The sequence below is a fragment of the Janthinobacterium lyxosi genome, from assembly GCF_051380665.1.
Classification (GTDB): Bacteria; Pseudomonadota; Gammaproteobacteria; order Burkholderiales; family Burkholderiaceae_D; genus Janthinobacterium.
The window spans coordinates 56,793-114,463 of the sequence record NZ_JBNYXM010000014.1 but is presented as its reverse complement, the minus strand read 5'-3'; the positions used below and the strand labels follow the sequence as shown (position 1 = coordinate 114,463).

The following is a 57,671-nucleotide window of genomic DNA, read 5'->3' as shown; positions in this document are numbered from 1 at the left end:
ATGATCCGCCAGCACCAATTCGACAAGGTGGAAATGGTGCAAGTGGTGCACCCGGATACGTCGTACCAGGTGCTCGATGAAATGGTCGGCCATGCGGAAAGTATCCTGCAGCGCCTGGGCCTGCCATACCGCGTTATGTCGCTGTGTACGGGCGACATGGGTTTCGGGGCCACCAAGACCTTCGACCTGGAAGTGTGGTTGCCAGCGCAAAACACCTACCGCGAGATTTCGTCCCTGTCGAACTGCGAAGCCTTCCAGGCCCGCCGCATGCAGGCGCGTTTCCGCAACGCCGCCGGCAAGCCGGAACTGGCGCACACACTGAATGGCTCCGGCCTGGCAGTGGGCCGCACCCTGGTGGCTGTGCTGGAAAACTACCAGCAAGCGGACGGCAGCGTGGAAATCCCTCCAGTGCTGCGCCCGTACATGGGCGGCCTGACGCATTTGAAGGCGTAAAAGTTTCGGGCAGTCAGTGCCATGGAAGGCTGAAAATAGTCCTTCCATTTTTTCAAGTGGCTGCTATAATCTTGCCTTCTCGCAGCAATGCGGGAAAAGACCGCAGTAAATGGAGAGGTGGCAGAGTGGTCGAATGTACTTGACTCGAAATCAAGCGTACGTTAAATCGTACCGTGGGTTCGAATCCCACCCTCTCCGCCAGAACAAATAAAAGAAGCTCCCGCAAGGGAGCTTTTTTTATTTGTGCCAGCGGAAAGGAGTACGCCCCCTGCGGGGCGTACGCGTGGGATTCGAAGCTCTGCGCATATTTGCGCGGAGCTCTCCGAATCGTCCAATTGGTTTTTGCCTTGGCGTACGCGTGCGCCAAGGCGGCAGGTTCGAAGACGAGCGCGTACTCGCGCGGAGCTCCCCGAATCGTCCAATTGGTTTTTGCTTTTCAAAAGCAAGATTAGCAATAAACCCCCTACCCAACCCAACAACACCCATGCTAAAATAGCGCCTCGTTCAAACCGGCATGCCAGTTTTAACGAATAGACCGCAGTAAACGGAGAGGTGGCAGAGTGGTCGAATGTACTTGACTCGAAATCAAGCGTACGTTAAATCGTACCGTGGGTTCGAATCCCACCCTCTCCGCCAGAATACATAAAGGAAGCTCCCGCAAGGGAGCTTTTTTTATTCCCGCACGCCAGAAAATCACCACCGTCTCAATGCTGGGAGAAAAACCGCCCAAAGCGCGCAGCGCAAGGCGTTTTTTCCTCCATTCAGGCAGTAACTGCCAGCGCCCCCGCCACCTTGATCTACCCCAGCCATGGTAATCTACCCGATCACCATCCTGCCCCCATACTAAAGCAATGAGCCGATTCTGGAGCAACATCGTCAGCGAGCTGACCCCCTACATCCCGGGCGAGCAACCCAAACTGCCCGACCTGGTGAAACTCAATACCAACGAAAACCCCTACGGCCCGTCGCCCCAGGTGCTGACCGCGCTGCGCGAAGCAAGCAACGACACCTTGCGCCTCTACCCTGATCCCTCGGCCAGCGAACTGAAGCAAACCCTGGCCGACTACCACGGCTTGAATAGCGCGCAAGTGTTTGTCGGCAACGGCTCCGACGAAGTGCTGGCGCTGGCCTTCATGGCCTTGCTCAAGCACGATGCGCCGCTGCTGTTCCCGGACATCAGCTACAGTTTCTATCCCGTGTATTGCAAGTTGTACGGCATCGACTACCGCACGGTAGCGCTCGACGAGTCCATGCGTATCCGCCCGGAAGACTACCAGGGGCCGTGCGGGGCCATCATCTTCCCGAATCCCAACGCGCCGACAGGCGTGGACTTGCCGCTGGCCGGCGTGGAAGCGCTGCTGCGCGGCCATCCCGACGCCGTGGTGGTGGTCGATGAAGCGTATGTGGATTTCGGCGGGGAAAGTGCCGTGGCTCTGGTCGACCGTTATCCGAACTTGCTGGTGGTGCAGACGTTCTCGAAATCGCGCTCCTTGGCCGGCTTGCGCGTGGGCTGCGCCTTCGGCCATGCGGATCTGATCGAGGCGCTGGAAAGAGTGAAGAACAGTTTCAACTCGTATCCGTTGGATCGGCTGGCCCTGGCCGGCGCCGTGGCTTCGCTGCACGACGAAGCGTATTTCCAGCAGACGCGCCAGGCCGTCATCGCCAGCCGTGAGCAGCTGACGGCGGATTTGACGGCGTTGGGCTTCGAGGTACTGCCCTCGGTGGCCAACTTCATCTTCGCCCGCCACCCGCAGCATGATGCGGCGCAATTGGCGGCCGGCTTGCGCGCCCGTTCCGTGATCGTGCGCCATTTCAATGCGCCCCGCATCAGCCAATATTTGCGCATCAGCATCGGCAACGTGGCCGAGTGTGCAGCCTTGATGGCAGCATTGCGCGAAGTGCTTTGATCTTGTGCAAGGTAATGCAACAATAATCGGATTCATTCATCGACAGGACGGACAATATGGCAAAAGTGGCATTCATCGGTTTGGGCGTCATGGGTTTCCCCATGGCAGGTCACCTGGCGGCGGGCGGACACGACGTCACCGTGTACAACCGCAACCCGGCCCGCGCGGCCGCCTGGCTGGAACAGCATAAAGGCAGCAGCGCCGCCACGCCGGCCGCTGCTGCTGCGGGCGCCGAGTTCGTCTTCACCTGCATCGGCAACGATAATGATTTGTACCAGGTCATCTTGGAAGAGGGCGGCTTGCTGTCCGCCATGGCGCCGGGCAGCATCCTGATCGACCATACGACGGCTTCCGCCGAAGCGGCGCGCACCATCCACGCGGCGGCGCAAGAGAAGGGCGTGTTCTTCCTCGACGCGCCCGTGTCCGGCGGCCAGGCGGGCGCGGAAAATGGCAAGCTGACGGTGATGGTGGGCGGCGATGCGGAGGCGTATGCACGCGCCGAGCCTGTCATCGTCCTGTTCTCGCGCGCCGTCACCTACATGGGCGCGTCCGGTTCCGGCCAGCTGACGAAGATGGTCAACCAGATCTGCATCGCGGGCCTGGTGCAGGCGCTCAGCGAAGGCATCGCCTTTGCGGAAAACGCGGGCCTGGATGCGGCCCTGGTGGTCGATGTGATTTCCAAGGGCGCGGCGCAGTCGTGGCAGCTGGAAAACCGGGGCAAGACCATGATAGAGCGCAAGTTCGACTTCGGTTTCGCCGTCGACCTGATGCGCAAGGACCTGGGCATCTGCCTCGCCGAAGCCAAGCGCAACGGCAGCGACCTGCCCGTGACGACCTTGACGGACCAGTTCTATGGCGAAGTGCAGCAGGCGGGCGGCAATCGTTATGACACGTCCAGCCTGATTACCCGTCTGAACAAAAAGTAATCTTTCAAGTACTAGCAACGGCGGCGCGTCCCTGCAAAGGGCCGCGCCGCTTGTCGTTTACGCCAGCATTAACCTAAAAACGTCAGTTTCCGGAACATCCGGTTTCGATTTTAGTGGAAAAGCATGGACTTCGCTAACTCATCGTGTATTATTAAAAAACGAGATGAAATGTCCCAATTTTTAAAACATTATGAGTGGACCCGTATGAAAACCAACTCCTCAGCGATAACACGCGTTGTCGACAAGAACATTCCCTACCTGTCTTCCGCCGTCGCCATCTGGCGTCCCCGGGCCGTGCTGCGCAGCTGGCCCGGCGTGGCCGTCGCGCTGGTGATCGCCCTGTCGGCCACCTTTATTTCCAGCAATTATGGCGGCCCGCAGCTGTTGTACGCGCTGTTCTTCGGCCTGGCCTTCCACTTCCTCGCGGCCGACCCCACCTGCAAGCCCGGCATCGAGTTTTGCAGCAAGGTGCTGTTGCGCACGGGCGTGGCCCTGCTGGGCGCGCGCATCACCTTCAACCAGATCGCCTCGGTTGGCGTGACGCCCCTGCTGATCGTCGTCGGCGGCCTGGTGGCGACTTTGGGCTTCGGCTACCTGCTGGCCAGGTGGCTCAAGCGTCCCCTCACGGAAGGCATTTTGTCGGGCGGCTCGGTAGCCATCTGCGGCGCGTCGGCCGCGCTGGCCATCTCGGCCGTGTTGCCGCAAACCAAGGAAAACGAAAAGTTCACCCTGTTGACGGTGGTGGGCGTGACGTCGCTGTCGACCCTGGCCATGATCGTCTATCCGCTGCTGGTCAAGCTACTGGGCTTTGACCCGACGGAAGCGGGCGTGTTCATCGGCGGCACCATCCATGATGTAGCGCAAGTGGTGGGCGCCGGCTATCTGGTGAGCAACCATACGGGCGACGTGGCCACCTTCGTCAAATTGACGCGCGTGGCTTGCCTCGTGCCTGTCGTGCTGGGCCTGTCGATCATGTTCAAGCGCAAGGATGGCAAGAGCGAAGTCGACGCGCCGCCGCTGGTGCCATTCTTCCTGATCGGCTTTGTCTGGCTGGTCATTACCAACAGCCTGGGCCTGATTCCGCAGGAAGTGAATGGCTGGATCAACAATGCTTCGCGCGCCTGCCTCGTCATCGCCATCGCCGCCCTGGGCGTGAAAACCTCGTTCCAGTCGCTGGCCTCGCTGGGCTGGCGTCCCGTGATCATGCTGGTGATGGAAACCGTGTGGATCGCCGCCTTTGTCGCCATCGCCGTGCTGCTGACGCGCTAAACGAGTCGAGCCCGCCATGAAGATCCTTGTCCTCGGCGCCGGCGTGGTCGGCACGGCATCGGCCTGGTATTTGCGCCAGGCGGGCCACGACGTGCGCGTGTTAGAGCGCCAGGCGGGGGCCGCGCAGGAAACCAGTTTTGCTAACGGCGGGCAGATTTCCGTTTCGCACGCCGAACCGTGGGCGAATCCCGCCACCTTGCGCAAGGTGCTCACGTGGCTGGGCAAGGACGATGCGCCGCTGCTGTTCCGCCCCCGCCTGGACCCGCTGCAATGGCAATGGGCGCTGCACTACCTGCGCGAATGCCTGCCGTCGAGAGTGGCGCGCAATATGCGTCAGATCGTCGCCCTGGCCGAGTACAGCCGTCAGAGCCTGCAAGCATTGCGCCGCGAGACGGGCATAGCCTACGACCACCTGGAGCGGGGCATCTTGCATTTCTATACGGACCAGCAGGAATTTGATAAATCGCAAACGGGCGCCGCGCTCTTGCGCGAGCTGGGTTGCCCGCGCAACACCGTCAGCGCCGACGAAGTGGTTCGCATCGAGCCGGCCCTGCGCCACGCGCGCAGCCAGATCGTGGGCGGCGATTTCACGGCCAGCGACGAGTCGGGTGACGTGCATCTGTTTACCAGGGCCTTGGCTGCGCGCGCGGCCGCTGCCGGCGTGGATTTTCAGTACGGCACGACGGTGACGCGCTTGCTGACGGATGGCGAACGCCTCACGGGCGTGGAAAGCATCGACGCGCAAGGGCGCCACCGCGTGGAGCATGCGGACGCCGTGGTGGTGGCCATGGGCAGTTTTTCCGCGCCCCTGCTGCAGCCGCTGGGCATCCGCCTGATGCTGTATCCGGGCAAGGGTTACTCGGCCACCTATCCGATTGTCGATGGCGTCGCCGCGCCAACCGTGTCGCTGACGGACGACGGTCATAAGCTGGTGTTTTCGCGCCTGGGCGAGCGCTTGCGCGTGGCGGGCACGTGCGAGCTGAACGGCTACACGCGCGAACTGAACCCCGTGCGTTGCGCCGCCATCACGCGCCGCGTGCAGGCCCTGTTTCCCCACGCATGCGATTACAGCGACCCCGTCTATTGGGCCGGCTTGCGCCCCCTGACACCCTCGAACGTGCCATATATAGGCACGACGCGCTACCGCCAGCTGTTCCTCAACACGGGCCACGGCACCCTGGGCTGGACCATGGGCTGCGGCGCGGGCAGGGCGCTGGCCGACCTCGTGTCGGGACAGCGGCCCGAAGTCGATTTTACGTTTTGCGGCGAAGCCCCCCGGCAAGAGGCCGCTTTGGTTCAACTTAGGAGAGCAGCACGATGAGAGACGACGCCACCCCCAGCCAAGCACCGACCGGCCTGACTCTGGCCGGCACCACCTACCAGTCGCGCCTGCTGGTGGGCACAGGCAAGTACAGGGATTTCGAGGAAACGCGCCTCGCCATCGAAGAGAGCGGCGCCGAAATCGTCACCGTCACCATCCGGCGCGTGAACATCGGCCAGGAAAAGGGCGAGCCGAATCTGCTCGATTTCATTCCTCCGTCGAAATACACGATTTTGCCCAACACGGGCGGCTGCTACAACGCGCGCGACGCCGTCTACACCTTGCAACTGGCGCGCGAGCTGCTGGGCGGGCACCAGCTGTGCAAGCTGGAAGTGCTCGGTGATGAAAAGACCTTGTTCCCGAACATGCCGGAAACGTTAAAAGCGGCGGAGCAGCTGGTGAAGGATGGCTTCCAGGTGATGGTGTATTGCAGCGACGATCCCATCCAGGCACGCATGCTGGAAGACATCGGTTGCATCGCCGTCATGCCGCTGGCGTCCTTGATCGGCTCGGGCATGGGCATTCTGAATCCGTGGAACTTGTCGCTGATTATCGAGCAAGCCAAGGTGCCCGTGCTGGTCGACGCGGGCGTGGGCACGGCGTCGGACGCGGCCATCGCCATGGAGCTCGGTTGCGACGGCATCCTGATGAATACCGCCATCGCGGCGGCGCGTGAACCGATACGCATGGCGCGCGCCATGAAACTGGCAGTGCAGGGCGGACGCGAGGCCTATCTGGCCGGACGCATGCCCCGGAGAGCGAACGCCATGAGCGCTTCGCCCTCGTCGCCGATGACCGGGCTGATCGCCTGAGCCGCCGCATTTGCAGCAATGTGCAGCACCGTTGTTGATTCTTGTTGATTCTTGCTTGAAGAACGCACCCATAAAAACCACAATACCTGGAGATGACATGAAACACACACTCGTAGCGGCGGCCGTCCTGGCCACACTCTTCGCCGGCAGCGCCAGCGCCCAATCGTCCGTCACTGTGTACGGCTTGCTCGACGCGGGCCTGACGTCCGAACACGGCGGCGCGGACGGTTCCGTCACCAAGCTGGCCACCGGCGTACAGTCGGGCAGCCGCATCGGCTTCAAGGGCACGGAAGACCTGGGCAACAACTTGAAGGCCAATTTCTTGCTGGAAAATGGCCTCGACGTGGACACGGGCGCCAACCGACAGGGCGCCTTGTTCGGGCGCAAGGCCTACGTGGGTTTGTCGGGCGGCTACGGCGCCGTGAACCTGGGCTTGCAACACAATCCGCTGTTCACCGCGCTGGACAATATCGACCCCTTCGAGACGGGCATGACGGGCGCCTCGATCAATCTGATGAGCGTGGCCAGCCTGCGCACGAAAAACTCCATCATGTACGAGACGCCGAAGGTGAACGGCTTGTCGGCTGCCGTCATGGTTGGCCTCGGTGAAAAGCCGGACAGCAACACCCTGGGCCGCACCATCGATTTTTCCATCGATTACGCCAACGGCCCGCTGGTGCTGACCCTGGCGCATGACAACCGCAAGGACACGCCGCTGAACACGGCGAAAGTGACCTTGCTGGGCGGCACCTACGACTTCGGCCCAGCCAAGCTGCACGCCGCCTATGAGACGGACAAGGATGATGCGGGCACGGATTTCCGCGACTACATGCTGGGCGTGTCGGCCCCCGTGGGCGCGGCGGGCAGCGTGATGGCGTCGTATATCCGCAAGGATGACCGCACCAACACGCGCCGCGGCGGGCGCCAGCTGGCCATCGGCTACACCTATGCCTTGTCCAAGCGCACGAATCTGTACACCTCGTACGGGCGCATCAACAACGATGGCGCGGGCACCAATTTCGTCGGCGACGCATCGAGCGGCGGCAGCGTGCCCTTGCCAGGTCATAACTCGAGTGCCTTCACGGCCGGCATGCGCCTGAAGTTCTAGGGCGCAGCGCAGGAGGTATCGATGGCGGGCTGTCTGTTGCGGATAGCCCGCCATTCTTGTTTCAGGAATGGGGCAAAGTCACGGATTCCGGATTCAGGAATGAAACAGTCCGAATTTTCATGAATTTTCATTGACAGCGCATTTCGCAACCGTTAAATTGAAGACGTATTTCAAATATCGGAACAAAATATACCGATTTTTCATAAAACCGTAAGGAGACTGAGCCATGACCGATTTGTCCGACCAAAAAGCCGCCGCCGCAGCGATACCTGTAGACCCGCAAAAGATGACGCCTTCCGAAGCGTTCGTGGAAACCCTGGCCGCCAATGGCGTGACCGACATGTTCGGCATCATGGGCTCGGCCTTCATGGACCCGATGGACATCTTCGCGCCCGCCGGCATCCGTTTGATTCCCGTCGTGCACGAGCAGGGCGCCGGCCACATGGCCGACGGCTATGCCCGCGTCTCGGGCCGCCATGGCGTGGTCATCGGCCAGAACGGCCCCGGCATCAGCAATTGCGTCACGGCCATCGCCGCCGCCTACTGGGCGCATACCCCGGTCGTCATCATTACCCCTGAGACGGGCACCATGAGCATGGGCCTGGGCGGCTTTCAGGAAGCGAACCAGTTGCCGATGTTCGAAGAATTTACGAAATATCAAGGTCACGTCACCCATCCGGCCCGCATGGCCGAATACACGGGCCGCTGCTTCGACCGCGCCATGTCGGAAATGGGGCCGACGCAACTGAACATCCCGCGTGACTATTTCTACGGTGAAATCAAGACCGAGATTCCAAAGCCGAACCGCCTCGACCGTGGCGCCGGCGGCGAACAAAGCCTCAACGATGCGGCGGAATTGCTGGCGACGGCCAAGTTCCCCGTCATCATTTCCGGTGGCGGCGTGGTCATGGGTGACGCGATCGAAGAGTGCAAGGCCCTGGCCGAACGCCTCGGTGCGCCTGTCGTCAACAGCTACCTGCATAACGACTCTTTCCCCGCCAGCCATCCGCTGTGGTGCGGCCCGCTGGGCTACCAGGGGTCGAAAGCTGCCATGAAACTGATCGCCCAGGCCGACGTCGTCGTGGCCCTGGGTTCGCGCCTGGGACCGTTCGGCACCTTGCCGCAGCACGGCATGGATTACTGGCCGAAGAACGCCAAGATCATCCAGATCGATGCGGACAACAAGATGCTGGGTCTGGTGAAAAAGATTTCGGTGGGCATTTGCGGCGACGCCAAGGCCGCCGCGAAAGCCATCCTGGCGCGCCTGGATGGCAAGACCCTCGATTGCGACGCCACGCGCGACGAGCGCTATGCCACCGTGCAAGCGGAGAAGGCCGCGTGGGAAGAGGAATTGACGAACTGGACGCACGAGAAAGATGCGTACAGCCTGGACATGATCGAAGAGCAAAAGAAAGAGCCGGGCAGCTATCTGCACCCGCGTCAGGTCTTGCGCGAGCTGGAAAAAGCCATGCCGGAAGACGTGATGGTCTCGACCGACATCGGCAACATCAACTCGGTGGCCAACAGCTATCTGCGCTTCGAAAAGCCGCGCAGCTTCTTTGCGGCGATGAGCTTTGGCAATTGCGGTTACGCGTTCCCGACCATCATCGGCGCGAAAGTGGCCGCACCGCACCGTCCGGCCGTGTCGTATGCGGGCGACGGCGCCTGGGGCATGAGCTTGATGGAAACCATGACGTGCGTGCGCCACAACATTCCCGTGACGGCCGTGGTGTTCCACAACCGCCAGTGGGGCGCGGAAAAGAAAAACCAGGTGGATTTCTATAACCGCCGTTTCGTCGCCGGTGAGCTCGACAACCAGAGCTTCGCGGAAATCGCGCGGGCCATGGGCGCCGAAGGCATCACGGTCGACAAACTGGAAGACGTGGGTCCCGCGCTGAAAAAGGCCATCGACATGCAGATGAATGAAGGCAAGACGACGATCATCGAAATCATGTGCACGCGCGAACTGGGCGACCCGTTCCGCCGCGATGCGCTGAGCAAGCCGATCCGTCATCTGGACAAGTACAAAGACTACGTATAAGCAGTCTGCTCGATCCTTGTATGACCCCGGCAATCGCGCCGGGTTTTATGTGCCGGAGCCATCTGCTTGCTTCCGTGGTTCCGGCACTTTTTTTACCGAATTGGAGTCGCCATGAAAGCCCTGCACCGCATCATCGAGCAAGCCCGCGCCGTGCCGAAAAACATCGTCTTGTGCGAGGGCGACGATGCGCGCGTGCTGCAGGCGGCAGCGCGGGCGGCAAGCGAAGGCCTGGCGCACATCACCATCGTCGGCAAGCCGGCCGTCATCCTGGCGCTGGCGCGCGAACATGCGCTGGACCTGGACGCCGTGCGCCTGGTCGACCCGGCAATTTCCGAGGAGTCGGAACACTATGCCCAGCAATTGTTTGTGCTGCGCCAGGCCAAGGGCCTGACGGTGGAGCAGGCCAGGCTCGCCGTGCAAGACCCGCTGTGCTACGCCAACCTGATGGTGCGCCTGGGCGACGCCGACGGTTGCGTGGCGGGGGCCGTGCACACGACGGCCGACGTGGTGCGCAGCGCCATCCAGATCATCGGCGTCGACCCTGCCTTCAAGCTGGTATCGAGCTTTTTCCTGATGATGCTGTGCGAACCATTCCACAACCTGAAGGGCGGTTTCATCTTTTCCGATTGCGCCCTGGTGGTCGATCCGAAAGCGGAAGAGCTGGCCGACATCGCCATGGCCGCCGCCGACAGCGCGCAAGCCTTGTTGATGGAAGAGCCGCGGGTCGCCATGCTGTCGTTTTCCACCAGCGGCAGCGCCCACCACGCGGCCGTCGACAAGGTGCATGCGGCCACGGACCGGGTCAAGGCCCAGCGCCCGCTGCTGGCCATCGATGGCGACGTGCAGCTCGATGCAGCCATCGTGGCCGAGATTTCGCAGAGAAAAGTCAAGGATTCCGTGGTAAACGGCCGCGCGAATGTGCTGGTGTTTCCGAACCTCGATGCGGGCAATATCGGCTACAAGCTGGCCGAGCGCATGGGCGGCGCCGTCGCCATCGGCCCCTTGCTGCAAGGCTTGAACAAGCCGGCCAACGATTTGTCGCGCGGTTGCAGCGCCGACGACGTCTACAACGTCATTGCGGTGACGGCCGTGCAGGCCCAGGGTGGACGCTGACTTCCTGTTCAGCCTGCCGGTGCTGGCGCTGCTGGGCGTGGTGGCGGCGGGCACGTATTTCCAGACCGTCACGGGTTTTGGCTTGGGCATGATCGTCATGGGCGTGGCCAGCGGGCTGGACCTGGCGCCCGTGCCTGCGCTGGCGGCCCTCGTCAGTTTATTGTCGCTGGCGAATTGCCTGGTGGCCTTGCCAGGCGCCTTGCACCACCTGGACTGGCGCGCCATCCGCGCCGCCAGCATCGGCTTGCTGCCGGCCATGGCGGCCGGCGTGTTGTTGTTGGGATACTTGGACCAGGCGTATGCGCCTGTCCTGAAACTCTTGCTGGGCGCGGCCATCGTGTATGGCGGCGTCAGCATCCTGCTGCAGGCGCCGCCGGGACCGGGCGCGGCCGACAAACGCAGTTTCTTCATCAGCGGCGTATGCGGCGGCCTGTTTTCGGGCCTGTTTTCACTGGCCGGGCCGCCGCTCGTGTACCAGTTTTACCGCCAGGAAATGAGTTTAAAAACCATCCGCTACAGCCTGATCTTCCTGTTCGCCATCAGCGCGGGCGGGCGCTCGCTGATGGCGGGCAGCCAGGGCCAGCTCGATGCAAAAGTGCTGCTGCTGTGCGCGCTGGCCTTGCCTGTCGGCGTGCTGGCCACCATGGCCGGCAAGCGCTATCCGCCGCCCATCGCCCAACGGGGCATGCGCCGCATCGCGTTTGCCGTGCTGACCCTGATCGGCCTTTCCTTGATGGCGGCGGCCGTGCCGCAATTGTTCACCTAGCGAGCGCGGGTTCAGAGCCGTACTGCCGCGTTGGCGAAGAAGCGGTAGCCGGCGTTGCGCGCTGTATTGATCGGCAGGGAAAGCCCTGTGGCGAGCTCGGTCTTGCGACGCAGGCGGCGGATCTGCGTGTCGAGGCGGCGCTGATCGTAGTCGAGGAAATCCTCGCCCAGCGACTGGACGATTTGCTGGCGGCTGACGATGTGCTCGGGCTCGGCCATCAGCACCTGCAGCACGGTCACATCCTGCTGCGACAGCGCGATGGCGCCGCAACCGGGCGGCAACAGCCGGCGCGGCCCCAGTTCGAGTATCCACGTTGGCGCGGTCACCGGTTCTCCCAGGCGGCGGCGCAGGCTGCTCAGGGTGGCAGCCAGTTCATCGAGGTCGGTATTTTTGGGCAGATAGTAATCGGCGCCGTCGGTCAAGCCGCTCACTTTGTGTTGCATCGCGCTGCGCGCGGTAAACACTACAATGCCGAGTTGCCGGCCCTGGGCCCGCAGCGCGCGGACCAGTTCCATGCCGTCGCCATCGGGCAAGCCCAGGTCGATGACGGCAATATGATGCTGCGTGGGAACGTAACAGGCTTGAAAGTCGGCCAGGTTGGCGACTGCACTGACGCGATAGCCGCAATCGCCAAGAAATTCGGTCAGTTCTTGCCGCAGGACGGCTTCATCTTCAAGCAGAATAAGGTTCAACATGGCGCAAGGATACTCGATCGTTTTCGTGGCGTGAAGGTCTGACTGGAATTGCCCGCCCTGTTTGCCCCGCTTTAGCCGTGGCGTTGCCGGCGTCACCGCTGCCGCTGATCGTCCTCATCGTGCTGGCCACATGGCTCGCACTGCGCGGATACCGTCCGGCATGCGCCTTCCTACTGATTTTCGGCATCTTTTACGCGGGTGTCCTGATCAGTTTTTTGCGCAACATGGCGGTGCTGCCACCTGGGGCGCGTTTGTCCACATGATGCTGATGAGCCTGCGTTTGAACCGGCGCTATGCGGAACTGCGCCGCGTCAGGGATCTGGCGCAGGCCGAAGCCGTGCGTGCCGTGCATGCGCTCAATGAGCGGCTGGAAGAGCAGGTGGCCTTGCGCAATCTGCTCAGCAATGCAGACCGCCATGTACCGCAGGCGCTGGCGGTACGCCTGCGCGCTGTCGTGCCCGTCGATGAAATTTCCTGCCTGTTCCAGAAATATTTTCGCGGCCGTATCGCCCAGCACAAGCCTGGTGCCGGGCTGGGCTTGTATCTGGTGCAGCGCATTGCGGAACTGCATGGCGGCAAGGCCACGCTGGACAGTGCCGGCATGGATGGCATCGTCAATTTTTCGCTGCATATACCTGCCTGGATAAATCTCGATTCCCGACTGAATCAGTCGGGAATCGCTCAGGTTTGCTCACTTATAAATCTGGAATCTTTGTTACATTTCCCATTAAGAAATTTTTGTAGCTTTTTGTCACATTTATGTGGAAAAAAGCAACATGAGTGGAAGCGAGGGGGGCCGTTAGCGCGTGTGGCGCATGCCGGTTGACATCGCCGTTCCCGCCACCTCACCCGCGCCTATGAGCGCGCTTGAGACGGAGCGTCGGTGCTTCTTATACAAATGATTAACAAGGGTAGACTGTATGCATCGTCACGGATCATTGAATCACATTTATCGACTCGTCTGGAGTCATGTTCTTAACGCCTGGGTTGCCGTTGCCGAGACGTCGCGCGGGCGCGGCAAGGGCGGACGCCGCAAGTTGGCCGCCGCTGCTGCCGCCATGGCGGCGTTGACGCTGGGAGGACCCGCCTGTGCCGGACCCACGGGTGGCCAGGTGGTGGCCGGCACGGCGACCATCACCCAGTCCGGCACCACGACGACGATCCGGCAAGCGAGCCAGCAAGCATCGCTGAACTGGAACACTTTCAATGTCGGCGGCAAGGAAACCGTCAACTTCGTCCAGCCCTCGTCCAGTGCGCTGACGGTCAACCGCATTCTCGACAGCAATGGTTCGCAGATACTCGGGCGCCTCAATGCCAACGGCCAGGTCTACCTGATTAACCCGAACGGCATCCTGTTTGGCCGCACCGCGCAGGTTAATGTGGGCGCTCTCGTTGCTTCGACCCTGGATGTCGAGAATGCCAGCCTGGGCGGCAACAAGCACGTCTTTAACGGCAAGGGCGCCGGCCGCATCGTCAATCAAGGCACCATCCGCGCGGCGGACGGTGGCTATGTAGCCCTGATTTCTGCCAGGATCAGCAACAGCGGCACCATCGCTGCCCATGCGGGCAATGTGTTGCTGGGCGCCGGCAGCGAGGTCACGCTTGATCTCGGCGGCCCGGTCGGGCTGCAGGTCACGCAGGGCGCGATCGATACCCTGATCGAAAATGGCGGCGCCATCCGGGCCGATGGCGGCCAAGTGTACCTGACTGCGAAGGCGGCGGGCGAACTGGCGGCGAGTGTCATCAATAATACGGGCGTGATCGAAGCTCATACCCTGGCCACCGGCGAAAAAGGCCAGATCGTGTTGCTGGGCGATATGAAGAAGGGCAGCGTCCATGTCGCCGGCGTGCTCGACGCCAGTGCGCCGCAAGGCGGCGACGGCGGCTTCATTGAAACGAGCGCAAATCGGGTGGACATCGGCGCCGTGCGTGTCACCACGGCTGCACCGCGCGGCAAGACGGGCACCTGGCTGATCGATCCGAACGACTTCACGGTTGCTGCCAGTGGCGGCAACATGACAGGGGTCGATGTGTCCAATGCCCTGTCGAGCAATAATTTCTCCATCATGACAACCAGCATGGGCGCGACGGGCGGCCAAGGCGATATCCACGTAAATGACGCCATCCACTGGTCGGCCAACAAGCTCAACTTGATTGCCGAGCGCAATATCAATATCAATGCGAACCTGAACGCGAGCGGCAGCGCGTCGCTGGCTTACCAGTACGGGCAAGCCACGGCCGATGGCGCCGGCAGCGCCTACAGTGTTTCGCTGGGCGTCGCCGTGAACATCCCGCATGCCACCGCATTTACCTGGCAAAAGGGCAGTGGCGGACGCGTGAACAATCTGGTGCTGGACAATGGCAAGGTGCGTTATGGCAACGGCGTGGAAAATTCGTTCACGGACGATGGTCTGCTGAAAGGCCCAGCCTATTTCGATAACTCGACCACGGGCCGTAATGGCTGGTTCCAGCTCACCTATCGCGCAAGGCCATTCGAGTTTGCCATCGCCGCTGGCGGGGACGGCAGCAACTCCTGGAATGGCACTGGGGAAGTGCTGGCCTCCAATTTGAATGGCGGCGGGGCGGGGACGGGCTCGGCAGGCAGCTATTTGAATGCGCTGAGCAATCGTTCGCTGAATATTGCCGGTTATCAAGAGGGTGTCGGTACCGTGGTGACGACGGGAACGTTGACTTTCCAGACCTTGCAGCAATCTGCCGGCGTGACGCACAGCTACACGTTGAAGACGGGAGACGCCTATATCAACATGGATAGTCGCGTCACCAACCAGAGCAGCGCGCCGCTGGCGAATGTACGTATGTGGCTGGGGACTGGCGACGACTTCATCGGCGCGTCGGACCAAAATTTCAAGACCAAGGGGACAATCAGCGGGGGTGCATTCGTGCCCTTGACGGACGCGAATGCACCCTCGAATGCCATCATGGTCAGTGAAATCAGTAGCGGCACCAACGGGTCGGCCGCGCTGTTTTATTCGACAACGGCTGGCGTGAATACCGTCCATAGCGATTGCTGCCAGTTTTCCAACGTTGTGTTCAAGGATCCGAAAAGTTCATTGATCGCTTCTTCGCAGAATGATGGCAGCTATGCCATCTTCATGCGCGTGCCCGACCTGGCTCCAGGGCAGTCTGGTGGCGTGTCGGTTTATTATGCTGCGGCGCCCATTTCGCAATTATCGTCCGCCATCGTCTCGGTCGGCGATGCTGCCGGTAACACCCCCAAGTCGGTGTATCTGCGCCTTATGCCCGGCAGCAGCGTATATGGCAACATGCCGATCTTTAATTATGCCCTGTATGACGCGCTCGTGGACGGGCGACTGGTCACGGATGCCGGCGTTAGCGGCACCATTACCTGGCTGGGTGCGCCTTCCGCCACCTCATCAACCGGCCTCTACACGATCACCTATGGCACCGGCCTCACCTTGGGCAAGGCTGGTTATACCTTGACGCCGGGCGGCCCGGTCTACTGGACGGTCACGCCCCGTCCGTTGAACGTGGCCGTGACGAAGACCTACGACGGCAGCGGCACGTTTAATGCCGGCTTTGTGCTGTCGGGACTGGTCAATGGCGACAGTGCGCCTAGCGTGACGGGTTCAGCCAGTGTCGGCAGCCGCAATGCAGGACGTTACAGCAGTTTTGACTCCAGCACGCTGAACCTGTCAAACAGCAATTATGTGTTGAACGCCAGCGGCATCAACGCAAGCATCGAGGCGCGACCGGTCACGGTGACGGCCGATGCGAAGAGCAAGGTCTACGGCAATGTCGACCCAAGCTTGACCTATCAGGTGACGCAAGGCGCGCTGGTGGACGGCGACAGCCTGTCCGGCATCTTGCGCCGCGTGGCCGGTGAAAACGTGGGCCGTTACACGATTGACGCTTCTGGCCTGGCGAATGGCAACTATGTGGTGACGGCGCACAACGGCGCCTTGAGCATCGATGCGCGTGCCATCACGGTGACGGCTGATGCGAAGAGCAAGGTCTACGGCAATGTCGACCCAAGCTTGACCTATCAGGTGACGCAAGGCGCGCTGGTGGACGGCGACAGCCTGTCCGGCGTCTTGCGCCGCGTGGCCGGTGAAAACGTGGGCCGTTACACGATTGACGCTTCTGCCCTGGCGAATGGTAACTATGTGGTGACGGCGCACAACGGCGCCTTGAGCATCGATGCGCGTGCCATCACGGTGACGGCTGATGCGAAGAGCAAGGTCTACGGCAATGTCGACCCAAGCTTGACCTATCACGTGACGCAAGGCGCGCTGGTGGACGGCGACAGCCTGTCCGGTGTCTTGCGCCGCGTGGCCGGTGAAAACGTGGGCCGTTACACGATTGACGCTTCTGGCCTGGCGAATGGCAACTATGTGGTGACGGCGCACAACGGCGCCTTGAGCATCGATGCGCGTGCCATCACGGTGACGGCTGATGCGAAGAGCAAGGTCTACGGCAATGTCGACCCAAGCTTGACCTATCAGGTGACGCACGGCGCGCTGCTGGACGGCGACAGCCTGTCCGGCGTGTTGCGCCGCGTGGCCGGTGAAAACGTGGGCCGCTACACGATTGACGCTTCTGGCCTGGCGAATGGCAACTATATGGTGACGGCGCACAACGGCGCCTTGAGCATCGATGCGCGTGCCATCACGGTGACGGCTGATGCGAAGAGCAAGGTCTACGGCAATGTCGACCCAAGCTTGACCTATCAGGTGACGCACGGCGCGCTGGTGGACGGCGACAGCCTGTCCGGCGTCTTGCGCCGCGTGGCCGGTGAAAACGTGGGCCGCTACACGATTGACGCTTCTGCCCTGGCGAATGGCAACTATGTGGTGACGGCGCACAACGGCAACTTGACGATAGACGCCGATCCGTCATTGGAAAATGCAATTCGTTTGGCGCGGCGCCAGGTTACCACTGGTACCAACGATGTGGCTGCTGGCACGACGGCTTCCGCTACTGGCCTGGCCGTGCCGGGCGTCGCGTATGCCGCAGATGGGGTCAGCAGTGTGCCAAACGGCGGCGTCAGCCTGATCGGTGGGCTGGCCCTGGTGCCGGTGGTAGAAGAGGCGAGATCCGCGCCAACGGCTACCGGCAGGGTGCCAGATACGCTGCTGGCCGCGTTGCCAGCGTCGGGCAGCAGCGGCACGCCAGGCATTACCCGCATCTTTGTCGTCAACGGCGGCATTAATGTTGCTCCCGCCGTCCCGGTCTCCGAGGGCGTGGCGCAATGATAGTACTGACTCAATATAAAAAAACATCTATGAAAAAACAACAATATCCACAACGCACCGCTGTTGCCATGGCGCTGGGATTGGCTTTATTGCATTTTGCACCGGCAGCACAGGCGCAAGTTCCCCCTGACGCGGGGCAAACCCTGCAGCAGTTGCAGCCGCCGATTGCACCGCCACGCGAAAGCCAGCCACTGAAGATTCTGGCGCCGCTGGGTTCCGCTGCCATCGTACCGGGAGGCGCGACGGTGGTTTTGCATTCGCTCAAGTTGACGGGCAATTCCGTCGTTGCCGAGGAAGCGCTGCGCGCGGTGCTGGGCGATGTCACGGGCAAGACCTTCGACCTGGCCGGCTTGCGCGGCCTGGCCGAGCGCATCACTGACTTTTACCAGGCCAGTGGCTACCCGTTTGCCCGCGCCATACTGCCGCCGCAAGACCTGGAACACGGCGACTTGCGCATCGACGTCGTCGAGGGGCGTTATGGCGCGGTGCAGGCGGCAGGCGACGATAGCGTCCTGGCGCTGCAGGCGACGGCCTTCCTCGATGGCTTGCGTCCCGGCAGCGTGATCGCCAGCGGACCGCTGGAACGGGCCACCCTGTTGCTGGACGATTTGCCCGGTATCCAGACCAGCGCCACGATGCGTCCTGGAACGCTGGCGGGGACGGGCGATTTGATCGTCCAGGTTGCCCGCGACCAGCGCGTGAGGGGTGACATCGGCCTGGACAATGCAGGTAGCCGCTACACGGGGAAAAACCGCGTGCGTGCGAATGTCGACATCAATAGTCCCTTCCTGCTAGGCGACCAGCTCACCTTGCGTGCGCTGCTTAGCGAGGAGGAATTGTGGCTCGGCTCGCTTGGCTACAGCCTGCCGTTGGGAGCGTCCGGCTTGCGCGGCAACGTAGCTTACTCGCACACCAGCTATGAACTGGCGAAGGAATTCGCCAGCCTGCATGCGAACGGAACTGCGAAAGTTGCCAGCGCTGGCCTCAGCTATCCCATCCTGCGCTCGCAAAAGGCCAATCTGACCTTGATCGCCACCTATCAATCGAAGGATTTGCACGATAACCGCGATAGCACCCAGACCTACGAAAGCAAGTCCAGCCAGTCCATGCCGCTGGCCCTGCAATTCGATTACCGCGACGCGTTCGATGGCATCACCTACGGCAGCGTGAGCTGGACTCCAGGCAAGTTGAAACTCGATGCGGGCTTGACGGCCGTTGATGATTACAAGAGCAACGGTCGTTTTCACAAGGTCAACCTCGATGTGGTGCGCCTGCAATCCTTGCCCGCCGGTTTCAACCTGATGGCCCACCTGAACTGGCAGCAGGCCAACAAGAACCTGGATTCGTCCGAAAAGCTGAGTCTGGGCGGCGCCAGTGGCGTGCGCGCGTATCCATCCGGTGAAGCCACCGGCGACGAGGGCGGCCTGGCACAGCTGGAACTGCGCTATAACGCCGGCGCCTACGTGCCGTATGTCTTCATGGATGCGGGACGCATCACGGTCAACGCCAAGCCGGTGGTGGCCGGTGACAACCGGCGCAGCCTGAGCGGCGGCGGCCTGGGCTTGCGCTACCAATACCAGGCGTGGAGTGCGGATGCCGCCCTGGCCTGGCGCACCGTGGGCGGCCGGCCGCAATCGGAGGCGAACAGCGATCCCAAGCCGCGCGTGTGGCTGAATGTGGAATACCGCTTCTAGCTTTTAGCTTTTAGTTCGTCGGATGGCAAGGCGCACGGTTGACGCGTGCGCCTTGCAAAATATGCAAACACCCGTTATATTCCCCGTTCTTTCTCGAACCTCTTCCTTATTGGAGCCAAAAGTGCCTCGCTTCTTCGCCATCACCTGCTAACGCTGACGAAATGCTCTTTGCAGCATCGTTTGGCGCGTTGACGCCCCCGATTGCTGCGGCACTGCTCTTTCCGCACATGTATCCGAGACAACCGTCTTGATCGTCCACGCCCGAACACGTCGTCAGCACCCCTGACCCTGTATGGACACGCCCCGGTGAACGCGGCGTGGGACGCTATGTTTTTACAATCTTTACCCTTATTCAAATACCCGCGCACGCCGCACCTGGAAGGCTCGCGCCTGCAGGATGGCGACGACGGCTCCGACCAGATGCCCTTGAAAAAGCTGGCCGGCCAGTACGTCGTCATCGAGGAAAAAATCGATGGCGCCAACTCTGCCGTGTCGTTCAGCGACGCGGGCGAGGTACTGCTGCAGTCGCGCGGCCACTACCTGGCGGGCGGCGGCAGCGAACGCCAGTTCAACCTGCTCAAACCGTGGGCGCATGCGCACGAACACGCCTTGCTGCATCTGCTGGAAGATCAATTTGTGCTGTTTGGCGAATGGTCTTACAGCAAGCATTCCGTGTTTTACGACCGCCTGCCCCATTACTTCAACGAGTTCGACGTATATTGCCGCCGTACGCAAATGTTCCTGTCCACGGCGCGCCGCCACGCCATGCTGTCCGGCTCGCCCGTGCTGTCCGTGCCCGTGCTGTATGCGGGCTTGATGCCCACGTCGCCCAAGCAACTGTGGCAGCTGCTGCGCCATTCGCTGGCCAAGTCCCGGCTGTGGCGCGACGCTTTTGACAACGTGGTGGCGCGCGAGCGCTTGCCGCTGGATCTGTGCTGGAAGCAGACGGACAAGTCCGACCACGCGGAAGGGCTGTACCTGAAAGTGGAAGACGACACGCAAGTGCTGGCCCGTTACAAGCTGGTGCGGCATGACTTTACGCAAACCATCCTCGACAGCGGCTCGCACCACAGCACACGGCCCCTGATCCCCAACCAGCTGGCCGAGGGTGCGGACCTGTACGCGCCGCAGCCACTGGTGACGTGGGAGAGCCTGGGTTTGCACACCTGCCAGTCGCTCGACGAACTGGCTGCCTTCTCAAGGAGCACAAAATGATGCACTGGAAAACCCTGCAACAACTGGTGCCGCCAGCGGGCCAGTCGCCCGATTTCGCCGCCTGCCTGGCTGCCTTTCCGCAGCTGGAACTGGCGAAGACGACGCCGCAAAACCCCGTCTACCACGCGGAAGGCGATGTGTGGACGCACACCATGATGGTGGTGGAATCCCTGCTGGCCATGCCCGAGTACCAGCAAGCCACGCGGGCGCAACAGGAAATCGTGTTCCTGGCCGCCTTGCTGCACGACGTGGCCAAGTGCAGCACCACGGTGATCGACCCGGCAACGGGCGCCATCGGCCAGCCAGGTCATTCGCGCAAGGGCGCGCTCGATGTGCGTATCGCCCTGTGGGACTGCGACGTGCCGTTTGCCGTGCGCGAGGAAATCTGCCGCCTGATCAATGTGCACCAGGTGCCGTTCTTCGTGCTGGAAACCTCGCGGCGCGGCGTCACGCCTGAATTTACCGTGCGCGAACTGTCGTGGCAGGTGGATATCCGCCTGCTGGCCATGCTGGCCGAGGCGGACATCCGCGGCAGGATCTGCCCCGACCCGCAGCGCATACTCGACGCCATCGAGCTGTTCCGTGAACTGGCGCGCGAGGAAGGCTGCTATGGCCAGCGCAGGGCCTTTGCCGACGATCACACGCGCGTGAAATATTTTCGCGGCGCCGAGGCGCATCCCGATTATTCCCTGTTCCAGGAGCTGGGCTCGCATGTGATCGTCATGTCGGGCTTGCCCGCGTCGGGCAAGAATACGTGGGTGGACAAGCACCATCCGCGCCTGCCCGTCGTGTCCTTCGACGATGCGCGGATCGCCCTGGGCTTGAAGCACGGCAAGAACGAAGGGCAGGTGGGCGATTATGCGGAAGAGCGGGCGCGCGAACTGTTGCGCAAGGGCGAGCCCTTCGTGTGGAACGCCACGCATCTGTCAAAACTGATGCGCGAAAAGACGCTCAACCTGCTCTATAAATACCACGCGCAGGTGGAGCTGGTGTACCTGGAGCAGCCACGCAAGGAATTACTCAGACGCAACGGCCAGCGCGACACCTCGCTCAGCAACAAGAAGTTGCAAGCGATGTTGTGGAACTGGGAAATCCCGCTGCCGATGGAAGCGCATGCCGTGCGCTATGAGGTAGCGTGAGGCATTATCGCCTCATGCCCCCGAGCAACTGCGCGATCTCGCTGAACAGCTCATTGTTCAGCGAGGCGGGCAGGGTGGTGGCCAGGCTGCGGCTGTAGTAGGCGCCCAGGTCCAGGCCCAGTCCCAGCCCGCATATTTCGATGGCGCCCTGCGCTTCACGGCGCGCCACCACTTGCTTCAAGTGCTGCGCCAGGTAAAATTCGTCGTTGGCCAGATTCGTGGCAGTATCCATCGGGCAACCGTCGGAGACGACGAGCAGGATGCGCCGCCGCTCCGGCCGCGCCAGCATGCGTGTACACGCCCAGTCCACGGCTTCGCCATCGACGCCTTCGCGGTACAAATCAGCCTTTAACAGGGCCGCGATGTCGGGCCGCGCGCGGCGCCAGCTGGTATTGCCATTCTTGAAGACCATGTGCACGAGTTCGTTCAAGCGGCCCGGGTTGGTCGGAGAGCGGGCGCGCATCCAGTCGCGTTTGACTCTTCCCCCGTTCCAGGCGCCCGTCGTAAAACCCAGCAATTCCGTCTTGATCCCGGCCTGGTCCAGCGCGCGCAGCACAATATCGAGCAGCACGGCCACAGACTGCGCATGCGTCTTCATGGAACCGGAGCAATCGACGAGAAAACTGACCAGGCAATCGGCCTGGGGCAGGAATTGTTCCTTGCGAAACAGCCTGCGTTCGGACGGCGAGCTGATCAGTTGCGCCAGGCGGCGTCCATCGATGTAACCTTCTTCCTCGCCGAACGACCAGCCGTCGCGCCGGGGCACGGCCAGCAGTTGCGTGAAACGCCGCGCCAGGCGGGCCGTGTTGATGCCCAGGCTGGCGATGTGCTCATCCATGCGTTCGCGGTATTCGAGCAGCAGGGCGCGGCGCACCAGTTCGCCCGCTTTTTCTTCGCGATCGTATGCCGTGGAGTAAGCCTTGTAGCCGCCATCGCCATCGCTGAAGGCGCGGCTTTCACCCAGCGGGGCGGCATCGGGGAGATGGTCGTTGTCGCTGTCGAAATCGAGCAGCAGCTTGAAGGCTGCCTGTGCCTTGGCGTCGCCGGCCTCGTCTTCGCTGCCGTCGCGCGCCGTTTGCGCCTCTTTCAACATGCTGTCGACGGCGTGGGCGATGGCCAGCGCGTGGCGCGCAAAGGCCGCCTGGTCGGCGCGGTGGCGGCGCAAGCCCGCCAGGTCGCCGCTCAGTTGCGACGACACCGACCAGCGCGTCGCTTCGATAAAATCTTCCGTTTTTTCCAGCACGGGCCTGGCTGTCAGGCGCGACCAGCACATCTGGAACACTGTATACAAGAGCAAGCCCGAAGCGCCTTCGGCCAGGCCGGAATCGTAAAACGCGTGCGACCAGGCAGTAAAACGGTGGCGCAGGTTGTTGATCACACCGGCATGTTGATCTGGCGCAAGCGTTTCCACTCTTAACTGTTCCAGCAGCTCGAACACGAGGCGGGCCACGGGCTCGACCGGACACAGCGACTTGTGCAGGGCCGCATCCGTGTGCAGCAGGCGCAGGGCCACGCTGTCGGCCGCGCCGCGCAGCGACGGCAAATCCTGCAGCGCCGCATCGGGCTGCAGATGGGCAGCATGGATGGGCAGGGGCCGGTGGCCGTCGTGCAGGCGCCGGCCCCGGTAGCGTATCGTCGCCTGTCCGCTCAGCGCCCGGATGGCGCCCGCACACAGTTCATCCGTTTCCTGCTGTTCGCGCGTGTAGGCCGCTGGCGCGGTCGCTTCGGCGTTCATGGCGCCGTCGCCAGCAATTCCTCATTGAAACAGCGCTGGTAATACTCGGCCACCATGGGCCGTTCGGCCTCGTCGCATTTGTTGAGGAAGGTCAGGCGAAACGCCAGGGCAGGGTCGCGGAAGATCTGGCAATTTTCCGCCCAGGTAATCACCGTGCGCGGCGACATCAGACAGGCCAGGTCGCCGGCCGCATAGCCGTGGCGCGTGAGGCTGGCCACGGCCACCATGCTGCTCGCTAGTTGGCGGCCCGCCTCGTCGTTCATGGCGGGGACACGCGCCAGCACGATCTCCGTTTCTTCCGCCTGCGGCAAATAGTTTAGGGTGGCAACGATGTTCCAGCGGTCGATCTGCGCGTGATTGAGCACCTGCGTGCCGTGGTACATGCCGTTCAAGTTGCCCAGGCCCACCGTATTCGAGGTGGCGAACAGGCGGAAGTGAGGATGGGGCGTGATGACGCGGTTCTGGTCCAGCAGGGTGAACTTGCCGTCGCGCTCGAGGATGCGCTGAATGACGAACATCACGTCGGGGCGGCCCGCGTCGTACTCGTCGAAAATCAGCGCCACGGGCCTTTGCAGGGACCAGGGCACGATGCCCTCCTGGAATTGCGTCACCTGCTGCTGTTCGCGCAGCACGATGGCGTCCTTGCCCACCAGGTCCAGCCGGCTGATGTGGCCGTCCAGGTTGACGCGCACGCAAGGCCAGTTCAGGCGCGCCGCCACCTGCTCGATATGCGTGGACTTGCCCGTGCCGTGCAAGCCTTGCACCATCACCCTGCGGTTGTGGCTGAAGCCGGCGAGGATGGCCAGGGTCACATCCTGGTTGAAGCGGTAGGCGGGATCGATGTCGGGCACGTGCGCGTCGCGCTCGGTAAACACGGGCACGAGCAGGTCGCTGTCGATGTTGAACAGGCTGCGCACGGACTGCAAGGTTTGCGCCGCTGCGGCGGGGGGATGTTGGCGTGAATCTGGCACCTTGTTCTCCTGTGAAGCCGCAGCGGGGGTGCTACGGCGGTTATGAATTACCGGCTGAATGCGCGGCTTGTAATGCGGCCTCGTCGTCGCCGCCCGTCGTCGGCATGGTTTCCGATTCGATGGCGGCCAGGGCTTGCGCGGCGCGTTGCAATGCTGGCAAGAAATGTAAAGCCTTGTCGTGCGTCAAACGGATGATGGGCGCCTGGATCGCCACGGCCAGGTTCGAGCGGCCGTTCGGGTTCGGCACCAGCACGGCCACGCACAGCAGGCCGGGCAGGAATTCCTCGTCGTCCAGCGCGTAGCCGTTGCGGCGCACCAATTCCAGTTCGCGTTCCAGCTTGACGGGATCCGTCTCCGTCTTGTCCGTAAAGCGCGTCAATTCCATGTGGCCCAGCAGGCGGCGCCGTTGCACGGGCGTCATTTGCGCCAGGAACAGCTTGCCGCTTGACGAGCAGTGGGCCGGTACGCGCGAACCGGGATGCAGGTAGAAGCGCAGCGGCGCCGCCGTTTCCACCCGGTCCAGGTACACCACTTCGCTGCCGCTGAAGGCCGTCAGGTTGCAGCTTTCGCCCACTTCCTCGACCAGCTGGCGCAAGACCATGCGGCGGGCGCCATGGAAAGTGTTGTTAATCAGCAGGTTCGACGCCAGGCGGCGCAGGCGCACGCCCGTGCTGTAGTGGCGGCCATCGCTTTCGCGCTGCAGCACGCCCACGCTTTCCAGCTGTTGCAGCATGCGGTGCAAGGTGGGCTTGGGCAGGCCCGTTTCTTCCACCAGCGCTTGCAGCGACAGCAACTGGTCTTTCTCGGCAATCACTTCCAGCAAGGCAAACAAACGCATCGTGGGCGTGTCGCCTTCCAGTTTTTCCGGCTCAAGTTTTGGGGATGAAATCATGTCCATGGTGGCCTCGGTTGGGTAGCGATGAGTGTTACTTCAGCTTATTTCATTTTCGAACTCAAATTGTACCGTTTCCTTGAAAATCTGTTTGACTTTTGATTCCTGAACGCTTAAATTGAATTGTATATCAAATTTCGGAACAAAATATACCGATTTTTAATAATTTACCGCAGTTCATCACCATAGACCAGGAGACACCCATGAATGACATGACCGAGCAAAAAGCCGCCGCCGCAGCCGCAGTAAATCCTCCCGCTTCTGTAGGCCCGCAAAAGATGACGCCTTCCGAAGCGTTCGTGGAAACCCTGGCCGCCAATGGCGTGACCGACATGTTCGGCATCATGGGCTCGGCCTTCATGGACCCGATGGACATCTTCGCGCCCGCCGGCATCCGTTTGATTCCCGTGGTGCACGAGCAGGGCGCCGGCCACATGGCCGACGGCTATGCCCGCGTCTCGGGCCGCCATGGCGTGGTCATCGGCCAGAACGGCCCCGGCATCAGCAATTGCGTCACGGCCATCGCCGCCGCCTATTGGGCGCATACCCCGGTCGTCATCATTACCCCTGAGACGGGCACCATGAGCATGGGCCTGGGCGGCTTTCAGGAAGCGAACCAGTTGCCGATGTTCGAAGAATTTACGAAATATCAAGGTCACGTCACCCATCCGGCCCGCATGGCCGAATACACGGGCCGCTGCTTCGACCGCGCCATGTCGGAAATGGGGCCGACGCAACTGAACATCCCGCGTGACTATTTCTACGGTGAAATCAAGACCGAGATTCCAAAGCCGAACCGCCTCGACCGTGGCGCCGGCGGCGAACAAAGCCTCAACGATGCGGCGGAATTGCTGGCGACGGCCAAGTTCCCCGTCATCATTTCCGGTGGCGGCGTGGTCATGGGTGACGCGATCGAGGAATGCAAGGCCCTGGCCGAGCGCCTCGGTGCGCCTGTCGTCAACAGCTACCTGCATAACGACTCCTTCCCCGCCAGCCATCCGCTGTGGTGCGGCCCGCTGGGCTACCAGGGGTCGAAAGCTGCCATGAAACTGATCGCCCAGGCCGACGTCGTCGTGGCCCTGGGTTCGCGCCTGGGACCGTTCGGCACCTTGCCGCAGCACGGCATGGATTACTGGCCGAAGAACGCCAAGATCATCCAGATCGATGCGGACAACAAGATGCTGGGTCTGGTGAAAAAGATTTCGGTGGGCATTTGCGGCGACGCCAAGGCCGCCGCGAAAGCCATCCTGGCGCGCCTGGATGGCAAGACCCTCGATTGCGACGCCACGCGCGACGAGCGCTATGCCACCGTGCAAGCGGAAAAGGCCGCGTGGGAAGAGGAATTGACGAACTGGACGCACGAGAAAGATGCGTACAGCCTGGACATGATCGAAGAGCAAAAGAAAGAACCGGGCAGCTATCTGCACCCGCGCCAGGTCTTGCGCGAGCTGGAAAAAGCCATGCCGGAAGACGTGATGGTCTCGACCGACATCGGCAACATCAACTCGGTGGCCAACAGCTATCTGCGCTTTGAAAAGCCGCGCAGCTTCTTTGCGGCGATGAGCTTTGGCAATTGCGGTTACGCGTTCCCGACCATCATCGGCGCGAAAGTGGCCGCACCGCACCGTCCGGCCGTGTCGTATGCGGGCGACGGCGCCTGGGGCATGAGCTTGATGGAAACCATGACGTGCGTGCGCCACAACATTCCCGTGACGGCCGTGGTGTTCCACAACCGCCAGTGGGGCGCGGAAAAGAAAAACCAGGTGGATTTCTATAACCGCCGTTTCGTCGCCGGTGAGCTCGACAACCAGAGCTTCGCGGAAATCGCGCGGGCCATGGGCGCCGAAGGCATCACGGTCGACAAGCTGGAAGACGTGGGTCCCGCGCTGAAAAAGGCCATCGACATGCAGATGAATGAAGGCAAGACGACGATCATCGAAATCATGTGCACGCGCGAACTGGGCGACCCGTTCCGCCGCGATGCGCTGAGCAAGCCGATCCGTCACCTGGACAAGTACAAAGACTACGTATAAGTCAACCAGCCTTTGAGAATTTGGGCTGTGACCAAATTCTCACAAATTGTCACGAAAGCATCATGATTTCATTAAAGAATACAAGGCGTCCCGTTTTTTGGATTATTTGATTTGACAAGGCCATGCTTAAGGCTTAAATTCAATAAAAGACAAAAAACGGAACGTAGCGTATCAAAAACGATTTACGGAGACCACCATGAACTACCCTGTACCACACACCGACGCCGTCACCACCGACTTTCTGCAAGCGTTCGGCGATGCCTGGAACCGCCACGATATCGACGCCCTGATGGCCGCCATGGCGGACGACTGCGAATTCCACGCCGTGGCCGGCCCTGACCTGCTGGGCAAGAGTTTCATCGGCCGCGATGCTGTGCGCGCCGGCTTCGAGCTGGCCTGGCAAACCTTCCCCGATGCGGCCTGGCTCAACCCCGAGCACTTCGTCAGCGGCCAGCGCGGCGTGACGGAGTCGACCTTTGCCGGCACCAAGGCGGACGGCACGCGCATCGAGGCGCGCATGGTCGACATTTTCACTTTCCGCGACGGCAAGATCGCCGTGAAGAATGCCTTCCGCAAGGATCGCCCACCCGTAGCTACCGCCAACAAAGCCGTCTAAGCCAGCACGTTCACCAGGAATGACCATGAACAAACCTGTCGACACCCCGCCTGGCGTAATGGGCAGCAACAGCACCGCCGCCCGCACGCCCTACGATCCCGCCTTCGATCCGCTGGTGGCCCAGCGCCCCGGCCATGGCAATGCCTACGCGCCCACCTACTGGATCGGCACGGCCGGCGAGCCGCCCGCCGACGACGGCCCCATCACGCATGACATCGACGTCGACGTGGCCATCATCGGCTCGGGTTTTACCGGTCTCAGCTGCGCGATCTTCCTGGCCCAGGAACACGGCATCAAGGCCACCGTGCTGGAAGCGAACCGGGTCAGCTGGGGCTGCAGCACGCGCAACGGCGGCCAGGCCCAGTGCACGACGGGCCGCCTGAAGCGCTCGCAGTGGATAGAGCGCTATGGGCTGGACACGGCCCTGAAACTGCACGCGGAAGTGTGCGACGCGATGGAAACGTTCAAGAAGATCACGGCCGACATCGATTGCGACCCGCAGCCGGGCGGCCACCTGTACATCGCCCACAAGGCGAAAGCCATGCCCGCGCTGGAAAAAGAAGCCAAGGTCATGCGCGAGATCTTCAAGTACGACGCCCGCATCCTCGACGCCGACACCGTCAAGCGCGAATTCGTCGATGACAAGGAAGCGGCCGGCGCGCTGCACGAGCCGGAAGGCATCGGCATCCATGCGGGCAAGCTGGCTTTCGGCTACCTGCGCAAGGCGCGCGCGCTGGGCGCCAAGGTGCATCCATCGAGCCCCGTGATGGGCTGGGAAACGCGCAACGGCGTGCATTATCTGCAAACGCCGGGCGGCGTGGTGCGCGCCCGATCCGTGGCCGTGGCCACGGGCGGCTACACCTCGCCCCATCTGCATCCGCAAGTGAAGAACCGCCTGCTGCCGATTTTGTCGAACTCGCTCGTCACGCGTCCATTGACCCCGGCGGAAATCGAGGCGTGCAACTTCCGCACCCACCAGGTGATTACGGATACGCGCATCTTGCGCCACTACTACCGCTTGATGCCGGATAACCGCGTGCAGATCGGCAGCCGCAGCGCCATCACGGGCGCCGACGCACCGGACGACAAATACAAACAGTCTTTGATCAACGATCTGCACCGCAAGTTCCCCGCGCTGACGGGCATCGCCATCGATTACTCGTGGTGGGGCTGGGTCGACGTCAGCCACGACATGATGCCGCGCATCGTGCAGCCGGACCCGAAGCAATCAATCTTTTACTCGCTCGGTTACGGTGGCAACGGCGTCATGTACTCGGCGCAGGCGGGCCGGCGCATGGCCGAACGCATCGCCGGCAAGGCCAGCGACACGGGCTTGCCGATCTTCAATTCGAAACTGCCGTACCCGAACATGATGGAACTGGTCGAATCGCAAGCGTTCGCCCCGTTCCGCCGCCTGGGCCAGCGCTTCCTGTACCGCTGGTATCACTTGAAGGATGAAGTTTTCTAAAAGCAGCACTGTAGTTCAAGTCGCCGCATGAGCTGGCATCAGACCGGCCAGCGGCGCCATCCGCAAGGATGTTACTGCCCGAACGTTCACACATAACAATAACTTGGAGTGAGACATGAACACATACACGAGCAAAACCCCGAGCAAAACCACGGCATTTTCAACGATGCGCCGCGCCGTCCTCGGCACCCTGGTGCTGGGCGTGGTCGCCGCGTCCAGCGGTACGGCCTTTGCGCAAGGCAAGGAAGTGACGATTGCCTACCAGGAAATCAACGGTCCTTTCCTGGTGGCCATCGCCAGCGGCGAAGTTGAGAAAACCACCGGCTATAAAATCAACTGGCGCAAGTTCGATTCGGGCGCCAAGGTGGCCACCGGCATGGCTTCCGGCGACGTGCAGATCGGCGTCATCGGTTCCAGCCCCCTGACGGCGGCCGTCAGCCGCGGCGTCGACTTGCAGCTGTTCTGGATCATCGACGATATCAATGAAGCCGAAGCGATGGTGGCCCGCAATGGCGCCGGCATCAGCAAGCCCACCGACTTGCGCGGCAAGAAGATCGCCGTGCCTTTCGTTTCCACCACGCACTTCCACACCATGTTTGCGCTGGAAACGTGGGGCATCAAGCCCACGGAAGTGAAATTGCTCAACATGCAGCCGAACCAGATCGCCGCCGCCTGGGAGCGGGGCGACATCGACGCCGCCTTCGTGTGGGACCCGGCCTTGAGCAAGCTCAAGCAAAACGGCAAGGTGCTGGTGACCTCTGGCGAACTGAGCAAGAAGGGCAAGGCCACGTTTGATGGCATGGCCGTCGAGCGCGCCTGGGGCGAAGCGAACGCGGACTTCATGGCCAAGTTCGTCAAGGTGATGGCCGCTGCCGACGCCGACTACCGCGCCAATCCCAAGGCCTGGACCGTCGATTCGCCGCAAGTGAAAGCCAACGTCAAGCATTCGGGCGCGGCCGCCAAGGACGTGGCCGCTTCCGTGGCCCTGTACGCCTATCCATCGCTGCAGGAACAGGCCTCGCCGGCCTGGCTCGGTGGCGGCGCGAAGGGCGGCGTGGCGCAAGCCTTGCTGGCCACGGCGCAATTTTTGAAGGGCGAAGGCAAGATCGATACCCTGGCAACAGATTACGCCAAATATGTGACACCCAGGTATGCACAGGCCGCCGGCCTGCTGAAGTAAACGTTGTGCGATGGCGCGCCTGCGGGCGCGCTGACTGAACAGATGCGTTGAACTGAAGTACTACCTATGCGGGGACATCATGGAAAATCTGTACGTCAAGGATGTCAGCGTGATTTATCCGGGCAAGACGGCCGGTGAACGCGTACATGCCTTAAATAATATCAACCTGACCATCAATAGCGGCGACTTCGTCGTCGCGCTGGGCGCCTCCGGTTGCGGCAAGACAACCTTGCTGAGCCTGATGGCGGGCTTTATCGCCCCGTCCAAGGGTGAAATCATGCTCGGCGACAACAAGGTGGAAGGACCGGGCGCCGACCGTGGCGTGGTGTTCCAGAAACATGCCTTGTTGCCATGGCTGAACGTGATGGAAAACGTGGAATTCGGCCTGAAGCTGCAAGGCGTGGCTAAAGCCGTGCGGCGCGAACAGGCGGCGAAAAATCTGGCGCTGGTGGGCTTGAGGGACTTTCACGACAATATGATTTATCAATTGTCGGGCGGCATGCAGCAAAGGGTGGGCATCGCCCGTGCCCTGACCAGCAATCCCGCCATGCTGCTGATGGATGAACCGATGGCGGCGCTCGACGCGCTGACGCGCGAAACCATCCAGGAATTGCTGCTCGATATCTGGGCCAAGTCCAGCACCATGTTCTTCTTCATTACCCACAGCGTCGACGAGGCGCTGTTCCTGGCGAACCGCCTGATCGTCATGTCGCCCCGTCCGGGCCGCATCACGCACACGTATGAACTCGATTTCAACAAGCGCTTCCTCGAATGCCGCGATGCGCGCGCCGTGAAATCGAGCCCCGACTTCATCAAGATGCGTGAAACAGTGCTCAACATCATTTATGGCGACGAGCGCGCAATGAACCAAGAGCGCGCCGTCAATAAAGAGCTGGAGGTGTCCCATGCATAGCCCATCCGTCGTGGGATTTCCTCCCACCACCGCCAAGCGCGCCGGCTTTTTTGCGCGCCTGTTCGCTCCCCGCTGCGCCATGCCCGGCGAAGCGTTCGGCGCGCCGGGGCAGGGCAATTCCAGCCGCATCGCCACCGTCACCGTCATCGCCGTGCTGCTGCTGTGGTTCGCCGTGACGGCCAGCGGCATGGTGAAACCCCTGTTCCTGCCGTCGCCGCAAGCCGTGTACGAGAAATTCATCATGGCGGCCACCACGGGTTTCGGCGGCGCCACCTTGTGGGAACACACGGTCGCCAGCCTGGTGCGCGTGTTCGGCGCCTTTGGCCTGGCCTGCCTGTTGGCCATCCCGATCGGCGTGATGATGGGCGTCAATCGCGTGGCACGCGGCATCTTCGATCCCTTGATCGAGTTCTACCGTCCGCTGCCGCCCCTTGCTTACTTGCCACTGGTCATCATCTGGTTCGGCATCGGCGAATTCTCGAAGGTCTACCTGATCTTCCTGGCCATCTTCGCGCCAATGGCGATCGCGGCCCGCGCCGGCGTCAGCTCGGTGTCGCTGGAGCAAATCCACGCGGCTTACTCGATGGGCGCCACGCGTTTTCAGGTGATCGTGCACGTGATCTTGCGTGCCGCGATTCCGGAAATCCTCACCGGCATGCGCATCGGCATCGGCGTGGGCTGGACCACCCTGGTGGCGGGCGAGATGGTGGCAGCCACGCGCGGCCTCGGCTACATGGTGCTGAGCGCTTCCGAGTTCCTCGCCAGCGATGTGGTGATCATGGGCATCATCGTGATCGGTTTCTTTGCTTTCCTGTTTGATTTGATGATGCGCTACCTCGAACGTACCCTCGTGCCATGGAAGGGCAAGGTGTAAGACGTTCCCGGGAGCGGCGCGCACGCCACAAGTGTTGCCGCTGCTCCCACTTTTAACCGCCATACCCCGTACCTATCCTCCAGCGCGCTTGCCCCCTGGCTGCCGCGCCGGGCCGCTGCATTTCCAGATTGACTTATGGGATGCAGCCAACCAGACTGATTTGATGATGTATCGATGCTGCTTGACGGTGTTGCTCAAATAAAACAAAGCCGCGCGGCAGTCACCCGCCGCCGCAGGCCAGGGCGCACCGAGCTTCAGATATTACTAGGAGACAAAAATGATTAGCGACAACCATAACAACACGGGCTTGCAGCACTCGCTGAAGCAACGCCACATGAGCATGATCGCCATTGGCGGCGTGATCGGTGCCGGCCTTTTTGTCGGCAGCGGCGTCATCGCCAAGGCCGCCGGCCCGGCCGCCATCCTTTCCTTCTTGCTCACGGGCGGCCTGGTCGTCCTGATCATGCGCATGCTGGGCGAGCTGGCCTCGTCCCTGCCCGTGGTCGGCTCCTTCTATGAATATGCGCGCCTGGCCTTCGACGACAAGCCGAAAGTGTCGAAATTCCTCGGCTTCATGAGCGGCTGGATGTACTGGTATTTCTGGGTCGTCGTCGTCGCCCTGGAAGCCATCGCCGGCGCCAAGCTGGTCAACTTCTGGCTGCCCGACGTGCCATCGTGGGCTATCAGCCTGGTGCTGCTTGTCTCCATGACCGTGCTCAACCTGTTTTCCGTCAAGGCCTTCGGTGAATTCGAGTTCTGGTTCGCCTCGATCAAGGTGGTCGCCATCGTCGTTTTCCTGTTTGTCGGTGCCCTGTTCATCACGGGCAGCTTGCCCAACAGCATCCCGACCCTGGGCTTTTTGACCAGCAACGGTGGCTTCATGCCGCACGGCTGGGGACCGGTACTGAGTGGCGCCGTCGCCGCCACGGCCTTTTATTCGGGCGCCGAAATCGTCACCATCGCGGCCGCCGAAACGTCGGACCCGGCCAAGGCCATCGCCCGCGCCACCAATTCCGTCATCACGCGCGTGCTGATGTTTTATGTGGGGTCCATGTTTGTCGTCGTCTGCATCGTGCCCTGGGATTCGCCAGCTATCGCCACGCCTTTCGTCAGCGCCTTGAAAGTGATGAACATCCCGTACGCGGCCCACATCATGAACGCCATCATCCTGACGGCCGTGCTGTCGGCCTTGAATTCCAGCCTGTACGCCTCGTCGCGCATGATCTTTGCGCTGACGCGCCGCGGCGATGCCCCCACGGGCCTGGTCAAGCTGAGCAAGAATGGCGTGCCCATTCGCGCCATCCTGTTCAGCACCTTGTTCGCTTACTTCGCCATTGCCGTATCGTATGTGTCGGCCGACCTGGTGTTCCCCTTCATCGTCAATTCCTACGGCATCTTGATCCTGTTTGTGTACCTGCTGATTGCGATATCTCAATTGCGCCTGCGCCGCCGCCTGGAACGCGAATGTCCGGAACGCATCAAGGTACGCATGTGGCTGTTTCCCTACCTGACGTATTTCACCATCATCGCCATGCTGGTGATCCTCGGCGCCATGAGCGTGTCGTCCGATACGGAGCAGCGCGTGTCGTTCTGGTTCGGCCTGTTGAGCGTGGTCATCATGAGCGTCATGTACTACATCAAGAAGCTGGTCAACGATGACCGCAATGGCGGTGAAGCGGCCGACACCAAAGTGGAGCTCAAACATGTCTGACACGACCTTGTTGCCCGCAGGCCGACGCCGCTTCCTGCGCACGACGGCCGCCCTGGGCGCCGCCGCCGCTGCCGTAGTTCGGCCTGGGCCGGCGCTTGCTGCCTCCGTCACTTTGCCGTTTGAGAATGGCGAGCGCGAACTGGTGGCCTTCCCGCAAAAGCGCCCGCTGATCCTGCTGACCAGCCGTCCGCCCCAGCTGGAAACGCCGTTCAGCGTCTTCAATGAAGGCGCGATTACCCCCAATGACGCGTTTTTCGTGCGTTATCACTGGAGCGGCTTGCCCACCAGCATCGATGGTGACAGCTACCGCCTGCGTATCGGTGGCCTGGTCAAAACGCCTTTGGCGCTGTCGCTGGCGGAACTGAAACAGCTGGCCGAACCCGTCGACGTGGTAGCCGTGACGCAATGCTCGGGCAATAGCCGCGGTTTCTTTGCCCCGCGCGCGAACGGCGGGCAGCTGGGCAATGGCGCCATGGGCAATGCCCGCTGGACGGGGATACCCCTGAAAACCGTGCTGGAAAAGGCGGGTATTGCGGCCAGCGCCGTGCAAGTGGCTTTCAATGGCCTGGAAACGCCGCCCGTGGGCGACGGTCCCGACTTTCAAAAAGCCTTGTCCGTCGAGCACATCATGGCCGGCGACGTACTGCTGGCCTGGGCCATGAATGGCGAGGACATTCCTTTCCTCAACGGCTATCCGCTGCGCCTGATCGTGCCAGGCTATTACGGCACTTACTGGGTCAAGCACCTGAGCGACATCACGGTGCTGGACAAGCCCTTCGACGGTTTCTGGATGAGCACGGGCTACCGCATCCCCGATAACGGTTCCGGTTTCATCGAGCCGGGCGCGCCCGTCGGCAAGACGACGCCCATCAGCCGCCTCAACGTGCGCTCCTTCATTACCAGCGTGCAAGATGGCGCGCAAGTCAAGGCGGGGCGCGACCTGGCCCTGCGCGGCATCGCCTTCGACAGCGGCCATGGCATCAGCGAGGTAGCCGTGTCGTCTGACGGCGGGCAAAGTTGGCAGGAAGCAAAGCTGGGCAAGGACCTGGGGCGTTTCTCGTTCCGCGAGTGGACTACCGTGCTGAAAGCGCCGCGCAAGGGCAAGCATGTGCTGATGGTGCGCGCCGTCAACCGCATCGGCCAGAGCCAACCGATGAAAGCCCTGTGGAATCCCATGGGTTATATGCGCAACGTGGTGGAAACCACGCGCATCCAGGCAGTGTGAGGAGAATCATATGAAGATATTATTTGCCGCGCTGGCATTGTCGGCGGCGGGCGGCGCGTGCGCGCTGGAAATCCACTTGCCGCCGGAAACAGCGACCTACAAAGCCAGCGAATTGCCCGGCTACCAGCTGCTGCAGCGCAACTGCATGACGTGCCACGCGGCCCAGTATGCATCGAGCCAGCCGCCTGCCTCGCCGCGCGCGTATTGGGAAGCGACCGTCAAGAAGATGAAAAAACCGTTCGGCGCGCAGTTTGACGACGCGGACATGCCGGCCATGGTCGATTACCTGGTGAAAACCTATGGCGTGGAGCGGGGCGCCGCAGTACCTGCCGCGGCCGTCGCCAAACCCGTGGCAGCCGCTGTCCCGGCCGCCAGCGGCAAGGATGTCAAAACCTTGCTGGCGGCGAATGGCTGCATGGCATGCCACGCCCTCGACCAGAAGGTGGTTGGCCCCGGCTTTGCGGAAGTGGCAGCCAGATACAAGGGCAAGGACGGTGTCTCTGCCGTGGCGGCCAACATCCGCAGCGGCGGCGCCGGCAAATGGGGCCCCGTGCCCATGCCGCCCTTCAGCCAGCTCAGTGTAACTGAGGCGGCAAGCCTGGCGAAGTATGTGCTGAACAGATAAGTTCATCCTTGTCGCCGTTTTGCCGTGCGAAGGCGCATCTTTGCGTGCCGGACGCGCGGCAACCCCGTAATACCACTTGCCACCGCTCGCCCTGCGCGGTATTGCCCGCTGCCATCCTGCAGCGGTCTTCTTTTTACTTCCCTCATTCGCCGCCGCATCGCTTGACTATGCAGTGATTGCCCGCACTGGTATTGCAAAAAACGCCACTGCATAAAACCACTTGACTACCAATTTTCGGCGTCGCATTCTCTGTGCAGAAAGCCGATGCTTCGCTGCGCTTTCTTTACGTACAACATAAAAAGCTACTTCGATAGTTTTCGTATAACGTTCAGGAGACAATGTGAAGACACGGCAATCAAGTCGGCTGGCTACGCCATTCATGGCTGGCCTGCTGGGCAGCGCGCTGCTCGCTTGCGGCGGCAATTCCACCACCGAACCCCCATCGACCCTGCTGGCTACGACCACCGCCAGCGACAGTTGCGCGGCCTGGATCGCCGGCGCCGTCTACACGGCAGGGCAGTGCGCCGTCTACGACGGCAAGGTCTACCGCGCCAAATGGTGGGTGAAGGGCACGGCGCCGAGCAACGACCAATGGGGACCGTGGAGCCTCGATACCACCACACCGACCCCGACACCAACGCCCACCCCGACACCGACACCGACACCGACACCAGGCGTGCCCACCAGGGCCCAGGCCGAGGCCAACGAGGCGGCGCTGACGAATAACGATTTCTTCCGCAAGGTCAAGTCCTCGATCCGCACCCTGGGCAATACGGCCGTCGAGGCCGTGCAACCTGGCCTGGCCGGCAATCCGCTCAACGTCAAGCGCGTCGAACGCCTGCTGCCGGCGGCGAAATGGGATTACTATTTTTCCGCGCGCGACGCCAGCTACACCTACCTGCGCTTCCTGCAAGCCGTGGCCAAGTTCCCCGCCGTGTGCGATGACTACAGCGACGGACGCAATGCGGATGCCATCTGCCGCCACAGCCTGGCCACCATGTTCGCCCATTTCGGGCAGGAAACGGGCGACCATAACGCCAGCAGCCCTCTGCCGCAATGGCGCCAGGGCTTGAAGTATTTGCGCGAGCTGGGCTGCGACGAGACGGGCGCCGGCTGCGGCTACAACATCGAGTGCGCCGATCCCGTCTTCAACAAGGTGTGGACGTGCGGCAAGAATGCCGATGGCAGCTTCAAGAAGTATTTCGGCCGCGGCGCCAAGCAGCTTTCCTACAACTACAACTACGGTCCCTTCTCGCAAGCCATGCATGACGGCGACCAGTCCGTGCTGCTGAAGAACCCGGATCTCGTGGCCTCGACCTGGCTGAACCTGGCGTCGGCCACGTTCTTCTTTGTCTATCCGCAACCACCAAAACCATCGATGCTGCATGTGCTCGACGGCACGTGGGTGCCGAACGCGGCCGATACGACGGCGGGCGCGGGCAATAACTTTGCCACCACCATCATGATCATCAATGCCGAGTGCGGGCAGGGCACGGAAAAACAGGCTGCGCAAAACCGCATCGATTACTACAAGCAATTTGCCGCCGACATGGGTTGGGACTATTCCGGCGAACAATTGTCTTGCGCCAACATGCAGCGCTTCACCCCGGCCAGTTCCGCTTCCTACAACATCTATTGGGAAAAGAACTGGAGCGCCGGTGGCGACAACCAATGCCAGCTGGTCAGCTATCAAACCCCGTACAGCGCCTTGCTGGCCGGGAACTACGTGAAATGCGTGGAAGCCAACTGGAATGTGAAGTTGCAATAAAGCAAGTGCAGGAAAGCCAGCCGGGGATCACAGTTGACAAGAGCCCCTTGAGGGGCCTGCAACAAGCTCACAATGTACAACCATAACGGAGACCCATACCACATGAAATCGAATGCATTATTGATGGCCTTGCTCGGCGGCGTGCTCGTCGCTTGCGGCGGCGGCCAGGAAGGCACGACCGCCACGCCAAACACCTTGCTGGCCGCCGTCGAAGCGTGCGCCGTCTGGGATGCCGCCACCGTCTACACGGGCGGCCAGTGCGTGCTTTACCAGGGCGTTACCTACAAGGCCAAGTGGTGGACGCAGGGCAATGTTCCCAGCGCTACCGACCAGTGGGGTCCGTGGGCCGTGACGGATACGCCGACACCAACGCCGACACCAACTCCAACGCCAACGCCAACTCCAACTCCAACTCCAACTCCGACACCGACACCGACACCGACACCCACGCCCACGGCTTGCCGTCCGGACGGCTTGATCTCGGCCGTGCCGAATGTGCCGTATTGCAAGGTGTACGACGCGAATGGCCGCGAAGTGCTGGGTAATGGCTTGAACCGGCGCATCGTCGGCTATTTCGCCAGCTGGCGCACGGGCGTCGATGGCAGTCCTACGTATCTGGTGAACAACCTGCCGTGGGACAAGATCACCCACCTGAACTATGCGTTTGCCTCCGTCGACCCGGCCACCTCGAAGATCGCCATCGGCAGCGGCACGGCCAATCCTGACACGGGCCTGACCTGGCCCAACGTGCCGGCGGCGGCCATGGACCCGTCCCTGCCGTACAAGGGCCACTTCAACTTGCTGGCGCAATACAAGAAGAAGTATCCGGGCGTGAAACTGATGATTTCCGTGGGTGGCTGGGCTGGCAGCGGCGGCTTCTACACGGCCACGACGAATGCGGACGGCAGCGTCAACACGGCCGGCATCAATACGCTGGCCGATTCCATGGTGGCGTTCGTGCGCCAATACAACTTCTTCGATGGCGTCGATGTCGATTACGAACACCCGACCACCAACAATGAAGCGGGTAATCCGAACGACTTCGCCGTCTCGAAACCGCGCCTGGCGGGTCTGATGACGAGCTACAACGTGCTGCTGAAAGTGCTGCGCCAGAAGCTCGACGAAGCGGCGGTGCAGGACAATAAATACTATCTGCTCACCATCGCCGGTTCCGCCTCGGGCTGGGTCTTGCGCGGCGAGGAAAATATGTCGGGATTGAAATATCTCGATTACGCCAGCCTGATGTCGTACGACTTGCACGGCGCGTGGAACCAGTATGTGGGGCCGAACGCGGCGCTGTTTGACGACGGCAACGATGGCGAACTGCGTGCCGGCAACGCCTACCAGTACCAGAATATCGGTTACCTGAATACGGACTGGGCCTATCGCTACTACCGTGGCGCCATGCAGGCGGGACGCATCAATATCGGCGTGCCGTTCTATACGCGGGGCTGGAAGGACGTGACGGGCGGCACGAACGGCCTGTGGGGCACGACGCCACTGATCAGCTCCACCATCACCTGCGCCGGCACCAAGACGTGCGGCACGGGCGCCACCGGCATCGACAACGTGTGGTTCGACCTCGATACGCAAGGCAAGCCCACGCCGGGCGGTGGCAACCCCATCTGGCATGCGCTGAACTTGCAGAACGGCATCGTGCCGAGCTACCTCGATGCGTATAAAGTCACGGACAAGGCGCTGGTAGGCACCTATGTGCCGTACTACAGCAGCACCATGGTGGCGCCGTGGCTGTGGAATGCGAGCAAAAAAGTGTTCATTTCCACGGAAACCACGCAGTCGATCGCGGCCAAGGCCCAGTACATCGTCAACAACAATATCGGCGGCGTGATGATCTGGGAAATGGCGGGCGACTATGCCTGGGATGCCACGCGCAATGGCGGCAAGGGCGAGTATTTCATGGGCACCACCCTGACGGACGTGCTGTACCAGGCCTTCCGCACGGCTGGCGTGTATGGCAACAAGCGCGCCGAAATTGCCATGCCGGGCACGGCGGCCAACGTCAGCATCACCCTCGGTGGCTGGAAGCTGGGCGACAACAACTTCCCCATCAACCCGGTGATGACGGTGAAGAACAACACCACGTCGACCCTGCCCGGCGGCACCGTGGTGGAGTTCGATTATCCCGTCTCGGCGCCATCGGACATGAGCGACCAGTCCGGCTTTGGCTTGACGGTGATTAATGCGGGCTACACGGGGCCGAACAATATCGGCGGCTTCACGAAGAACTACAATCGGGCCCGCTTTGCGATTCCTGCCTGGCAATCGCTGGCGCCGGGCGGCTCCGTGGTGCTGACATTGAATTACCGCTTGCCGATCTCGGGACCGGCCAACTACACGGTCACCGTGGGCGGCACCAAGTATGCGCTGACGCAAGAGTACCCGGAATTGCCGGTGGCATTACCGTAAGGCGATGATACGGTAGTGTCAACAGGGAAGGGCGGAACCGCGGTTCCACCCTTTTTAGTTTTTACCGCTGATCCCGGTTAGAACCAGGTTTCCACCTGGAAACCGTAAGAGGTGCCGCTGGTATTGTTGTTGTAGATCGGGCCGCCGTTGTTCGACGCATTGACCGAGGCGGTGGCCGCATCGTTCCATTTGCCGTACGTCACAAAAGCGCGCAGTTCAGGACGCGACCACAGGCCAGGACCGGCGGAGATCGTCGGTGCGATGGTCAGCTTGGTCAAACGCTTGGCCGGCAAGCCGCCCGCTTGCGTCACGCGATCCGTGCCCAGTTCGCCCACCAGCTTGAAGTTGTCGGTGAACGCGTACACGGGACGCACGCCAACCGAGGTCCAGGTCGAGGAACCATTGGCATTCGACTCGTCTTTTTGCCACAGGGCGACGAATTCCATGCCGAAGTTGGCCATCGGCTGGATCGCCATGTCATTGAAGATGCGCGTGCGCTTGCGGTCCGAACCGTAGCCGGTGTCGCCCGAGGCGCCGAACTGGCCGTTGCCCGCACCGCCGACACCAGGACCGACGCCGTACTGCACGCCGAAGGTATTGCCGCCGCCGAAGACTTTCGCTTGACGGTGGAATGCCGACAGCTGCCAGCCGTTATTGCGCTTGCCCAGAATGGCATCATCCTTGCCTTCGCCGATGATGTAGGTCGCGGCCAGATCCAGCGTGCCATTGGTGTTGACAGGAATTTCACCGTAGATGAAGTTCTGGCGTACGGCAGATTTGGTGCCCAGGTAGGAACCCGGTACGCCGCTGCGCGTGCCTTTGTCGTCATCGCGCTGGGCGATATCGTTGTCCTTGAAGAAGGCATACGAGAATTTACCCGGACCCGCAGGAATACGGTCCAGGCCGGCGCCCGTGCCGTTCATATTGATGTACTGCAGATCCAGCATGTGGATGTCAGGACGGTAGTAGAAGCGTTTACCGATCCAGGCCGTGCCGCCGTTCAGGAAGTCGAGTCCTTGCGCTTCGACATAGGCCTTGACGATACCCAGCTTGTTGTCGCCGAAATCGGAATTCGGTGCGTAGGCGTTGACCCAGATGGTTGCCAGGTAGTTCACGCCGCCGGACTTGGCGACGGACTTGGTGTAGCCGAATTCCGTGTAGGCGTCGCACTCATTGCCCAGACGGTATTTCATGGTATTGCCACCCAGGCCGAAGCAGCCTTGCGAACCGCCACCGCCGGAGGTGTTGCTGCCGGCGCCGGCGCGCAGGTAGCCGTGGAAGCCTTCGGCATCGCCTGGGTACATGGGATCGGCCATGGCGGAAGCGCTGGCGATGGCCAGGAGCAGGGCAGGTAAGATTTTCAATGCAGTACGGTTCATGCGGTCTCCAGAAGAATGTAGGTGGTAGCGCTGGCGCCCCGGAGGACGGCCATCGCATACGGTCTAATGCCGAAAACTAAGTCTAGCAGCGCTTTTTTAAGCACCCTGATACAAAACAGACAAGTGACGATACTTTCTTTCAGAGTGTTGTTTTTACTGCATATCGATACTCTCGCGCATAGTGGGCCTGCAAAAGAGTATCGAATTGCGGTTTTGAAGTATCAGAAAGTATCAAAGTCCGGTGCTACATTGTGGTCGTGGTGCCAAGTATCTGAGCATTGCCAACGACAAAAAACACTGGAGACACACAATGAAACGTTCCGCCATTGCCGCGCTGTGCGCCGGCGCCTTCTGCTTCGCTTCGCCCGCCTTTGCCGCCACCGACCTGGTCATCGCCACCGTCAACAACGGCCACATGATCGAAATGCAAAAGCTCAGCAAGTTCTTCGAGCAAGCCAATCCCGACATCAAGCTCAAATGGGTGACCCTGGAAGAGGGCGTCTTGCGCCAGCGCATGACCACCGATATCGCCACCAAGGGCGGCCAGTTCGACGTGATGACCATCGGCCTGTATGAAACGCCCATCTGGGGCAAGAAAAACTGGTTGATCCCCATCAAGCCGGACGCCAAATACGATATCGACGACTTGCTGCCCGCCATCCGCGAGGGCCTGTCCGGCGATGGCAAGCTGTACGCGTCGCCGTTCTATGGCGAAAGCTCGATGATCATGTACCGCAGCGACCTGGTGAAAAAGGCCGGCGTGACGATCGAGGACCGCCCCAGCTGGAACCAGTTGCGCGACGTGGCGGCCAAGCTGCACGATCCGGCCAACGGCGTGTACGGCATTTGCCTGCGCGGCAAGCCGGGCTGGGGCGACAACATGGCCCTGATCACCACCATGGCCAATTCCTATGGCGGCCAGCTGTTCGACATGCAATGGAAGCCGCAATTTACCAGCAAGCCGTGGAAGGATGCGGTCACCATGTATGTCGACCTGATGAAGAAATACGGCCCGCCGGGCGCAGCCGCCAACAGCTTCAATGAAAACCTGGCGCTGTTCAACCAGGGCAAGTGCGGCATCTGGATCGACGCGACGATTGCCGCCTCCTTCATCACGGACCCCAAGCAAAGCAAGGTGGCCGACAAGGTGGCGTTCGCCCAGTCGCCCATCGGCGTGACGGAGCGGGGCGCCAACTGGCTGTGGATCTGGTCGCTCGCCATACCCGCGAGTTCGAAGCACCCGAATGAAGCGCAGCGCTTCATCAACTGGGCCACGTCGCCCGATTACGTGAAACTGGTGGCCAAGGAAACGAGCTGGGCCAACGTGCCGACGGGCACGCGCAAGTCGACGTATGCCAGTCCCGAGTTCCAGAAAGTGGCGAAATTCGCCGCCGCCGAAGGCAAGGCACTGGCCACCACGCGCGCCGTGCAAAGCACCTTGCCGCCGTCGCCTTACGTGGGTGTGCAATTTGCGTCGATTCCCGAATTCCAGGTGATCGGCGTGGCGGCCGGCCAGCAGATGGCGGCAGCGCTGCTGGGCAAGGTGACGGTGGACCAGGCGCTGGAATTGTCGCAGCAGACGGCGGAAAGAGAAATGCGTAAAGGCGGCTATTACAAGTAAGAGGATAGCCTGACCAAACCTACTGCGCGTCGCGCTTTGCGGCCGGCGATGCTCACCGTACTAGAGTACGGTTGCGCTTCTCGGCCACAAATCACTGCCGCTCGCTACGGTTTTGTCAGGCATCTATGCTGTGCTGTCTGGTTTGTAAAACAGGTGACGTGGCTGGTCTTGCTATTGCGTCAGATCAATCACTCACCTCACGTCCCAAGAGAAATCCTATGAAACGCATTATCCCCCGGACTTTGCTGACACCGGCCGTGGTCGCCGTCTCCGTCATTTCCGTGATTCCGTTGTTGATCACGCTGTATTACGCGTTCGTGCGCTATTCCATGCTCGATCCGAGCGGCCATCCTTTCCATGGCCTGGCCAATTTTCACTTTTTCTTTACCGATGCCTCGTTCCTGCCCGCCTTGCAGAACACTTTTACTCTGCTGTTTTCCGTCATGCTGATCACCGTGGTGCTGGACACGGCGCTGGGGCTGCTGATCAATGAAGCGTTCCCGGGGCGCGCCATCGTGCGCGTGCTGCTGATTTCGCCGTTTCTCGTCATGCCGGCCGTGAATGCGCTGATGTGGAAAAACATGCTGCTCAACCCGATCTACGGCCTGTTCGCGCAGATCAGCCTGTTCTTTGGCGCCACGCCCGTCGACTGGCTGTCGGCCCACCCCCTGTTTTCCATCATCATGATGGTCTCGTGGCAATGGCTGCCATTTGCCTGCCTGATCTTCATGACGGCCCTGCAATCGATGGACCGCGAGCAGCTGGAAGCGGCGCGCATGGATGGCGCCACCTATCTGCAGCAGTTGCGCTACCTCTACATTCCCCACCTGGGCCGCGCCGTCTCGGTGGTGCTGATGATCGAGATGATCTTCCTGTTGTCGATCTTTGCGGAAATCTTCACCACCACGGGCGGCGGTCCCGGCTTCGACACGACCACCATCACCTTCATGATTTATCAACAGGCACTGCTGTCGTATGACGTGGGAGCGGCCTCGGCCGGTGCGCTGTTTGCCGTGCTCATCGCCAACATCGCCGCCTTCTTCCTGATGCGCGTCATCGGCAAGAATCTGTCGAAATAAGGAGACCTTGATGCATAGCAAACTCAATTTGTATGGCCGCACGGCCGCCGCCTGGCTGTGCGCGCTGCTGCTGTTCTTTCCCATCTTCTGGCTGGGCCTGATGGCCTTCAAGACGGAAGGGCAAGCCATTTCCACGCCACCGCTGCTGTTCTTCACACCCACACTCGACAGCTTCCGCGAAGTGCTGGCGCGCGACAATTACTTTGGCTACGCCTGGAACTCGCTGTTTACCAGCGTGGTGTCGACGGCCATAGGCCTCCTGATCGCCATTCCGGCCGCGTATTCGATGGCTTTCTTTCCCACGAGCGGCACTATCGGCTTGCTGAAATTCATGCTCAGCTCGCGCTACATGCCCGGCGTGGGCGCCTTGATGCCGATCTATATCTGCTACCAGTATTTCGGCCTGCTCGACACGCGCATCGGCCTGACCATCATGTTCATGCTGATGAATTTGCCCATCATGATCTGGCTGCTGTACACCAGCATGAAGGAGCTGCCGCGCGAAATCCTGGAAGCGTCGCGCATGGATGGCGCCACCGTGTGGGATGAATTCCGCCACGTCGTGCTGCCCCTGTCCGTGGGCGGCATCGCTTCCACTGCCCTGGTGTGCATGGTGTGGTCGTGGAATGAATCGTTCTGGTCGCTGAACCTGGGCGCTTCCAATGCGGGCACCCTGGCCTGGCTGATCGCCTCGTATTCCAGCCCGGAAGGACTCTTCTGGGCGAAATTGTCGGCCGCTTCGCTGATGGCCATCGCGCCCATCATGGCGCTGGGCTGGTTTTGCCAGAAACAACTCGTGCAAGGCATGACCTTTGGCGCTGTTAAGTAAACATTATTGGATGACATCATGGCTTACCTTCAACTGAGCAATATCGAGAAATTCTTTGGCGAACACCGCGCCATCAAGGGCATCGACCTGGACATCCAACAAGGCGAATTCGTCGTCTTCGTGGGGCCGTCAGGTTGCGGAAAATCAACCCTACTGCGCCTGATCGCGGGCCTGGAGCCGATCGACGACGGCAAGCTGTCGCTCGACGGGCGCGACATCACGAATCTGCCGTCGTCCAAGCGCGACCTGGCAATGGTGTTCCAGTCGTATGCGCTGTACCCGCACATGACGGTGTTCCAGAACATGTCGTTCGCGCTGAAGCTGGCCGGCGTCGATCCTGCCATCATCCGCGAGAAAGTCGACAAGGCGGCCGCCATCCTCGACCTGGGGAAATACCTGGAGCGCACGCCGAAGGAGCTGTCTGGCGGCCAGCGCCAGCGCGTGGCCATCGGCCGCGCCATCGTGCGCGACCCGAAGGTGTTTTTGTTCGATGAACCGCTGTCGAACCTCGACGCGGCCCTGCGCGTGCAGACGCGCATCGAGATCGCCAAGCTGCACCGCGAGCTGGGCGCCACCACCATCTATGTCACGCACGACCAGGTGGAAGCGATGACTCTGGCCGACCGCGTGGTGGTGCTGCGCGACGGGCAGATCGAGCAGCATGGCTCGCCATTGGAACTGTATGACCGCCCCGCCAATCGCTTTGTCGCGCAATTCATCGGCACGCCCAGCATGAACGTGGTGCCCGCCGATGCGGCGCCGCAGTTGCTGACGCAGGCGGGCAGCGCGGCACAGGCCGACGGTTTTGTCGGCATTCGCCCCGAGCACGTGCACCTGGGGGCGGCGCAGCCGGGCAGCGTGCCCGTCACCGTCGACCTGGTGGAATCGCTGGGCGTGGAAACGCTGACCTATGTGCGCTTGCCGAACAATGTGCAAGTAGTCTCGCGCGGTGCCGAGCGCAGCAGCCTGCAGCCGGGCCAGCAGACGCACCTGACCTTCGAGCCGGGTTTCGTGCATTATTTTGACCGCGCCGGCAAGACCTATGCGGCAGCGAAAGGAGGGCTGTAATGGACGCCATCGCATTGAACCAGGCGAATCTGGCGCAGCTGCCAGCCAACGTTGCCGTGCCCGCGTATGCGCGCGGCGCCCACGTGGCCAGCATCGTGCATATCGGCGTGGGCGGCTTTTTCCGTGCCCACCAGGCCGTGTACCTCGACGATTTGCTGGCCTTGCCCGGCAATGAGCAATGGGGCTATTGCGGCGTGGGCTTGCTGCCGCATGATGCGGCCATGCGCGACGCCATGCAGGCGCAGGACGAGCTGTACACGGTGGTCGAGCGCAGCGCGGCCGGCGACTCGGCGCGCATCATCGGCAGCATCGGCGAGTATCTGTATGCGCCCGACGAGCCGCAAGCCGTGCTGGAAAAGCTGGCCGACCCTGGCACGCGCATCGTCGCGCTGACCATCACCGAGGGCGGCTACTATGTCAACCAGGGTACGGGCGAGTTTGACGCCGGTCATGCCGATATCGTGCATGAACTGGCGCACCCGCAGGCGCCGCGCTGCTCGTTCGGCTACCTGGCCGCCGCCCTGGCCCTGCGCCACCAGCGGGGACTGGCGCCGTTTACCATCATGTCCTGCGATAACCTGCAAAACAATGGCGACGTGGCGCGCACGATGCTGCTGGCCTTTGTCGCTCTGCGCGACGGGGAACTGGCGCGCTGGCTGGCCACGCATGGCAGCTTCCCCAACAGCATGGTCGACCGCATCACGCCAGCCACCACCGATGAACACCGGGCGCTGCTGCGCGACAGCTTTGGCATCATCGATGCCTGGCCCGTGGTGTGCGAACCGTTCCGCCAGTGGGTCATCGAAGACGAATTCCCGCACGGCCGGCCGGCCTGGGAAAAGGTGGGCGCGCAGATGACGCACGACGTGCTGCCGTATGAAAAGATGAAGCTGCGCCTCTTGAATGCCAGCCACCAAGCCCTGTGCTACATTGGCATGCAGCTCGGTTACACGTATGCGCATGAGGCGATGGCCGACCCTGGCATCCGCCAGCTCGTGCGGCGCATGATGGATGACGAGGTCACGCCTCTGCTCGACGAAGTGGAGGGCATAGCCCTGGACAGCTACAAAGACACCCTGATCGAGCGCTTCTCGAATCCGGCCGTGTGCGACCAGCTGGTGCGCATCGGCACGGAAGGTTCGGCGCGCATCCCGAAATTCGTGCTGCCATCCGTGCGCGAAGCGCTGGCCCGGGGTGGCGCCATCACGCTGCTGGCCTTCACGGTGGCGTGCTGGTTCCGTTACCTGGAAGGCCACGACGAGCAGGGACGCGAGATGCCACTGAACGACCCGTATGCGGCGCGCCTGCGCGCGCTGGCGCTGCAAGGCGGGGCGGACGCTACGGCGCTGCTGTCCCTGCGCGAGCTGTTCGGCGACCTCTGCGACACGCCCCCGTTCACGCAGGCGGTGGGCGAGGCGCTGGCCAGCCTGTATGGGCTGGGTGCGCGCGCGGCGCTGGAACAGAGCGTGGCCTGACGGGGAGGGCGCGCCATGCCACGCAAAGCCGATGCTGTCTTGCCGCAGATGGAGCTGGAACAGCAGCGCGACGCCACGCCCGGCTTCGAGCCGAAAGGCAGTTTCGGCTTCATCCGCTACCTGGAGCACGGCTTTCCAAATGCGCTGGTGCGCTGGCACTATCACGACGAGTACGAACTGCACCTGATCGTCGAGACGAGCGGCAAGGTTTTTGTTGGCGACTACATCGGCCAGTTCACGCCCGGCCACCTGGTGTTGACGGGGCCGCGCGTGCCGCACAACTGGGTCTCGCTCGACACGCCGCCCGAAGGCGTGGCCTTGCGCGACATGGTGATCCAGTTTTCGCATGCGCCGCTCGCTTCGATGGCCGCCGTCATCCCGGAGTTGAAAGGGATTTTCCCGTTGCTGCAGCGCGCCTTGCACGGCGTGGAGTTTTTTGGCGTCAGCGAGCAGTCGCTGCGGCGCTTCCAGCGCATCCGCGACAGCAGCGGCCTGCCGCGCTTCATCGAATTTTTGACACTGCTGGGGGAACTGGCGCAGACCAGCGATTACCAATTGCTGTCGACGGTGCCGATGCAGTCGAGCGACGACGACGTGGCCCTGGCGCGCATCAGTTCGGCCATCAACTTCATCGTGCACAATTACAGCAGCCAGTTTTCGCTGAAACAACTGGCCGAGCAGGTGGACATGCCCGAGCGGACGTTTTCGCGCTTCTTTCGCAGTGCCACGGGCAACAGCTTCACGGACTTCGTCAACCGCCTGCGCATCAACAAGGCGTGCCAGCTGCTGATGGAGACGGAGCGCTATGTCAGCAACATCTGCTACGAGGCGGGTTTTAATAACGTGGCCAATTTCAACCGGCGCTTCCTGGAATTGAAGGGCATGACGCCGAAGGAGTTTCGCCAGCAGGCGCTGGGCCGTTTTGGCGCATGAGGCTTTTTGAGGTACATTGGGTGGCACAGGCGGGGACAGCCTGGGAGAGGCAAGCATGGAACACCTGTGGCAGAAGGACAGCGAGCGCAAGGCGCCTGAACTGGAACGCGAAAGCTATGATGGCATCATCAATTACCTGGAACATGGCTATCCCAGCTCGCGCGTGCGTTGGCACTGCCATGAAGAGTATGAGCTGCACCTGATCGTCGCCACCAGCGGGCGATTGTTCGTGGGCGACTATATCGGCGAATTTTCGCCCGGCCACCTGGTGCTGACGGGCCCGCGCCTGCCGCACAACTGGATTTCCAACGTGCTGCCGGAAGGCGGCGTGGCCCTGCGCGACATGATCGTGCAATTCGCCCATGCGCCGCTGACGGACGCCGCGCGCGTTATCCCCGAATTGCGCGAGCTGCTGCCCCTGCTGGAACGCTCCAGCTATGGCGTGGAGTTTTTTGAGATGGGAGCGGAAGCGGAGCGGCACCTGGCGCGCATCGGCGCCACGCATGGCGCCGAGCGTTTCGCCGAATTCGTGCAATTAATGAGCAAGCTGGCGCGCACGGCCAATTACCGCTTGCTGTCGAGCGCCTCGCTGCGCTCGTACGACGATGACGCCACCCTGGCCAAGGTCAATTCCGTCCTCAATTACATCACGGACAATTACCGCGAGCCGATTTCGGCGGAAATGCTGGCCGAGCAGGTGGGCATGTCGCTGAGTAAATTCTCGCGCTTCTTCCGCAAGGCGACGGGCAACAGTTTTACGGATTTCATCAGCCGTTTGCGCATCAACAAAGCCTGCCAGCTGCTGATGGATACCGATCACTATGTGTCGAACGTCTGCTACGACGTGGGTTTCCAGAACGTGGCCAATTTCAACCGCCGCTTCCTGCACGTGAAGGGCGTCACGCCGAAGGAATTCCGGCGCCAGGCCGATGGCCGCTTTGGCGGCATCGGCGGGCCTGTTGCGGATACGCCACTGGCGTGAAGGCTGTCATTGGCTTGTCACTTTGAACAGTTACTCTCCACGGTTAAATCCACCCACCTTAGCCGAGGAATGCATGAACACTGCTGTAACGTCGATCCCGAAACTGACCCTGCTGGCCCTGGCCGCCAGCCTGACCCTGGCCGCCTGCGGCGGCAGCGATAATACGCCGGCGGAACCTTCCAAACCCGTGGCGCAGACGGGCGTGTTCCTCGACGGCGCGGTGGAAGGCCTCGATTACGTGGCGGGCAGCGCGGCCAAGGCCAGCACCAACGCCAAGGGCGAATTCATTTGCAACCCGGGCGATACGGTGGCCTTCAGCATCGGCGGCCTGGCCCTGGGTTCGGCGCCATGCGGCGCCATCGTCACGCCGCTGGCGCTGGCCGCCAGCACGAAGGTGGCGGAGGACAAGGTCGTCAACCGCCTGCTGGCGCTGCAACTGCTCGATGAGGACAGCGATCCGTCGAACGGCATCAAGCTCACGGCCGAAGTGAAGACGGCGCTGGTGGGCAAGACGCTGGATTTTGCCGGCGCCCCGGCCGTCTTCAACGCGGCCCTGGCCGCGCACTTGAGCAGCGTGGGCGGGAAATTCGCCAGCCGCACGGTCGATGCGGAGCGCCGCGCGCTGGTGCGCGAACATTTCGAAGATACCCTCGCTTCCAAGGCGGGCGCGCCTGTCAACGAGGCGCTGACGCAAGCCAACCCGGTGGGCGAAGTGAAAGTCACCGTGACGCGCTATCAGATCCAGGCGGCGGACAAATACTATGTGCCGTACGAAGGCGTGAATGCCAAGATCAAGGGCGAATTTCCGAACGGCTTTTTGCCGTCCTACGGTTCGGGTCTGGCTTACAAGGGCAAGAATGCTGCCGGCGACCTGGAATTCTATGGCTTGACGGACCGCGGCCCGAACGGCGATGGCCCGCTGCTGCCCGACCCATCGGGCAAGGGCACGATCGGCAGCAAGATATTCCCGTCGCCGAGCTTTACGCCATCGTTCGGCGTCATCACGGTGGGCAAGAACGGCGCCGTGCTGGCATCGAGCACGCCGATCAAGGTGTCGGCCACGGTCAACAGCGCGGGCTTGCCCGTGCCCGTGGGCGCGGTAGGCAATTCGGCCGAGATTCCCGTCATGGATGTCATGAAGTTCGACGCGACCGGCAAGGCTGTCTTCAACGCGGGCGGCCTCGATTCGGAAGCCATCGTCGTCGATGCCAAGCGCAATGCGCTGTGGGTGTCCGACGAATACGGCCCGTTCATCGTCAAGATCGATGCCGCCACGGGCATCATCCAGGCCAAGTACGAGCCGGGCAAGGGCTTGCCGGCGCTGTTCGCCAAGCGCCGCGCGAATCGCGGCATGGAAGGCATGACCCTGGACACGAGCAACGACAAGTTGTACGCCTTCCTGCAAAGCCCCTTGTCCGACGGCAGCGCGCCGTACACGGTGACGAAGAAGAATGAACAGGTCGAACGCTTCGCCCGCTTCACGCGCTGGATCGAATTCGATCCGACGACGGGCAGCAGCGGCAAGATGTATGCGTATCCGCTGAATGCGGCCGACTACCAGGATGGCCGCACGGGTAACGCCAAGCTGGGCGACATGGTGGCGCTGGGCGGCGGCAAGTTCCTCGTCATCGAGCAGGGCGCCGCGCCATCGGGCAAGGTCTTCAACAAACTGATGCTGGTCGAATTGAAGGGTGCCACCGATATCGCGGCCGCCGCCTTCAATGCGACCACGTCCGACCTGGAAAAAAGCAGCATGGGCGGCGCAGCCGTGAATGGCGCCGACTGGGCGTCCGTGACGCCGCTGAAGAAAACCCTGCTGCTGGACTTGAACGCCATCGGCTGGGCGGCGGAAAAGGCCGAAGGCCTGACCCTGATCGACGACTCCACCATCGCGCTGGCCAATGACAACGATTTCGGCCTGAAAACCAAGATCTTTGACGCGAATGGCGTGGAAGTGGCGGACGCCGACGTGACCAAGTGCACGGTCGATGCGAACGGCACCATCGTCACCAGCGCCGCCACCGGCTGCAATGCTGCCAATACCATCCGCGTGGCGCGCGGCGACGACCGCGAGCGTCCTAGCCGTTTGTGGATCGTGAAGTTCGGCAAGGCGCTCACTGCGTATTGATGCAGTTTGACGGATGAAAAAAAGCCGCACAGTGCGAATGAACTGTGCGGCTTTTTTACTATGGGCCTGGCTTACTTTTTGGTATAGGTATTCAACCAATCCAGCACCGTGTGATGCCACAGCAGCGAATTGGCCGGTTTCAGCACCCAGTGATTCTCGTCGGGGAAGACCAGCAGCTTGCTCGGGATACCCTGGCGCTGCAGCGCCGTGAAGGTGCCCAGGCCTTGCGCGGTGGGGATGCGGAAGTCCAGGTCGCCCTGCACCACCAGCATCGGCGTCTTCCAGTTTTTCACGAAGTTCACGGGATTGAACTGCTCGTGCTTGGCTGGCGCGTCGTAGTAGGGGCCGCCGTTTTCCCATTCCGTGAACCACAGTTCTTCCGTCGCGTAAGCCATGCCGCGGTTGTCGAACACGCCGTCGTGGTTGACCAGGCATTTGAAGCCGTCCGGCCAGTTACCGGCGATCCAGTTCATCATGTAGCCGCCGTACGACGCGCCCAGCGCGCAGCTGCGCTCGCGGTCCAGCCATGGGAATTTCTGGGTGGCCGCTGCCAGGCCCTTTTGCAAGTCGACCAGCGGCTTGCCGCCCCAGTCGCCGCTGATGGAATCCGTGAACTTCTGTCCATAGCCGGTGGAGCCATGGAAGTCGATGAAGACGGTGGCGTAGCCGGCGCCCGCATACACTTGCGGATTCCAGCGGTAGCTCCAGCTATTGCCAAAACTGCCTTGCGGGCCGCCGTGGACGAGGAAAGCGACCGGATACTTTTCACCCGCCTTGGCATTCCATGGCTTCATCACGTGGCCGTACACGGTTTCGCCATTCGCGCCCGCGAACGAGAACTGTTCATATTCGCCGAAACGCACATCGGCCAGGGCTGCCGCGTTCTGCTTGGTCAGCTGGACCATCGGCGCCGTTTCCGACTTCGCGTCGAGTTTACGCGTGTACAGCTGCGCGCCCGAGGCCAGGTTGGCTTGCGCCAGCACGATGGTATTGCCACGCACGTCGAAATCGCCCACGGCGCCCTTGCCCGTCAGCGCATTGACCTTGCCGCTGGCCGCGTCGATGTGGAACAAGCGGTGCTGGCCCACGTCATCGGCGGCGACCAGGAAAGCCTTGCTGTCCGGCGTCCAGCGGAAGTCCGCCACGGAACGATCCCAGTCGTCGGCCAGGGTGCGCTTCTTGCCCGTGGCGACATCCATCAAGACCAGGTGGAAGCGGTCCGCCTCGAAGCCCGGCTTGGTCATGGCGACATACGCCAGGGTACGGCCATCGGGCGAGTAGGTGGCTTTGGCATCCCAGGCCGGATTGTCGGCGGTGAGATTGCGCGGCGCCTGGCCGCCGGCGGCCGGTATCGTGTAGACGTCGAAGTTGGTCGACCACGATTCCTGGCGGCCGGCCACGCGCACGGAGAAGGCCACGGTCTTGCCGTCCGGGCTGAAGTGGTATTCGCTATTGTCGCCGAATGGTTTGGAAGGCGCGTCGCCGTCCAGGGTGCCGCTCAGGCTGACGGGTGCGGCGCTGACCATGCCGCTGGCGTCGATGGGCGCCGAGTACAGCGCGTTGCGGCGGCCATCGGCCCAGGTATCCCAGTGGCGCACGAACATCTGGTCGTAGACCATGCCGGTCGCCTTGTTCCTGGCTTTTTCATTGAGGCGCTTCTTCGTGCAGGCGAGGTCCGCGCAATCGAGGAAGACGCCCATGCTGAAGGCCAGGCGGTCGCCCTGCGGCGACAAGCGGTAGGTGTCGACGTCCAGTGCCAGGTCGGTGACCTTGGCCGCTTCGCCGCCGTTCAGGGGCAGCTGCCATACTTGCGAGGAGCCGGAACGGCCCGAGAGGAAGTAGATGGCGTCGCCGTTCGGCGACCATTGCGGGTCGCTGGCGCTGGACTCGCCGCGCGTGAGCTGGCGTGGCGCCGCGTTCGGCGCGCGCAGGTCGATCATCCACAGCTGCGTGTTGCCGCGGTTCTTGTCCAGGTTGGTGGTGCGCACCGTGTAGACGACGCGCGTGGCGTCCGGCGACAGCACGGGACTGCCCACGCGTTCCATGGCCACCATGTCTTCCACGGTGAAACCGCGCGGCGCGGCCAGCGCAGGTTCTGCAGCAGCGGCGGCGGCGGTGGTGGCCATGGCGGCACTGAATGCTCCCAAGAGCAGCAGACGTAAACTCATTCAAACTCCCGATTCTTATGACGACGTTATCGATATGGTATTGACGTGGCCGGCTGTACCGCCGGCAGCCCGACATCATAGCAATAAAGAGGCGCCTGTATGGGGAGTTGACCGCCGGTTAGCCGGCCGGCAGTGCCAGTTGGTCGAGCGCCACGTGGCCCAGGAAACCGCCCTGGCCGGTGGCCGGCAAGCCATCTTCGATGGCGTGGGCAAAGCGGATGCCGGGGTCTTGTTCCAGCGCGGCCAGCACGCGCGCCACGTGCGGATAGTCGGCCAGGCTGGCCAGCTGCAGCGGTTGTGCCCAGCGCGCCGTGGCGGCCAGGTAGGCGTCGGCGATGCTCGGCGCGGCAGCGGAAGCCAGCCAGGCGCGGCCAGCGAGCAGGCGCTCCAGGTGCGCCAGGCTTTTGTTGACCTTGTCGACGGCCATCTCGCGCCAGACGGCCGCGCGCGCATCGTCAGGTGCCGCGCACGATGCCTGGAAGGCGGGCATGAAGGCAGCGTGGAACGTCGTGTGCAGGAACGACAGCACGCTGTTCAGGCGGTCGTATTCCGGCGTGCCCTGCGCAAAACCCAGGCCGCTGTCCGGCGCGTGGGCGGCCAGGTGCAGCAGGATCGCCATGCTTTCCAGTAGCGGCGTGCCCGCACGCGTGAGCAGGGCCGGTGTCTGGCCCAGCGGATTGATGGCGAGAAAGGCCGGATGCTGCTTGCTGGCCGGGTCGCGCGCTTCCACGCGGGCCAGGCGATAGGGCAAGCCGCTCCATTCGAGGGCGGCGATGGCGGCAAACGAGCAGCCGAACGGCACGCTGTAGATCAGGGTGGTTTCCAAGTCGAAACTCCAATGGGTGAGGGAAGGGCAGTCTAAGGGTAATGCTTACTATTTGGAAGAAGGCAGAATAATGTGGTATAGGTACATTTTTTATACCAGGTGGCAAGCGAACCATGAAAGAGAATATCTCCGGCTGCGCCGTGGAAGAAGCCATGCGCCTGCTGGGCGGGCGCTGGCGCATCGTGCTGCTCAGCTATCTGATGGCGGGGCCGAAGCGCTTCAGCGAAATCCGCCGCGCCGTGCCGAATATCTCGCAGCGCATGCTGACCCTGGACTTGCGCGCGCTGGAAGCGGCGGGCTTGCTGACGCGCACCATCTACGCGGCAGTGCCTGTGAAGGTGGAATACCAACTGACGGATGAGGGCCTGCGCTTGCGTGAGCTGGTCGAGATGCTGCGCGGCATCGGCCTGCGCCTGCGCGGACAGGCGGACGCGGGCGGTGCTTTTCTCGCACCCGATGCCGTGGATAATTCCCTATAGAAACAGCTGTTTTTATGCAAAGTGCTAGACTGCCGGCCTTTGATCACTACTCTCGACACCCATGCGCCTGACTTCTTTCGCCCTGACCGCCGCCGCCCTGTTCGCCACCCTGCCGGCCCAGGCGGCCACCATGCCGACGCTCGAACAAATCCACGCCGCCGTGCAGGTGGGCGTGGCCAAGACCCGGGCCAAGTTGCAATCGGCTGTGCCGGTACCGATCGCCGTCAAGGTCACCAGCTTGACCGGCTGCCAGGATTCGCAGGAAGTGCCGGGCGAAGTGGTGTGCCTGGTCGCCATGAGCGCGGGTATGCGCGATGCTTTCATGGTGCTGCCGCTGCGTAACGAGAATGGTACATGGGTGGGCGTCGAGCGCAAGGATGCCAAGTTCGCGGGACCGTCTCCGGCCGAGGTGCAAGCCATGATACGCGCCTGGGCCAAGGAAGAAGTGGCGCGCGATCCGGAAGCGGCCAAGGATGTGCAGATGCAGGAAGCGCAGAGCACCATGCAGGTCAAGGCCGTCAACGAGTGCGACGTCAAGCGCAAGACGGGTTACCTGGTGTGCGATACGGAATTGAGCGTGCCGAGCCGTCCGGAAGGCATCAAGACGGAACTCACCTTCATGCTGGAAAGCGGTAACTGGCGCTACGTGCCGCGCTAGGCGCCACGCTGCCGGCAGATAAATTCCTCTCCACCATAGCGTGCCAGCAAGTCGTCCGGCCGCTTGAGCTTGCGACCCGGCGCAGGCAGTCGTCGCCTGCCTGGTGGCCATAGGGGTCGTTATAACGCTCGAACCAGTCGATATCGAGCATCAGCGCGGCACAGTACCGCGCATCTCGCACGCACGAGGTCCAGGCGCGCTGCAGGTGCGCGTCCACGTTGGCCGCGCCGATGCCACCGCGTCTCGAAGCTCGATATCGCTTCGCCGCTGGCCACGTGCGCCAGTATTTGCCGCTCTTCTTCCTTCTGTGAGGCGGGGACGATCAGCGGCATCAGGCTGGCCGATCGCCTGCGCGGCACTGAAGCAGAATCCCGTTCCGCGCCGCCATTCCACCCAGTAATGATGCCATCGAACGTCTTGGCGAAGGTGGCATCGCAGGCGCTTTACACGATAGCCGCCAGGCCGCCCGCATGGTTGCGCGTGGCGCGCGCTGATGGACGGATGATGCCCCTAAAATTCCTTGAAGTTAATATAAATTCATTTTAATTGATGTATTCAGTTGTATTCTGCACATAATTTGTAGAAATTATGTAAATTCATTATTTTTTGTTGACTTCTCCCCTGTGTGTTGCGAATATGCCATATAAAGTGATTTATTTAGTTTAATCATTTAGTCCGGCGTATGATGTTTTATACGCAATTAGCTGTTGCAACCTGAATGTCTGGAGAGCCTCCGTGCTGAAAAAAATAGCGAGTACCGACCTGGTATTGGGTATGTATGTCGCGCGCCTCGGCCGCTCCTGGCTTGAGACCCCGTTCTGGAAGCGCTCCTTTTTACTCGAATCGCCGGCTGACCTGGAGCGTATCCGGGCAGCCCGGCTGAACGAAGTGTGGATCGACACCGCGCGCGGGCTGGCGCCGCCAGAACCTGTTGCCGATCCCGCAGTCTGCACCGAAGCCGAAGCGCGGGCCGTCTCCATCCCCGTTTCGAATGTGGCGCCTACCTTGTCGCGTGAGGAGGAAATGGTGCATGCCCGGCGCCTGATCGAGCGCACGCGCCAGGCCGTGCAGACGATGTTTGACGAAGCGCGCATGGGCAAGGCCTTGTCCGTAGGACAGGCCTACGAGCTGGTCGACGATATCGCCGCCTCGGTGCTGCATGGCGGCGGCGTGCTGCTCGGCCTGGCACGCCTGAAAACCGCCGATAACTATACGTATATGCACTCGGTGGCCGTGTGTGCGCTGATGACGGCGCTGGCCAGGGAGCTGGAGCTGGCGCCGGAGCAGGTGCGCTCCGCCGGCCTTGCGGGATTGCTGCACGATATAGGCAAGATGGCCGTGCCATCGGCCATCCTGAACAAGCCTGGTAGCCTGAGTGACGCGGAGTTTTCTTCCGTGCGCACCCATGCGGCGGCCGGCCATCGCATGCTGCTCGAAGTGGACGATATCGATCCGGTGGCGCTGGACGTGTGTCTGCACCACCATGAAAAACTCGATGGCAGCGGCTATCCCAAGGGCTTGCGTGGCGAGGAAATCAGCCTGTATGCGCGCATGGGCGCCATCTGCGACGTGTACGACGCGATCACCTCGAACCGGCCGTACAAGCAGGGCTGGTGCCCCGCCGAGTCGCTGCGCCGCATGGCAGCCTGGCGCGGCGGGCACCTGGACGCGACACTGTTTGCCGCCTTCGTCAAATGCCTGGGTATTTATCCGCTGGGCACCCTGGTGCGGCTGCAATCGGAGCGCCTGGCCGTGGTGGTGGGACAGGCGGCGGGCAAGACGCTGACTTCGCCCACGGTACGCGTATTTTTTTCCATCCGCGCCGGCACCTGTATCGCACCCTGCCTCATCGACCTGGCGGCGCCGGGTTGCCAGGAGCGCATTGTTTCCACGGAAAGCGCCGCCCAGTGGGGCT

The 57,671-nt window shown here is 61.9% G+C and carries 45 protein-coding genes and 2 tRNA genes (2 of these 47 cut by a window edge); 39 read left to right on the top strand and 8 right to left on the bottom strand.

All coding sequences use genetic code 11. The features are described 5' to 3' along the window. The 12 genes from serS to ACQ4WP_RS16820 form a co-directional block, all read left to right on the top strand. Nucleotides 1-453, top strand: the final stretch of a protein-coding gene (serS, locus tag ACQ4WP_RS16875) for a serine--tRNA ligase (protein ID WP_436522571.1). It extends 837 nt beyond the left edge of the window; only the last 453 of its 1,290 coding nucleotides appear in the window; its start codon lies beyond the left edge, outside the window; the stop codon is at nucleotides 451-453. Nucleotides 454-564: 111 nt separating this feature from the next. Next, nucleotides 565-654 (top strand) — tRNA-Ser (locus tag ACQ4WP_RS16870). Between the two features lie 345 nt (nucleotides 655-999). Next, nucleotides 1,000-1,089, top strand: a tRNA-Ser gene (locus ACQ4WP_RS16865). A gap of 215 nt (nucleotides 1,090-1,304) precedes the next feature. After that, nucleotides 1,305-2,360, top strand: a complete 1,056-nt coding sequence (gene hisC / locus ACQ4WP_RS16860) for a histidinol-phosphate transaminase (RefSeq protein ID WP_436522569.1) — start codon at nucleotides 1,305-1,307, stop codon at nucleotides 2,358-2,360. Between the two features lie 56 nt (nucleotides 2,361-2,416). After that, complete coding sequence (locus ACQ4WP_RS16855; RefSeq protein WP_436522567.1) at nucleotides 2,417-3,286, top strand: NAD(P)-dependent oxidoreductase; 870 nt, start codon at nucleotides 2,417-2,419, stop codon at nucleotides 3,284-3,286. 204 nt (nucleotides 3,287-3,490) lie between these two features. Beyond that, complete coding sequence (locus ACQ4WP_RS16850) at nucleotides 3,491-4,555, top strand: YeiH family protein (protein ID WP_436522565.1); 1,065 nt, start codon at nucleotides 3,491-3,493, stop codon at nucleotides 4,553-4,555. Nucleotides 4,556-4,571: 16 nt separating this feature from the next. Next, entirely contained in the window at nucleotides 4,572-5,876 is a 1,305-nt protein-coding gene (locus tag ACQ4WP_RS16845; RefSeq protein ID WP_436522563.1) for a D-amino acid dehydrogenase, read from the top strand. Continuing rightward, a complete protein-coding gene (locus ACQ4WP_RS16840; RefSeq protein ID WP_436522561.1) occupies nucleotides 5,873-6,688 on the top strand; it encodes a thiazole synthase in 816 nt (271 codons plus the stop codon). Before ACQ4WP_RS16845 ends, ACQ4WP_RS16840 begins: the two co-directional genes overlap by 4 nt. A gap of 97 nt (nucleotides 6,689-6,785) precedes the next feature. Beyond that, on the top strand, nucleotides 6,786-7,796 hold the full coding sequence (locus tag ACQ4WP_RS16835) for a porin (RefSeq protein ID WP_436522559.1): 1,011 nt from the start codon (nucleotides 6,786-6,788) through the stop codon (nucleotides 7,794-7,796). Between the two features lie 226 nt (nucleotides 7,797-8,022). Further along, nucleotides 8,023-9,837, top strand: coding sequence for a sulfoacetaldehyde acetyltransferase (xsc, locus tag ACQ4WP_RS16830; RefSeq protein WP_436522557.1), 1,815 nt, complete (start codon nucleotides 8,023-8,025; stop codon nucleotides 9,835-9,837). A 111-nt stretch (nucleotides 9,838-9,948) separates the two neighbouring features. After that, nucleotides 9,949-10,950: a phosphate acetyltransferase gene (gene pta, locus ACQ4WP_RS16825; protein WP_436522555.1), complete on the top strand. Its 1,002-nt coding sequence runs from the start codon at nucleotides 9,949-9,951 to the stop codon at nucleotides 10,948-10,950. Continuing rightward, on the top strand, nucleotides 10,940-11,716 hold the full coding sequence (locus tag ACQ4WP_RS16820; protein ID WP_436522553.1) for a TSUP family transporter: 777 nt from the start codon (nucleotides 10,940-10,942) through the stop codon (nucleotides 11,714-11,716). Before pta ends, ACQ4WP_RS16820 begins: the two co-directional genes overlap by 11 nt. An 11-nt stretch (nucleotides 11,717-11,727) precedes the next feature. Here the strand turns inward: ACQ4WP_RS16820 and ACQ4WP_RS16815 are convergent, their stop codons facing one another. After that, on the bottom strand, nucleotides 11,728-12,411 hold the full coding sequence (locus ACQ4WP_RS16815) for a response regulator transcription factor (protein WP_436522551.1): 684 nt from the start codon (nucleotides 12,409-12,411) through the stop codon (nucleotides 11,728-11,730). A gap of 160 nt (nucleotides 12,412-12,571) precedes the next feature. On the opposite strand from ACQ4WP_RS16815, the gene ACQ4WP_RS16810 reads away from it, so the two are divergent. The 5 genes from ACQ4WP_RS16810 (at nucleotide 12,572) to ACQ4WP_RS16790 (ending at nucleotide 21,693) form a co-directional block, all read left to right on the top strand. Next, a complete protein-coding gene (locus ACQ4WP_RS16810; RefSeq protein WP_436522549.1) occupies nucleotides 12,572-13,237 on the top strand; it encodes a sensor histidine kinase in 666 nt (221 codons plus the stop codon). A gap of 112 nt (nucleotides 13,238-13,349) precedes the next feature. Continuing rightward, nucleotides 13,350-17,645 carry an MBG domain-containing protein gene (locus tag ACQ4WP_RS16805; RefSeq protein ID WP_436522547.1) on the top strand — a complete coding sequence of 1,432 codons (4,296 nt, stop codon included), beginning with the start codon at nucleotides 13,350-13,352 and terminating at the stop codon, nucleotides 17,643-17,645. 29 nt (nucleotides 17,646-17,674) lie between these two features. Next, the gene (locus ACQ4WP_RS16800; RefSeq protein ID WP_436522545.1) at nucleotides 17,675-19,339 is read left to right on the top strand and encodes a ShlB/FhaC/HecB family hemolysin secretion/activation protein; all 1,665 of its coding nucleotides are present in this window, start codon (nucleotides 17,675-17,677) and stop codon (nucleotides 19,337-19,339) included. A gap of 327 nt (nucleotides 19,340-19,666) precedes the next feature. Then, nucleotides 19,667-20,554 (top strand): RNA ligase family protein, encoded by an 888-nt coding sequence (locus ACQ4WP_RS16795; protein WP_436522543.1) that lies wholly within the window; start codon nucleotides 19,667-19,669, stop codon nucleotides 20,552-20,554. After that, nucleotides 20,551-21,693: an AAA family ATPase gene (locus ACQ4WP_RS16790; RefSeq protein WP_436522541.1), complete on the top strand. Its 1,143-nt coding sequence runs from the start codon at nucleotides 20,551-20,553 to the stop codon at nucleotides 21,691-21,693. Before ACQ4WP_RS16795 ends, ACQ4WP_RS16790 begins: the two co-directional genes overlap by 4 nt. 4 nt (nucleotides 21,694-21,697) lie before the next feature. Here ACQ4WP_RS16790 and ACQ4WP_RS16785 read toward each other — a convergent pair whose 3' ends face one another. From ACQ4WP_RS16785 to ACQ4WP_RS16775, 3 genes are read right to left on the bottom strand one after another with little or no spacing between them, the layout of a single operon-like run. Continuing rightward, nucleotides 21,698-23,428, bottom strand: coding sequence for a cobaltochelatase CobT-related protein (locus tag ACQ4WP_RS16785; RefSeq protein ID WP_436522539.1), 1,731 nt, complete (start codon nucleotides 23,426-23,428; stop codon nucleotides 21,698-21,700). After that, nucleotides 23,425-24,399, bottom strand: a complete 975-nt coding sequence (locus ACQ4WP_RS16780; RefSeq protein ID WP_436522537.1) for an AAA family ATPase — start codon at nucleotides 24,397-24,399, stop codon at nucleotides 23,425-23,427. Before ACQ4WP_RS16780 ends, ACQ4WP_RS16785 begins: the two co-directional genes overlap by 4 nt. 40 nt (nucleotides 24,400-24,439) lie before the next feature. Continuing rightward, nucleotides 24,440-25,291: an IclR family transcriptional regulator gene (locus ACQ4WP_RS16775; protein WP_436522655.1), complete on the bottom strand. Its 852-nt coding sequence runs from the start codon at nucleotides 25,289-25,291 to the stop codon at nucleotides 24,440-24,442. Nucleotides 25,292-25,503: 212 nt separating this feature from the next. On the opposite strand from ACQ4WP_RS16775, the gene xsc (ACQ4WP_RS16770) reads away from it, so the two are divergent. From xsc (ACQ4WP_RS16770) to ACQ4WP_RS16720, 11 genes are all read left to right on the top strand, one after another. Continuing rightward, complete coding sequence (gene xsc, locus ACQ4WP_RS16770) at nucleotides 25,504-27,324, top strand: sulfoacetaldehyde acetyltransferase (RefSeq protein ID WP_436522653.1); 1,821 nt, start codon at nucleotides 25,504-25,506, stop codon at nucleotides 27,322-27,324. Nucleotides 27,325-27,520: 196 nt separating this feature from the next. Next, nucleotides 27,521-27,940: a nuclear transport factor 2 family protein gene (locus tag ACQ4WP_RS16765; protein WP_436522535.1), complete on the top strand. Its 420-nt coding sequence runs from the start codon at nucleotides 27,521-27,523 to the stop codon at nucleotides 27,938-27,940. A gap of 58 nt (nucleotides 27,941-27,998) precedes the next feature. Then, complete coding sequence (locus ACQ4WP_RS16760; RefSeq protein WP_436522651.1) at nucleotides 27,999-29,408, top strand: NAD(P)/FAD-dependent oxidoreductase; 1,410 nt, start codon at nucleotides 27,999-28,001, stop codon at nucleotides 29,406-29,408. 115 nt (nucleotides 29,409-29,523) lie between these two features. Continuing rightward, nucleotides 29,524-30,588, top strand: a complete 1,065-nt coding sequence (gene tauA, locus ACQ4WP_RS16755; RefSeq protein WP_436522533.1) for a taurine ABC transporter substrate-binding protein — start codon at nucleotides 29,524-29,526, stop codon at nucleotides 30,586-30,588. Nucleotides 30,589-30,667: 79 nt separating this feature from the next. Next, nucleotides 30,668-31,501, top strand: coding sequence for a taurine ABC transporter ATP-binding protein (locus ACQ4WP_RS16750; RefSeq protein ID WP_436522531.1), 834 nt, complete (start codon nucleotides 30,668-30,670; stop codon nucleotides 31,499-31,501). Between the two features lie 79 nt (nucleotides 31,502-31,580). Then, the gene (locus tag ACQ4WP_RS16745; RefSeq protein ID WP_436522649.1) at nucleotides 31,581-32,375 is read left to right on the top strand and encodes an ABC transporter permease subunit; all 795 of its coding nucleotides are present in this window, start codon (nucleotides 31,581-31,583) and stop codon (nucleotides 32,373-32,375) included. A 277-nt stretch (nucleotides 32,376-32,652) separates the two neighbouring features. Beyond that, on the top strand, nucleotides 32,653-34,086 hold the full coding sequence (locus tag ACQ4WP_RS16740) for an amino acid permease (RefSeq protein ID WP_436522529.1): 1,434 nt from the start codon (nucleotides 32,653-32,655) through the stop codon (nucleotides 34,084-34,086). Further along, complete coding sequence (gene sorA / locus ACQ4WP_RS16735) at nucleotides 34,079-35,311, top strand: SorA family sulfite dehydrogenase catalytic subunit (RefSeq protein WP_436522527.1); 1,233 nt, start codon at nucleotides 34,079-34,081, stop codon at nucleotides 35,309-35,311. Before ACQ4WP_RS16740 ends, sorA begins: the two co-directional genes overlap by 8 nt. A gap of 10 nt (nucleotides 35,312-35,321) precedes the next feature. After that, on the top strand, nucleotides 35,322-35,936 hold the full coding sequence (gene sorB / locus ACQ4WP_RS16730) for a SorB family sulfite dehydrogenase c-type cytochrome subunit (RefSeq protein WP_436522525.1): 615 nt from the start codon (nucleotides 35,322-35,324) through the stop codon (nucleotides 35,934-35,936). Nucleotides 35,937-36,276: 340 nt separating this feature from the next. Beyond that, complete coding sequence (locus ACQ4WP_RS16725) at nucleotides 36,277-37,704, top strand: glycoside hydrolase family 19 protein (protein WP_436522523.1); 1,428 nt, start codon at nucleotides 36,277-36,279, stop codon at nucleotides 37,702-37,704. Between the two features lie 102 nt (nucleotides 37,705-37,806). Next, entirely contained in the window at nucleotides 37,807-40,131 is a 2,325-nt protein-coding gene (locus ACQ4WP_RS16720) for a chitinase C-terminal domain-containing protein (RefSeq protein ID WP_436522521.1), read from the top strand. Nucleotides 40,132-40,208: 77 nt separating this feature from the next. Here ACQ4WP_RS16720 and ACQ4WP_RS16715 read toward each other — a convergent pair whose 3' ends face one another. Then, nucleotides 40,209-41,510: a maltoporin gene (locus tag ACQ4WP_RS16715; protein WP_436522519.1), complete on the bottom strand. Its 1,302-nt coding sequence runs from the start codon at nucleotides 41,508-41,510 to the stop codon at nucleotides 40,209-40,211. A gap of 310 nt (nucleotides 41,511-41,820) precedes the next feature. Here ACQ4WP_RS16715 and ACQ4WP_RS16710 point away from each other — a divergent pair, with 310 nt between their 5' ends. The 8 genes from ACQ4WP_RS16710 to ACQ4WP_RS16675 all read left to right on the top strand — a co-directional run bounded on the left by ACQ4WP_RS16710 (nucleotide 41,821) and on the right by ACQ4WP_RS16675 (nucleotide 51,625). Next, nucleotides 41,821-43,131 (top strand): ABC transporter substrate-binding protein, encoded by a 1,311-nt coding sequence (locus tag ACQ4WP_RS16710; RefSeq protein ID WP_436522517.1) that lies wholly within the window; start codon nucleotides 41,821-41,823, stop codon nucleotides 43,129-43,131. A gap of 218 nt (nucleotides 43,132-43,349) precedes the next feature. Further along, nucleotides 43,350-44,210 carry a carbohydrate ABC transporter permease gene (locus ACQ4WP_RS16705; protein ID WP_436522515.1) on the top strand — a complete coding sequence of 287 codons (861 nt, stop codon included), beginning with the start codon at nucleotides 43,350-43,352 and terminating at the stop codon, nucleotides 44,208-44,210. Between the two features lie 10 nt (nucleotides 44,211-44,220). Continuing rightward, nucleotides 44,221-45,039, top strand: a complete 819-nt coding sequence (locus tag ACQ4WP_RS16700) for a carbohydrate ABC transporter permease (RefSeq protein WP_436522513.1) — start codon at nucleotides 44,221-44,223, stop codon at nucleotides 45,037-45,039. An 18-nt stretch (nucleotides 45,040-45,057) separates the two neighbouring features. Beyond that, nucleotides 45,058-46,107, top strand: coding sequence for an ABC transporter ATP-binding protein (locus ACQ4WP_RS16695; protein WP_436522511.1), 1,050 nt, complete (start codon nucleotides 45,058-45,060; stop codon nucleotides 46,105-46,107). Then, nucleotides 46,107-47,582, top strand: a complete 1,476-nt coding sequence (locus tag ACQ4WP_RS16690) for a mannitol dehydrogenase family protein (protein ID WP_436522509.1) — start codon at nucleotides 46,107-46,109, stop codon at nucleotides 47,580-47,582. The genes ACQ4WP_RS16695 and ACQ4WP_RS16690 overlap by 1 nt, the downstream gene beginning before the upstream one ends. A 15-nt stretch (nucleotides 47,583-47,597) precedes the next feature. Then, nucleotides 47,598-48,515, top strand: coding sequence for a helix-turn-helix domain-containing protein (locus ACQ4WP_RS16685; RefSeq protein WP_436522507.1), 918 nt, complete (start codon nucleotides 47,598-47,600; stop codon nucleotides 48,513-48,515). 55 nt (nucleotides 48,516-48,570) lie between these two features. After that, complete coding sequence (locus ACQ4WP_RS16680) at nucleotides 48,571-49,497, top strand: helix-turn-helix domain-containing protein (RefSeq protein ID WP_436522505.1); 927 nt, start codon at nucleotides 48,571-48,573, stop codon at nucleotides 49,495-49,497. Between the two features lie 73 nt (nucleotides 49,498-49,570). Then, nucleotides 49,571-51,625, top strand: coding sequence for an esterase-like activity of phytase family protein (locus ACQ4WP_RS16675; protein ID WP_436522503.1), 2,055 nt, complete (start codon nucleotides 49,571-49,573; stop codon nucleotides 51,623-51,625). A 71-nt stretch (nucleotides 51,626-51,696) separates the two neighbouring features. Here the strand turns inward: ACQ4WP_RS16675 and ACQ4WP_RS16670 are convergent, their stop codons facing one another. Beyond that, on the bottom strand, nucleotides 51,697-53,793 hold the full coding sequence (locus ACQ4WP_RS16670) for a S9 family peptidase (protein ID WP_436522501.1): 2,097 nt from the start codon (nucleotides 53,791-53,793) through the stop codon (nucleotides 51,697-51,699). A gap of 118 nt (nucleotides 53,794-53,911) precedes the next feature. Next, on the bottom strand, nucleotides 53,912-54,619 hold the full coding sequence (locus tag ACQ4WP_RS16665) for a glutathione S-transferase family protein (RefSeq protein ID WP_436522499.1): 708 nt from the start codon (nucleotides 54,617-54,619) through the stop codon (nucleotides 53,912-53,914). A 113-nt stretch (nucleotides 54,620-54,732) separates the two neighbouring features. Here ACQ4WP_RS16665 and ACQ4WP_RS16660 point away from each other — a divergent pair, with 113 nt between their 5' ends. Both ACQ4WP_RS16660 and ACQ4WP_RS16655 read left to right on the top strand, forming a co-directional pair. Then, nucleotides 54,733-55,098 (top strand): winged helix-turn-helix transcriptional regulator, encoded by a 366-nt coding sequence (locus ACQ4WP_RS16660; RefSeq protein WP_436522497.1) that lies wholly within the window; start codon nucleotides 54,733-54,735, stop codon nucleotides 55,096-55,098. Nucleotides 55,099-55,159: 61 nt separating this feature from the next. Then, nucleotides 55,160-55,756: a hypothetical protein gene (locus ACQ4WP_RS16655; protein WP_436522495.1), complete on the top strand. Its 597-nt coding sequence runs from the start codon at nucleotides 55,160-55,162 to the stop codon at nucleotides 55,754-55,756. Here ACQ4WP_RS16655 and ACQ4WP_RS16650 read toward each other — a convergent pair. Beyond that, nucleotides 55,716-55,973 (bottom strand): diguanylate cyclase, encoded by a 258-nt coding sequence (locus tag ACQ4WP_RS16650; protein WP_436522493.1) that lies wholly within the window; start codon nucleotides 55,971-55,973, stop codon nucleotides 55,716-55,718. The two genes, ACQ4WP_RS16655 and ACQ4WP_RS16650, sit on opposite strands and share 41 nt — an antisense overlap. 518 nt (nucleotides 55,974-56,491) lie before the next feature. Here ACQ4WP_RS16650 and ACQ4WP_RS16645 point away from each other — a divergent pair. After that, nucleotides 56,492-57,671, top strand: the 5' portion of a protein-coding gene (locus tag ACQ4WP_RS16645; RefSeq protein WP_436522491.1) for an HD-GYP domain-containing protein. It continues 47 nt past the right edge of the window; the window shows 1,180 of its 1,227 coding nt (coding positions 1-1,180); its start codon is at nucleotides 56,492-56,494; its stop codon lies off the right edge, out of view.

Bases quoted from the DNA above. Each gene is read 5' to 3' on its own strand.
- ACQ4WP_RS16850 (WP_436522565.1), top strand. From the start codon at position 3,491: ATGAAAACCAACTCCTCAGCGATAACACGCGTTGTCGACAAGAACATT.
- ACQ4WP_RS16740 (WP_436522529.1), top strand. From the start codon at position 32,653: ATGATTAGCGACAACCATAACAACACGGGCTTGCAGCACTCGCTGAAG.
- pta (WP_436522555.1), top strand. From the start codon at position 9,949: ATGAAAGCCCTGCACCGCATCATCGAGCAAGCCCGCGCCGTGCCGAAA.
- ACQ4WP_RS16855 (WP_436522567.1), top strand. From the start codon at position 2,417: ATGGCAAAAGTGGCATTCATCGGTTTGGGCGTCATGGGTTTCCCCATG.
- ACQ4WP_RS16810 (WP_436522549.1), top strand. From the start codon at position 12,572: ATGCGCCTTCCTACTGATTTTCGGCATCTTTTACGCGGGTGTCCTGAT.
- ACQ4WP_RS16720 (WP_436522521.1), top strand. From the start codon at position 37,807: ATGAAATCGAATGCATTATTGATGGCCTTGCTCGGCGGCGTGCTCGTC.
- ACQ4WP_RS16760 (WP_436522651.1), top strand. From the start codon at position 27,999: ATGGGCAGCAACAGCACCGCCGCCCGCACGCCCTACGATCCCGCCTTC.
- hisC (WP_436522569.1), top strand. From the start codon at position 1,305: ATGAGCCGATTCTGGAGCAACATCGTCAGCGAGCTGACCCCCTACATC.
- ACQ4WP_RS16840 (WP_436522561.1), top strand. From the start codon at position 5,873: ATGAGAGACGACGCCACCCCCAGCCAAGCACCGACCGGCCTGACTCTG.
- ACQ4WP_RS16745 (WP_436522649.1), top strand. From the start codon at position 31,581: ATGCCCGGCGAAGCGTTCGGCGCGCCGGGGCAGGGCAATTCCAGCCGC.
- ACQ4WP_RS16685 (WP_436522507.1), top strand. From the start codon at position 47,598: ATGCCACGCAAAGCCGATGCTGTCTTGCCGCAGATGGAGCTGGAACAG.
- ACQ4WP_RS16845 (WP_436522563.1), top strand. From the start codon at position 4,572: ATGAAGATCCTTGTCCTCGGCGCCGGCGTGGTCGGCACGGCATCGGCC.
- ACQ4WP_RS16695 (WP_436522511.1), top strand. From the start codon at position 45,058: ATGGCTTACCTTCAACTGAGCAATATCGAGAAATTCTTTGGCGAACAC.
- tauA (WP_436522533.1), top strand. From the start codon at position 29,524: ATGAACACATACACGAGCAAAACCCCGAGCAAAACCACGGCATTTTCA.
- ACQ4WP_RS16800 (WP_436522545.1), top strand. From the start codon at position 17,675: ATGAAAAAACAACAATATCCACAACGCACCGCTGTTGCCATGGCGCTG.
- ACQ4WP_RS16700 (WP_436522513.1), top strand. From the start codon at position 44,221: ATGCATAGCAAACTCAATTTGTATGGCCGCACGGCCGCCGCCTGGCTG.
- ACQ4WP_RS16655 (WP_436522495.1), top strand. From the start codon at position 55,160: ATGCGCCTGACTTCTTTCGCCCTGACCGCCGCCGCCCTGTTCGCCACC.
- ACQ4WP_RS16835 (WP_436522559.1), top strand. From the start codon at position 6,786: ATGAAACACACACTCGTAGCGGCGGCCGTCCTGGCCACACTCTTCGCC.
- ACQ4WP_RS16675 (WP_436522503.1), top strand. From the start codon at position 49,571: ATGAACACTGCTGTAACGTCGATCCCGAAACTGACCCTGCTGGCCCTG.
- ACQ4WP_RS16680 (WP_436522505.1), top strand. From the start codon at position 48,571: ATGGAACACCTGTGGCAGAAGGACAGCGAGCGCAAGGCGCCTGAACTG.
- sorA (WP_436522527.1), top strand. From the start codon at position 34,079: ATGTCTGACACGACCTTGTTGCCCGCAGGCCGACGCCGCTTCCTGCGC.
- xsc (WP_436522653.1), top strand. From the start codon at position 25,504: ATGACCGAGCAAAAAGCCGCCGCCGCAGCCGCAGTAAATCCTCCCGCT.
- ACQ4WP_RS16710 (WP_436522517.1), top strand. From the start codon at position 41,821: ATGAAACGTTCCGCCATTGCCGCGCTGTGCGCCGGCGCCTTCTGCTTC.
- sorB (WP_436522525.1), top strand. From the start codon at position 35,322: ATGAAGATATTATTTGCCGCGCTGGCATTGTCGGCGGCGGGCGGCGCG.
- ACQ4WP_RS16790 (WP_436522541.1), top strand. From the start codon at position 20,551: ATGATGCACTGGAAAACCCTGCAACAACTGGTGCCGCCAGCGGGCCAG.
- ACQ4WP_RS16775 (WP_436522655.1), bottom strand. From the start codon at position 25,291: ATGATTTCATCCCCAAAACTTGAGCCGGAAAAACTGGAAGGCGACACG.
- ACQ4WP_RS16750 (WP_436522531.1), top strand. From the start codon at position 30,668: ATGGAAAATCTGTACGTCAAGGATGTCAGCGTGATTTATCCGGGCAAG.
- ACQ4WP_RS16670 (WP_436522501.1), bottom strand. From the start codon at position 53,793: ATGAGTTTACGTCTGCTGCTCTTGGGAGCATTCAGTGCCGCCATGGCC.
- ACQ4WP_RS16795 (WP_436522543.1), top strand. From the start codon at position 19,667: ATGTTTTTACAATCTTTACCCTTATTCAAATACCCGCGCACGCCGCAC.
- xsc (WP_436522557.1), top strand. From the start codon at position 8,023: ATGACCGATTTGTCCGACCAAAAAGCCGCCGCCGCAGCGATACCTGTA.
- ACQ4WP_RS16715 (WP_436522519.1), bottom strand. From the start codon at position 41,510: ATGAACCGTACTGCATTGAAAATCTTACCTGCCCTGCTCCTGGCCATC.
- ACQ4WP_RS16660 (WP_436522497.1), top strand. From the start codon at position 54,733: ATGAAAGAGAATATCTCCGGCTGCGCCGTGGAAGAAGCCATGCGCCTG.
- ACQ4WP_RS16785 (WP_436522539.1), bottom strand. From the start codon at position 23,428: ATGAACGCCGAAGCGACCGCGCCAGCGGCCTACACGCGCGAACAGCAG.
- ACQ4WP_RS16765 (WP_436522535.1), top strand. From the start codon at position 27,521: ATGAACTACCCTGTACCACACACCGACGCCGTCACCACCGACTTTCTG.
- ACQ4WP_RS16705 (WP_436522515.1), top strand. From the start codon at position 43,350: ATGAAACGCATTATCCCCCGGACTTTGCTGACACCGGCCGTGGTCGCC.
- ACQ4WP_RS16690 (WP_436522509.1), top strand. From the start codon at position 46,107: ATGGACGCCATCGCATTGAACCAGGCGAATCTGGCGCAGCTGCCAGCC.
- ACQ4WP_RS16815 (WP_436522551.1), bottom strand. From the start codon at position 12,411: ATGTTGAACCTTATTCTGCTTGAAGATGAAGCCGTCCTGCGGCAAGAA.